The organism is Mesorhizobium sp. NZP2234 (assembly GCF_013170765.1).
GTDB lineage: Bacteria > Pseudomonadota > Alphaproteobacteria > Rhizobiales > Rhizobiaceae > Mesorhizobium > Mesorhizobium loti_D.
Map to the genome: position 1 here is coordinate 740,380 of NZ_CP033364.1, position 56,517 is coordinate 796,896.

Sequence of the window (56,517 nt, forward strand, 5' to 3'; positions counted from 1 at the left end):
GTTCATCGGCGCCTTTCGGATCCATGGCGCCGCAGGCGAGCGGCGGGTGGGCGATGATCGGCATCAGCACCGCGTCATAGTGCGCAGTTTCCTCGATCATCCGCCGCGAAGCGGCATGGAGCCGCTGCAGGCCGGCGTAGGTCTCGCCGGCCGAGACCATTTCGCCCAACCGGCCCAGCACCCGCGTGGCGCGCTCGATATCGCCGGTGACGGAACGGCCGACGCGCAGCGCTTCCGCTCGCAGCATGCCGGCTACGGCCGAAGCAACCGTCCTGCAGAAGTCGGCGAAGAAGTCACGGTCGATGAAGGGCAGGTCGATCTCTTCCACCGTATGGCCGCCCTCTCGCGCAAGCGCCACCGCCATGTCGAGCGCCTTCATTGTTTCGGCCGAGATCGGCAGGCCAAGCGGCGACTTGCGATAGACGGCCAGCCTCAGTTGGCCCGGATCGCGCGCGGCGGCGGCGGCGAACGTGCCCTTCGGCGGCAGCGCGGCATAGGGCGACAAGGAGTCCGGGCCATGGGTGAGGTCGAGCAGCAGCGCGGTGTCGCGCACCGAGCGGGTGACAGCATGGTCGACCACCATGCCGTACCAGCTTTCGCTCACCAGCGGCGTCAGCGGGATGCGGCCGCGCGAGGTCTTGAGGCCGACCAGGCCCGTGCAGGCGGAGGGCACCCGAATCGAGCCGCCGCCATCGGAGGCATGCGCCACCGGCACCACGCCGGCGGCGACGAGGGCTGCCGCGCCACCCGACGAGCCGCCGCTGGTGTGGCCGGTATTCCAGGGATTGCGGGTGATGCCGAAGGCCTTTGATTCAGTCATCAGCCGCAGCCCGTGCTCCGGCGATGTCGAGGTGACGATCGGGATCAGCCCGGCGGCAAGGTAGCGGTCGGTCATCACCGAATTGACCCCGGGCACCCAGGCGGGAATGCGGCTGCCGCCATGCGACGGCACGCCCTTGATGGCGATGCCGAGGTCCTTGATGGCGAAGGGCACGCCGGCCAGCGGCAGGGAGCGGTCGATGGTCCTGGCCCGCGCCCGCGCGGCCTCGTAGAGCGGCTCGGCCGTGGCATTGATTTCGGGCCGCGTGGCCTCGGCGCGCGCGATCGCCGCTTCGGTCAGCTCGATCGCCGACAGTTCGCCCCTGCGCACCAGATCGGCGAGGCCGGTTGCGTCTTCTTCCCAAAGGGTCCGTTCGACCGACATCAGCGCTCCCTGCTTTTGGACAAGCTAGCCAGCGGCGATTCCCTTGGCAATCGAAGCCGCCACCGAACGCCGGAGCTTCATGTGCACGGAATATTTCCGGCGTTGCAAATACAACGCAATCGCCTAATTTGGCTCGCATGACGCCGCAGGACATCTCGAAGCTGATCGTCCGGACTTCGATGAAGGATCGGGCTGCGTTCGATCTGCTCTACCGGCAGACCAGCGCGAAACTTTTCGGCGTCTGCCTTCGTGTATTGAACGATCGGGGAGATGCGGAAGAAGCGTTGCAGGAAGTCTTCGTCAAGATATGGACGAAAGCGGATCGTTTTGCTGTTTCCGATCTGAGCCCGATCTCCTGGCTGGTGGCAATCGCACGCAACCACGCGATCGATCGCATCAGGGCGCGGCGCAAGCCAGCCGCCGATATCGATGCCGCGCTCGATGTGGCCGATCCGGCACCGGGACCTGAAGCGATGGCGGTGGCGGGCGATGAATCCGAACGCATCCATCATTGCCTCGATGAGCTGGAGAAGGACCGGGCGGCGGCAGTCCGGGGCGCTTATCTCAAGGGCGAAAGCTATGCCGAACTGGCGGAACGCCATGGCGTTCCGCTGAACACGATGCGTACCTGGCTGCGCCGCAGCCTGATGAAACTCAGAGAATGTCTGGAAAGATGACGCTGGCAGAGGACAATGGACCGGAACGTGGAGGCGACGACCTGTTCGCCGCCGAATACGTTCTTGGCGTTCTGCCGGCGGAAGAGCGGCAGATCGCGATCAGGCGCATCGATGCCGAAGCCGAATTCGCACGGCTCGTCGACGGCTGGGAGGTTCATCTCTCGCCGCTGGGCGCGGCGTATCCGGAAATCGAGCCGCCGGCTTCGGTGAAGCCGGCGATCGATCGCCGGTTGTTCGCATCGACCGCGGCCACTTCAGTCGACGCACGCGCCGGCCTGTGGTCCAGCCTCGCCTTCTGGCGCGGCCTTGCCGCGGCGGCGGTCGCCGCGCTGGCGATCTACATTGCCATCCCTTACGTCAACCCGCCGGTCGCGCTGCCGCAGGCACGGCTCGTCGCCTCGCTGGCTGCCGATGGCAGCGACGTCAAATATCTCGCGGTTTACGATGCCGCGCATCACGAGGTCGGCCTGTCGCATGTCTCCGGTGAGCGTGCCGCCGGCAAGGACTTCGAACTTTGGATGATCGAGGGCAAGAATCCTCCGGTGTCGATGGGTATCATCCCGGTCGGGTCGACAGCGCATATTGTCGTCTCGCCGGCAGCCCAGCAGAAGCTTGCCCAGGGTGCGGTGCTGGCCGTCAGTCTTGAGCCCGCCGGTGGTTCGCCAACCGGGCAGCCCACCGGGCCGGTGGTGGCCGCGGGCGACCTGAAGAGCATCTGACCTCGCTTCTCACCGCGAAGCCGTCGCCAGAACAATTCCAATCTATCTTATGTCATGCGCGTCTAAACAGACGCGTAAGCCGGCAAAATGTTGCGTCGAATAAATCTCTTCTCCCGCCCGATTAAATTGAAAATCCAAAAATATTCTGAAACTCCCGCGTTTGTGTTCCGTATCTCCTCGCGTCCCCAAGAATGGGAAGAGAAACCCGAGGAGTTTGAACGTTATGCGTAGATTCGCCACCCTTTTGCTCGCCGGTACGATCGCTGTCTCCGCGCTTGCCACCGCCGCCTATGCCGAAAACCCGATGGTCGGCGGCGCCGCCATGTATGCCAACAAGACCATCGTCGAGAATGCCGTCAATTCGAAGGATCACACGACCCTGGTCGCCGCCGTCAAGGCTGCCGGCCTGGTTGAGACCCTGCAGGGTGCCGGTCCTTTCACAGTGTTCGCGCCGACCAACGAGGCCTTCGCCGCATTGCCGGCCGGCACGGTCGACACGCTACTCAAGCCCGAGAACAAGGACAAGCTCGTCAAGATCCTGACCTGCCATGTCATCGGCGCCAAGGCGATGGCGGCGGACGTGGCCTCGATGGCCAAGGCCGATGGCGGCACGCACAAGGTCAAGACGGTCGGCGGTTGCGAGCTGTCGCTCAAGGCCGATGGCGGCAAGGTCACCGTCACCGACGAGAATGGCAATGTCGCCAATGTAACGATCGCCGATGTCGAGCAATCCAATGGCGTCATTCACGTCATCGACAAGGTTCTTCTGCCGAAGATGTAACAAAGGGCTTGCCGCGCACGAAGATGCAGCAAGAGCTCTCCGTCGATCGCGTCGTCCCGCTCCCGTGATGCGCAGTCGACACGCATGCTCCGCGCCGCCCACGATCAACCGTGGAACGGCGCGGAGTGTCGTTTTAGGGCAAACCGTCACCGGCTTTTGATTTCCGCGTGGCGGTATAGTTTGGCAAAAGAGAAGACAGGAGGAACTGGCCATGAACCGTCGCGACTTTCTTTTGAGCGGTGCCGCCACCATCGGCGTCGTCGGGGCCGCGTCAACCCTGCTGCGCATGAGCAGCCCGCAAGCCGCGCAGGCCGCCGAGAAATTCGAGATCACCAAGACAGACGATGAGTGGAAAGCGATCCTGTCGCCGGCCGCCTTCGACGTGCTGCGCAAACAAGGCACGGAGTATCCGGGCACCAGCCCGCTGCTCAACGAGCACCGCAAGGGCATTTTCGCCTGCGCCGGCTGCGATCTGCCGGTCTATCCCTCGGAGACGAAGTTCGATTCCGGCACCGGCTGGCCGAGCTTCTGGCAGGAGATCGCCAACGGCATCAGCAAGACCGAGGACCGGTCGCTCGGGATGACACGCACCGAGGTGCATTGCCGCCGCTGCGGCGGCCATCTCGGCCATGTCTTCGACGATGGCCCGGCGCCGACCGGCCTGCGCCATTGCATCAACGGCGTGGCGCTGAGCTTCAAGCCCGCCACGGCCTGAACAGGCTATACATGAAAAAACTCCGGGTCTTGCGGCCCGGAGTTTTTTTGCGCTGTCAGGGTTTCGGGCGTGGACTGGAGGAACTTCCCGAAACCGCTGCCGGCGGATGGATCTCTATTCAATGCCCGCCGCCGCCGCCACCACCGGGCGCGGCCGGCTTGTTGATCAGCATGGTGAACAGGCCGAGCGTCGCGAACAGCACGGTCAGCATGTAGAACACGTCCATGAAGGACAGCAGCGCCGCCTGCTGCTGGACCATGCCCGACAGCTTGGAGATCGCCGCGCTGGCCGCATCGAGGCCGGTGGTCTGCTCGAAGTTGAGCGTCATGTTCTGCAGCTTGGTCTGCGCGGCCGCACTGCCCCACTGCACATGCTCGGAGAGCCTTGCGTAGTGGAAGGCGTTGCGATCGATCAGCACGGTGTTGATAAGGGCAAGGCCGACGGCACCGCCGAGGTTGCGGGTGAGGTTGAACAGGCCGGACGCATTCTTCAGCCGGTCCGGCGGCAAGGTGCCGAGCGCGATGTTGTTGATCGGCACCATGCACAGCATCATCGAACAACCGCGCAGGATCTGCGGGATGAGCAGCTCGTAGAAATCCCAGTCGGCGGTCAGATGCGTCATCCACCAGGTGCCGGTGGCGAAGCCGAAGAAGCCGATCATCATCATCAGCCGCAAATCCATCTTGCTCGACAGGATGCCCGAGATCGGGGCGGTGACGAACATCGCCAGGCCGCTGACGAACAGCGCCTCGCCGATCATCATCGAATCGTAACCCCGGATACGGCCAAGGAAGACCGGATAGAGATAGGTCAGGCCGTAGAGACCGATGCCGATGACGAAGGAGAACAGCGAGCCGAAGGCGAAGTTGATGTTGCTGAACGCCCTGAGGTCGACGATGGGTTCCTCGGCGGTGAAGACCCGCCAGAAGAAGACCACCGCGCCGACAGTCATGACGATGGCGCAGATGAACACCCCCTGGTCCTGCAGCCAATCATTGTTCGGGCCTTCCTCAAGCACATATTCCATGCAGCCCAGGAAGGCCGCCATGCCGGCGAGGCCCCACCAGTCGAACTTGTTGAACAGCTTGAGATTGGGCTTGTCGAAATCGATCAGCGACCAGGCGGCGGTCGCCACCAGGATGCCGGGCACGACATTGACCAGGAACAGCCAGTGCCATGAAAAGGCGTGACTGATATAGCCGCCGACGGTCGGACCGATGGTCGGCGCCAGCGTCGCCACCAGGCCGATCATCGGCGAGACGATGGCGCGGCGCGAGGGCGGGAAGATGGTGAAGGCCGCGGCAAAGACGCTCGGGATCATGCCGCCGCCGATGAAGCCTTGCACGGCGCGGTAGACGATCATCTGGTCGATGTTGGTGGCGGTCGCCGCAAGGGCGCTGGCCGCGGTGAAGCCGGCGGCGGCGATGGTGAACAGCACGCGTGTCGACAGCATGCGGCTGAGGAAGCCGGACAGCGGGATCATGACCACCTCGGCGATCAGATAGGCCGTCTGCACCCACGGGATTTCGTCGGAGCTGGCGCTGAGGCCCGCCTGGATCTCGGCCAGCGAGGCCGAGACGATCTGGATGTCCAGGATCGCCATGAACATGCCGAACACCATCGCCAGGAAGGCGATGATACGGCGTGTGGAAATGGTGTCGGGGACCGCCGGCCGTGCCGGCGGCGCTCCTGCGGTGATTGTTGCGGTTGCCATTGCGTGGGCCTCCTTGAGGCAGGCCGGGCGGCTCGGTGCTCAACCAGCCACCGAGCCGCCCTCCGAAAAGCGCTTAGTTGGTCGTGGCGACAGGTGCGGTGCGGCTGTCGACGTTGACGACAACGCTCAAGCCCGCGCGCAGCTTGCCGGTCTTCAGGGCATCGGCCGGGACGTCGATGCGCACCGGGACGCGCTGCACGACCTTGGTGAAGTTGCCGGTGGCGTTTTCCGGCGGCAGAAGCGAGAAAACCGCTCCCGAAGCCGGAGCCAGCGACGAGACGGTTCCCTGGATGGGCTGGCCGTCGATGGCGTCGACCGAGATGTTGACCTTTTCGCCGGGAACCAGCCGGGCAAGCTGGGTCTCCTTGAAGTTGGCGACGATGTAGAGCTTGTCCATCGGCACGACGACGGCGAGCTTCTGGCCGGGGCTGACGAGATCGCCCTGCTCAACCGAGCGGTTGCCGACGACGCCGTCATAAGGCGCCTTGAGCACGGTGAAGGACAGGTCGCGCGCGGCCTTGTCGCGGTTGAGCTGCAAGGAGGCGAGCGTGCTCGCCGACTCGGCGCGCTGCGCCTCGAGCACACTGATATTGGCCTGCGCGGCGGCGATCTGGGCATCGGCACCGACGAGAGCGGCATTGGCCTGGTCGAGCGCGGTCTGGGCGTCGTCCAGTTGTGCCTGCGTGCCGACATGCGTCTTGACCAGCTGCGCGGCGCGCTGCTGGGCCCGACCGGCATTGTCGGCCGCGGCCTGATCGGCGACCTTCTGCGCCTGCGCCTGCTGCAGGGAGGCCTGCGCGGCCTTGGTCTGGGCGTCGATGCGGTCAAGCGTCTTCGACAGCGTGGCGATCTGCGCCTCGGCCTGCGCGACAGCGATCTTGTAGTCGCCATCGTCGATGGTCAGCAGCGGATCCCCAGCCTTGACCAGCTGGTTCTCGCTCACCTTGACCTGGTCGACATAGCCGGAAATCTTGGGCGAGACGAACGCCATGTCGGCCTGGACATACGCGTCGTCGGTCGAGATCATGAAACGGCCCGTGGTCCAGTAGTCGTAGCCGTACCAGGCGCCGCCGCTCAGCAGGGCAAGGCCGATGATCGGCAGCAGGAAGGAGCGCACCGAGCGCTTCTTCCTGGCCGGAGCTTCAGCCGCCGGCGGCGGTGCGACCGGCTGGACGGGAATCTCCGGTGCTTCCGTCGCCGGAGAGACCTTGGCGTTGGGGAAAGGGCGGACTTCGGCGGTGGTGGGCGCGTTCGAGGACATGACATCTCTCTAAAGTAATAATACTGAACCGTTCGGTTCGATCTGGGCGTTGACATAGCGTGAAAAGAGGACCATATCAAGAGGCAATCGAACCGGTTGGTTCGAATTATTTCGAGGTGTCACCCCATGGCCGAAACCAAAGCCGAAACCTCAGCCAATATCGAAAAGGAACAGTGCGACCTGCTGGACAGCCTGCGCCGCGGACGCCCTGCGGCCGGACAGGACCCGGTCAAGCGCAGCCAGATCATCGATGGCGCCCGCCGTGTCTTCATAGACAAGGGCTTCGAGGCCGCCTCGATGAACGACATCACGCGCGAAGCCGGCGTGTCGAAAGGCACCATCTATGTCTATTTCGCCAACAAGGAAGAGCTGTTCGAGGCGCTGATCGAGGAAGAGCGCGGCACCATCTTCAAGAACATGTACGACATGCTCGACCGCGCCGACGACCTGCGCCAGACGCTGGTGAAGTTCGGCAAGGTGCTGTCCATGAAGATCACCTCGGCCAAGGTCATCCAGGCCCAACGCACCGTGATCGGCGCCTCCGACAGGATCCCCGACATGGGCGCGCGTTTTTACGAACGCGGACCCAAACGCGGCCATGACAAGGTGGTGGAATTCCTCAATGCCGCCATCGAACGCGGCCTGCTCGAGATCGACGATGTCGATCTTGCCGCCTACCAATTCACCGAACTTTGCCTGGCCGGCCTTTTCCGGCAGTGCATCTTCGCCTACCGGACCAAGGCGCCGAACCAGGATGAGATCGACCACATCGTCCGGTCGGGGGTCGCCATGTTCCTGAAGGCCTACGGCACCGAAAGGCTCGCCGAGGAGGAAAGCCACCAGATGATTGCCCTGGAGGCAAAGGCATAGGGCCAGCCGGGCGGCTCATCGGGACCGGCCCGATCTCCCTTCCCTAGCCGCCATTGGCGGCAAGCACGATCGCGGCCTGCAATTCCTCCAGGCCTTCGCCCTTTTCCGATGACGTCGCCAGGACGAATGGAAACGCCGCGGGACGCTTCTTGATCTTCTGCAGCGTCTCCTCGATCAGCCGCGGCACGCCGGCGACCTTGATCTTGTCGGTCTTGGTCAGCACGATCTGGTAGGATACCGCCGCCTTGTCGAGCAGCGACAGCACTTCGTCGTCCTTGGCCTTGATGCCGTGGCGGGCATCGATCAGCACATAGACCCGCTTCAGCGTGACGCGGCCCTTGAGATAGTCGAAGACCAGTTTGGTCCATTCGTCGACCTTCTCCTTGGGCGCGGTGGCGTAGCCGTAGCCCGGCATGTCGACCAGCGCCATCGGCGGCAGGTCAGCGCCCTCGCCCGAAAATCCGTCCGGCACGAAATAGTTGAGTTCCTGCGTGCGCCCCGGGGTGTTGGAGGTGCGGGCCAGCCCCTTCTGGTTGACCAGAGCATTGATCAGCGAGGACTTGCCGACATTCGAGCGGCCGGCGAAGGCGATTTCCGGCGGCCCTTCCGGCGGCAGGAATTTCATGGCCGGCACGCCGCGGATGAAAATCCACCCGCGCGTGAACAGGTCGGTGCCGATCACGGTGCTGTTTTGAGCGTTCAAGCTGCTGCCTCCAGAAGAGAGATATCGGCGCCCCTGATGGCATCGAGGTTGCGGCCGATCTTGTCCACCGGCCAATCCCACCATGCCAATGCCAGCAGCCGCCTGATCGTCCTGTCGTCGAAACGCATCTTCACCGTCTTGGCCGCGTTGCCGGCAACAATCGCATAGGGCGCAACATCATGCGTCACCACGGATTTGGCGGCGATGATGGCGCCATGGCCGATCTCCACGCCGGGCAGGATCACCGCCTCCATGCCGATCCAGACATCGCTGCCGACCACCGTGTCGCCACGCACCTCCCTCGACCATGTCGCCGGGTCAAAGCCCTTTTCCCAGCCATGGCCGAAAATGTTGAACGGATAGGTCGAAAAGCCTGACATTGCGTGGTTGGCGCCGTTCATGATGAAGCGCGCGCCTTCGGCGATGGCGCAGAACTTGCCGATAATGAGCTTGTCGCCGATGAAGGGATAGTGGTGAAGCACGCATTTGCGCGCGAATTGGTCCGGCCCGTCCGGGTCGTCATAATAGGTGAACTCGCCGATCTCGATGTTCGGCTCCGTCACCAGCGGCTTCAGGAAGCCGACACGCGTGTGCATCGGGATCGGATGCTTGATGTCGGGGTTGGGTCCGTCCATATCGGTTCGTCCGGGAATTGGCAGACAGGCGCATCCGCGGCCGAAGGCGCCTGGTCAAAATAACGTGATCCGCCCTATAGCACCAATCGGCCGGGGAGCCAGTCTCCCGTGGCGAGCAAACTCATTTGTTGCCGCGGCAGATCACGATCGGATTGGACAGCGCGCTGTCGAAACCGCTGCCCTGATAAACGGTGACATTCGAGGCTCCGGGCGGCAGCAGGAAGGTGCCTTCGACGACTTTCTGGTCGCCTGATGCCATGTGGAGAGCCCAGCTAAACGTGCAGAATTGCGGCGGTGCCTTGGGTTCAACGTGGCTGCAGTTCAGTTGCGCGCCGCCCAGCATCGCGGCGCCACCGCAACTGACCGCGTCCTTCGCGACCGCCGCGCCCGGGCACCCGACAAGCGCCGTCACGGCCGCGATCCTGATCCAATTCATCGTCGAAGTCCTTGCCGGAAAATTCGCGCCGCGAGGCGTCTTCTCCGCACCGTGGCCCATGAAATTTTTCTTCCGCGCGGCTTAGTGCGTCTTGCGCGCGCCGTCCAGCAGGATTATGTGCATGATGATAATAAGCATGCTCACGAAAAGTTGTCCGTAGATCCTGACCTCCTCCCATGTCCCCCTCGCCAAATATCAGCTTCGTGCTGCACGACGTTGCGCGCTTGCTTCGGAAGCGGTTCGAGCAGCGTTCCCGGACATCGGGGCTGACCCGCGCCCAATGGCAGGTGCTGGCCTATCTCTGCCTGCATGAAGGCATTCACCAGAACAAGCTCGCCGACCTCATCGAGATCATGCCGATCACGCTTGCGCGGCTGCTCGACAAGATGGAGGCGCGCGGCTTCATCGAACGCCGGCCCGACCCCACCGATCGCAGGGCGTGGCTGCTTTACCTGACCCCGCGGGCCCATCCGCTGCTCGATACCATGCGCGGCAACGGCCAGAAAACCCGAGACGAGGCCTTCGCCGGCCTTTCGTCTGAAACACAGCAGCATCTGCTGCAGACCCTAAGCTTGATCAAATCCAATCTGCTCGCGGCTTGCACCCAGCCGGCCGTCGACCGGGAGAACGTACATGGCTGAATCAACATCCCCAAAGAAGCCTGTCGAGGATGACCCTTCAACGGGTCGCGCCGGCGACCAGATCATCCTGCTGGACAGCGAGCGCGAACAGAGGCGCGCCAATGTCGTCATCGACAATGACGAGCTGGAAGCTCCGGTTGCGCTGGAACCCGCGGCACTCGAGGCTCCGGCCAAGGAGCCGCAGCCACAGCAGGCCCCTGCCGCCCTTGCCCCTCCTGCTCCTGCCCCGGCCAAGCCGAAGCGCGGCCTGACGCGGCCGGTGCTTTTTGCCCTGCTTCCCGTCGCGCTGGCCGTCGGCGGCTATTATTACGTCACCGGAGGCCAGGTGATGACGACCGACAATGCCTATATCCAGGCGCAGTCGCTGGGCGTGTCCACCGACGTGTCCGGCACCGTGCAGGAGATCGACGTGCACGAGAACCAGGCTGTAAAGAAGGGCGACGTGCTCTTCCGCCTGCGGCCCGCCTCTTTCGAAACCGCTCTTGCAGCCGCCCAGGCCCAGCTCGGGACCGTGCGCAATCAGGTACTGACCCTGCAGGCCAGCTACCAGCAATCGCTGTCGCAAATCGAGCAGGCCGAGGCCGACATTCCCTACTACGAGGCCGCCTTCCAGCGGCAGCAGGATCTGCTCAAGACCTCGACCGCCTCCAAGGCGACCTTCGACAGCGCCCAGCACGACCTCGTCGCCGCGCGCCAGAAAGTGTCCGTCGCCAAGGCGCAGGCGCAGGCCATGCTTGCCCAGCTGGGCGGCGATGCCAGCCAGCCGGTGGAAAAGAACCCCTTCTACCTGCAGGCCCAGTCGGGCGTCGATGACGCGCAGCGCAACCTCGGCGATTCGGTGGTCAAGGCGCCGTTCGACGGCATCGTCACCAATGTCGACGCGCTTCAGGTCGGCAAGTATCTGCCGGCTTCGCAGCCGGCCTTCAGCCTGGTTTCGTCGACCGATCTGTGGATCGAGGCGGAGCCGAAGGAGACCGAACTGACCTATGTGCGGCCGGGACAGGCGGCGACGATCAGCGTCGACACCTATCCGGTCGCTGTCTGGCACGGCACGGTCGCTTCGATCAGTCCCGCCTCGTCGTCGAGCTTCTCGCTGCTGCCGGCCCAGAACACCACCGGCAACTGGGTCAAGGTCGTGCAGCGCATCCCGATGCGGGTGACGGTTGACGATCCCCAGGGCAAGCCTCCGCTGCGCGGCGGCATGAGCGCCGTGGTCGACGTCGAGACCGGCCATGCGCGCGGCCTGCCGGACTTCGTCACCAACCTCCTGAACCGGTTCGGACAGAAATCATGAGCAACGCGTCCGCGGCAGGTGCCACACCGGTGGTCGCCAATCGCGGCGCCATCACTGCTTGCGTGATCCTGGCCGTCATCATGCAGGCGCTGGACACGACCATCGCCAATGTGGCGCTGCCATACATCCAGGGCAGCGTGTCGGCCAGCGCCGACCAGATCAACTGGGTGCTGACCTCCTACATCGTCGCGGCGGCGGTGATGACACCGCCTTCGGGCTACCTCGCAACCCGCTTCGGCCGCAAGCGCATCCTTCTGACCTCGATCACCGGCTTCGTGGTTGCCTCGGTCCTGTGCGGCTTCGCGCAGTCGCTGCCGCAGATCGTCGGCTTCCGCCTGCTGCAGGGCCTGTTCGGCGCGGCCCTGGTGCCGCTGTCGCAGAGCATCCTGCTGGATATCTACAGCGTCGAGGAGCGCGGCTCGGCGATGGCGCTGTTCGGCGTTTCGGTGATGGTCGGGCCGGTGCTGGGCCCGGTCATCGGCGGCTGGCTGACCGAGAATGTCTCCTGGCGCTGGGTGTTTTACATCAACGTGCCGATCGGCGCGCTGGCTTTCGCGGGCGTGTCCCTGTTCGTCCTGGAAACCAAGCTGGACATCAAGGCAAGGCTGGACTGGCTGGGTTTCGGCATGCTCAGCATCACCATCGCGGCGCTGCAGATGTTTCTCGATCGCGGCGAGCAGCTCAACTGGTTCTCCTCATCCGAGATCATCGTCGAGGCGTTGATCTGCGCGTCGGCCTTCTACATCTTCCTCGTCCATACCTTCACCGCCAAGAACACCTTCGTGAACCCGCGGCTCTTCCTGGACAGGAATTTCGCCGTCGGCATGGTCTTCATCTTCATCATCGGCATCACCTATCTCGCCTCGCTTGCGCTGATGACACCCTACCTGCAGACGCTGATGGGCTATCCGGTGGTGACGGCCGGCATCGTCATGGGCCCGCGCGGCCTTGGCACGATGGCGTGCATGTTCCTGGTCGGCAGGCTGATCGGCAAGGTGGATACGCGATGGCTGCTGCTGATCGGCCTGCTGATCACCGCCTGGGCGATGTACGACATGACCGGCTGGACGCCCGATGTCTCGCAATGGACGATCATCAGCACCGGCTTCGTCCAGGGCGCCGGGCTGGGCTTCCTGTTCGTGCCGCTGACCACCATCACCTTCGCCACCCTGGCGCCGGAGCGGCGCGCGGAAGGCACCGGGCTTTACAACCTGTCGCGAAACATCGGCTCGAGCGTCGGCATATCGGTGGTCACCGCGCTGTTGACGCAGAACGTGCAGATCAACCATGCCAACATCGCCACCTATGTGACGCCCTTCAACCAGGCGTTCAGCAACCCGGCGATCGCGCAGGCGATGAACCCCTACACCGCCGCCGGGCGGGCCGCGCTGGACGGCGTCGTGACGTTGCAGGCGACAATCATCAGCTACATGAACGACTTCAAGCTGATGATGATCCTGTCGCTGGCGGCCATCCCCCTGGTGCTCCTGCTGCGCAAGCCGGGCACGCCGGCCAAGGTCGACCACAGCGCCGTCATGGAATGAAGCCGGGCCCGGCTGACTGGGTCGGGACCAGCCACGCACATATCCCACAAAGGGAAACCGGGGTCCTGTGAGGGACGACAGGACCCCGGCCTCGCCGATACGACTTCCCAAGAAACCTGGCACCTCGACGCGAGGCGGGAACGGCTGGCCGATAAAGCCCCAACGACCTGCCGATACCCCTTTCGCCGGAAGCCGCTACTTCGGCAAGAGCACCTTGTTGACGACATGGATGACGCCGTTGGACTGGTTGACGTCGGCGATGGTCACCTTCGCCATGCCGCCGGACTCGTCCATGATGTAGAGCTTGCCCTTCTTGACCTCGGCGGTGAGCGTGTCGCCGGAGACGGTCTTCATCTCGTATTTGCCGCCCATAGCCTTGGCCTTCTTCATCATCTCGGCGCCCGAAATCTTGCCGGCCACCACATGCGCGGTCAGCACCTTTGTGAGCTGGCCCTTGTTTTCAGGCTTCAGCAGCGTATCGACAGTGCCCTTGGGCAATGCCGCGAAGGCTTCATTGGTGGGCGCGAAGACGGTGAACGGTCCGGCGCCCTGCAAGGTATCGACCAGACCGGCGGCCTTGACGGCGGCCACCAACGTCGTGTGGTCCTTCGAATTGACGGCATTCTCGACGATGTTCTTGGTGGTGTACATCGGCGCGCCGCCGACATTCGGGTTCTTGGCGTATGCAGGAGCGGCAATCGCCACGCCGGCGACAAGGGCCGAAATGGCGATGGTTCTGAATGATGGCAAGCGCATGTGGTCTTCCTCCGGGTGAGGGCTGATCGGAATTGATAGCCTTTGGAAACTCACACGCAGTCACGTCCCGCGACCGCTCGCAGTTTCGTCGATCACGGGAACGTGAACGGATATCTTCCCAAGAAAAAGCCCGGACAAACCGGGCTTTTTCAGAAGGAGAACTTCTATTCCGCTTTTCGCGGAAGAAGGGCGGTTACTCCGCCGGCGACGGTTTCTTTCGAAAGAGTGCGACCAGATTGTCCCACAGCTCGATCTTGGCGCCCTGGCGCTTCATGATCACGCCCTGCTGGAGGATCGAGAGCGTGTTGTTCCAGGCCCAGTAGATGACGAGGCCGGCCGGGAAACCCGCCATCATGAATGTGAAGATGATCGGCATCCAGGTGAAGATCGCGGCCTGCGTCGGATCCGGCGGCGTCGGATTCATGCGCATCTGCAGGAACATGGTGACGCCCATGATCAGCGGCCAGACACCAATCATCAGCATATGCGGCAGCGTGACCGGGATAAGGCCGAACAGGTTGAACAGCGACGTCGGATCGGGTGCCGCCAGATCCTGGATCCAGCCGAAGAACGGCGCGTGGCGCATCTCGATGGTGATGTAGAGCACCTTGTAGAGCGAGAAGAAGACCGGAATCTGCAGCGCCACCGGCCAGCAGCCGGCAAGCGGATTGATCTTCTCGGTCTTGTACAGCTCCATCATCGCCTGCTGCTGCTTCATCTTGTCGTCCGCGTATTTCTCGCGGATCTCCAGCATCTTGGGCTGCACCTTCTTCATGTTCGCCATCGACGCGTAGGACTTGTTGGCGAGCGGGAAGAAGATGGCCTTGACGATGACGGTGGTGGCGAGGATCGCCAGGCCGAAATTGCCGAAGAATTTGTAGAGCGTGTCGATCAGCCAGAACATCGGCTTGGTGATGAAATAGAACCAGCCCCAGTCGATCACCAGATTGAACTGGCGAATGTTCCGGTCCTTCTCATAGGCGTTGATCTTGGCGACTTCCTTGGCGCCGGCGAAGATCTCGGTCTCGACGGTCGCGGACTGGCCGGCATCGACATTGATCGCATCGGTGAGGAAGTCGGACTGATAGCGGTGGCGGCCATCCTCGAAAAAGGCATAGCGCGGCTGAAAAGGCTGCTTTTCGGTCGGCACCAGCGTCACGGCCCAGTATTTGTCGGTGATGCCGAGCCAGCCGTCGGTCGACTTTCCCGGCGTGACCTGCTTTTCAGACTCGATCTTGGCGTATTTATATTCGGCCAGGCCTTCGGTGCCGGTCACGCCGATCAGCCCCTCATGCAGCACATAAGTGCTGGCGACGGCCGGCTTGTCGTAGCGGGTGACGCGGCCGTAATTGAACAGCGAAACCGCGCTCGAGCCGGAATTCTGCACCGTGTCCGACACCGTGAACATGTAGTCGCCGTCCACGGAGAAGGTGCGCTTGAAGGTCAGGCCCTTGTCGTTGGTGTAGGTCAGCGTCACCGGCGTCGACGGGGTCAGCGTCGGATTGCCGTCGACACTCCACGCCGTTTCCGCACCGGGCACAGCACCGGTCTTGTCGTTGCCGACGAAGCCGATCTCGGCGAAATATCCGGTGGGCAGCGCCTGCGGGTTGAGCAGTTCGATCTCGGGCGAATTCTTGTCGACGGTCTCGGTGTAGTGCTTGAGCTTGAGGTCGTCGAGCCGCGCGCCGGTCAGGTTGATCGAGCCCTCGAGGCTCGGCGTGTCGATCTTGACGCGCTTCGATGCGGCAAGCGCCTGATCGCGGCTGGCCGCGGTGACGGTATCGCCGCCTGGCGCGCTGGGAATGGTGCCTGGTGCAGGTGCCGGTGTTGCAGCACCCGGATTGGCCGCTTCCGCCGCCTTCTTCTGCTCCGCCGCCCGCTGCTGCTCGATCTTGGCGGCCTCGCGCTGCTGCTCGACGCGCGGGTTCATGTAGAAAACCTGCCACAAAGTCAGGATCAGCACCGACAGCGCGATGGTGATGAAGAAGTTCCGGTTGTTTTCCATCGAGAGCCCTTGGCCTATCGTGTTCCGCGAAGTCGGCGGGAGAGTTCGGCCTTCAACTGGCCGAAGGGGGCGCGCAGCGCATCATCACGCCCGACGATGACATAATCATTGCCGGGCGCCATGTCATCTGCGGCATGGGTGCGGACGGCTTCTCTCAGCCGCCGCCTGACGCGGTTGCGCACAACAGCGTTGCCGACCTTCTTGGTAACGGTGTAGCCGACACGCGGCACGCCGCCATCGCCGCGGTCAAGGACCTCGACGAGGAAAAACCGTCCGCGTCGCTTCTCACCACGACGGACGGCCAGGAATTCCGCGCGTTTCAGAAGCCGCTTGGGATTTTGCCCCACTGGCTTGCCGGTTGCGGGCAACGATCTCGTCTCGCTTAGGCGCTGAGCCGCTTGCGGCCGCGGTTGCGGCGAGCCGCGACGACGCCACGACCACCCTTGGTGGCCATGCGGGCACGGAAACCATGCCGGCGTTTGCGGACGAGTTTGGACGGTTGGTAGGTACGCTTCATTTGTTTTAATACCGCGGGGTGCGGCCCTTCTTGATTCTGTCACTTTGTAACAGGAGCTTTGCCGGGCCTGTTTTGGCGCGATCGAAACCGCGCCGGGACGAATGGCCCGAGCGTGAGCGGGCTTATAGAAAGAAGGGTTTTGGAAGTCAATCCGGCGTCTTCGCGACGTGGACGCAGGTTTCATGACGGTAATTTAATGTTCGGACCAAAGGATGAAATTGGCAAAAAAGGCGTAATCGCCTAATCTTGGCCGATCAAGTGATTGTGAAGACAGAGTCGCATGAGCGAAGCCAGCCAAGCAGGGGAAGGGATCGGCACGGCGCCAGCCGCCGTCCGCACGGTGCCCTTGTCACGCGGCCTGTCGACAAAACTGCTGCTGTTGACCATCGTTTTCGTGCTTTTGGCTGAAGTGCTCATCTTCCTGCCCTGGATCGCCAGCTACCGGCTGAGCTGGCTCAAGGAGCGGCTGAGCACGGCCGCCGCCGTGTCGATCGTGCTGGTGCAGGGCGAGTCCACCTCATTGTCGCGAACGGCCCAGAACGACGTGCTGATGGCGATCGGCGCCAAGGCGATCGCGGTGCGCGACGGCGGCGTCTCGCGGCTTCTGGTGGTGGCGGACATGCCGCCGCAGGTCGACGAGCACATCGACCTCGCCAGCGTCGGCATGATCAAGGGCATGACCGGCGCGCTCGACACGCTGTTCTTCGGCGGCGACCGGATGCTGCGCGTCTTCGGACCGGTCGGCGACAGCGACAAGGAGTTCGAGCTGATCATGCCGGACTACTCGCTACGCAAGGCAATGCTCATCTATTCGCGCAACGTCGCCTTCGTCTCGCTGCTGATCTCGCTGTTCACCGCCATGCTGGTCTATGCCGCGATCGACCTGATCATGATCGGGCCGATCCGTACCATGACGCGCTCGATGCTGTCCTTTTCCGAGGCCCCGGACGATCCCGGGCGCATCATCCATCCCGCCGCCCGCGCCGACGAGATCGGCGTTGCCGAACGCGAGCTGTCGCAGATGCAGGAGCGGCTGCAAAAGATGCTCTCCGAGCAGAAGCACCTTGCCGACCTCGGCCTGGCGGTCTCGAAGATCAACCACGACATGCGCAACATCCTGGCCTCGGCACAGCTGATGTCGGACCGCCTGCGCCAGGTCAGGGATCCGACCGTACAAGCCTTCGCGCCGAAGCTGCTGCGCGCGCTCGACCGGGCCGTCTCCTATTCGGAAGGCGTGCTTCACTATGGCCGCACGCAGGAGCCGCCGCCTTCGCGCCGCAGGGTGCGGCTGCGCCAGCTGGTGGAGGACGTGCACGGCCTGCTCGACATCGAGGAGGGCATCGAGTTCATCAACGCGGTCGAGGCGGCTTTCGAGGTGGATGCCGATTCCGACCAGCTGTTCCGGGTGCTCACCAATCTGTGCCGCAACTCCGTGCAGGCGATGGCGGCTGACACTGAGAGCGCGTTGGTGCGGCGGCTCGCGGTCTCGGCAGAACGCATGGGCAGTGTCAGCCGCATCGCCGTCACCGATACGGGTCCCGGCCTGCCGCCGAAGGCGCGCGAGAACCTGTTCGCGGCGTTCCGCGGCTCGGCGCGCAGCGGCGGCACCGGTCTTGGCCTGGCGATAGCGCACGAACTGATCCGTGCCCATGGCGGCACGGTGGAACTGGTCGAATCGATTGGCGGGCGCACCACTTTCGCCGTCACCATCCCCGACCAACCGGTGCGGCTCGACCAGGCGCGCGGCAGCCTGCGCCGTCCGGCGTGACGGCCGTGGTGGTGCTTTCCTAAGGCGCTCGCCTTTCGGGCCTGAGGCTTTTGATGGCCTTCCCCGCGACTTTTCCCGTTCGGATTGAAATCAGACCGGCTCGTCGGCCGCTTCAAAGCCTCCGGTGCGGGGCTGTCATCGCCAGATGGCACACCCACGACAAAACTTTTGCCGGATCGGCTTGCTTTTCCCAAATTCAGTCGCTAGGGAACTGCACACATTCGTGGCCGGTCCTCAGGATCGGATCGCGGGGCCGTCGAAAACATGGCCTGATGCGCGCCCGTAGCTCAGCTGGATAGAGCACCAGACTACGAATCTGGGGGTCAGGAGTTCGAATCTCTTCGGGCGCGCCATTTCATCACACTGAAATCGTTGTATTTTTTGGCCATTCGAGATGGGATGTGCCGGCTTAGGTTCTGGAATTTAAGCCGGTTTTGGGTGAAGGCCGATAGCCACCTCAATATCCGGGCTGCCCGCGGCGGCCCGTCGATCACGACAAGATCGACGTTGCGCAGGCACCGGCGGCAAGCCGGCCGGAAGCATCGCGATTCCGAGCCGGATGGCCCGGCAGGACGATCTTGTGGTTGACCAGGACGCAAACAGGACGTCGGAGAATCGCCCGTTGCGCAGGGCTTCCAGCATCGTTGCTCGCCCTCACGTCGGCGAAACCGCAGACCGGAATTGGCTGGCGGCGACACGGCGGAACAGCCACGGCGCGAACGACAAACAGGACGACGGGAATGGTCCAACGGCCGCGCATTCTCTTCCCCCACCCGCGAATTATACCGTTGGCCGGATGTTCTGGTTCAGGCGGAAGAAATTGCTCGGATCGTATTTGTTCTTCAGCGCTACGAGCCGCGCATGGTTCTCGCCATAAGCCGCGCGGACCCGATCCTCCCCTTCATCACCGAGATTGTTCGCGTAGACGCCGCCGGTCGAATAGGGGCTGATGGCGCTCCACAGCTCGCGAGCCCAACGGATATTGGCCTCGTCGTCCGCCGGGTCGTCCCAGATTGCGAGCGGGAAGCAGTCGTACTGTGCGTGGCGGTTGGCATAGGTAGAGGCGGATGGTGGGACACGGGCGATCGCGCCGCCAACCTGCTGGAACACCAACAGCGCGGAAGGCGAAGGGGCCTTGGGATAGATTTCCAGGAGCGCGTCGATCGCGCCGTCGCTGATTTCGCCGAGGAACTGCGCTTTCCAGTAATAGCGCCGCCCGCGCGGGAAAAGACTGTCGCCGGCGGACTGAATCTCAAGGTAAGGACGGATAGCGAGGTTGCTGTCGATGGGCGAGCCGAACTTCATCAGCGGAGCGATGATGTCCTCGCCGGCTTCCGGACGGCCGGCATGGCAGGCCGAAATACTGAAGGCTCGTTCACCTGTCGGAAGGGAGACGAGGGCGGCGTCGACGCTGAGTTCATCGGGGGCTCTGCGGCAGAATTCGTGATAGAATTTCATCGCGCCACGAGCGTGATCGTAGCGGTGAAGGACCGAGCCGACCAGCAGACCAGGACCGACGGCGTGTAACTGATATTCGAACGCCGTAACGATGCCGAAATTGCCGCCTCCACCCCTCAGCCCCCAGAACAGGTCGGGATTTTCCGAGGCGCTGGCGCGCACCATACGGCCATCGGCGGTCACCACGTCGGCGGCGATGAGATTGTCGCAGGTGAGGCCATATTTGCGGCCTAGCTTGCCGAAGCCGCCGCCCAGTGTCAGCCCGGCAATGCCGGTATCGCCATTGACGCCCATCGTCGTTGCCAGGCCGTGGGCCTGCGTCGCCGCATCGAACTCGCCAAGGCTAAGGCCCGCCTCGGCCCGCACGACGCGGCGCACCGGGTCAACCTCGATTGCCTTCATGCGAGACAGGTCGATGACGATTCCGTCGTCGCAGACCGAGAGCCCCGCAACGTTGTGCCCGCCACTTCGAACGGCCACGGGATTGTTCGTTGTCCTGGCGAATGTCACCGTCTGGATGACGTCGTCGGCGTTGGCGCAATAGACGATCGCGGCTGGTCGTTTGTCGATCGCCCCGTTCCAGACCTTGCGGGCCTCCTCATATGTGCGGCCTCCCGGCAGGACCAACTCGCCGCTCAATTTGTGTCGAAGCCAATCGAGCGCCGACATGGCGGGACGGGATTTGCCCGAGACAGAGTCCGTCAGCCGCTTCTGGTCCATTGGAGTAAGCCTCCGTTCTTGCCGGACAATGGTCTCATGGGAGTGCGATCTGCCGCAAAATCGAAGATTTCAGCTGGTCGATGAGAGAAATTCATCTAGACTGGTAGAATGAGGAAGCTACCGCCGCTGCGCTCGCTGCACGCCTTCGAGGCGGCCGCGCGGCATGGTAGTTTCAAGACCGCCGCCGCGGAACTTGGTGTGACACCGACCGCTATCAGCCACCAAATCCGCTTGTTGGAGGAGCAGTGCGGTCGACTGTTGTTTCAGCGACGGCCGCGACCTCTCACGCTGACGAGCGCGGGGGCAAGCTTGTTTCCGGCTCTGCGCAATGGCTTCGATGTTCTTGCCGGCGCGATCGCCGCGCTCTCCGAGCCCGATATCCATGGGCCTCTGCGGGTTACAAGCCCGAGCGCCTTCGCAAGTCGATGGCTTGTTCCGCGTCTGCCGACGTGGCGAGAAGCAAATCCGGGCGTGCCCTTGGAGATAATAGGGACGGACGCGGTGCTCGATCTGCGTGCCGGCGCCGCGGACGTGGCGATCCGCTATGCACGTCAGCCGCCTTTGGATTTCGCCGCGCGGGAGGTCTGTCGTGATGCGTTCTTTCCTGTTTGCAGTCCGGGTCTATTGATGCGCGAGGCGCGGCCGGTTCAGCGCGTTGCCGATCTGCTGCGCTTTCCGCTGATCCATTTCGATTGGATGAGCCGCGATCCGGACGCTCCGACCTGGCGGCGATGGCTGGCAATGGCGCGTTCGATTGATCCCGATCTGAAAATGGACAAGGCATGGGATCTGAGCTTTCGCGAGGAGATTCATGCCATCGACGCGGTCGTCGCTGGCCAGGGTATTGCGATCTGCAGCGATATCGTCGTCAGCCAGGAATTGGAGAACGGAGTCCTCATCAAGGCACATCCGTTATCCCTGCCGGGATATGGCTTCTACGTCGTCTCGATGCCTCACGGTGCGCGGGCGGCGGCGATCGAGTCGTTCTCGGCCTGGATGAGATCCGTTATTTGAGCGGAGATCTCTCCGGCACGATGTAAACACCGCTTCGAGATCTATTTCGATTGGAAGCCATCACGCGACCTACCGGCTTGGCGATGTCGGTGGCGCCCGGCCGGATCGACGTTGACGTCACGACAGACGGCGGTGAGACGCTCCTGGTCTGGCGCGAGACTGGGCGCCCTCAGCCTTCGCTCGGCGCAGCCGCCGGGTTCGGCAGCCGGCTCGAACGGGGGCTGACAAGCGCATTGGGGGCTGCAATCGAGCGCGACTGGCAGCCGGCGGGGCTGGTCGTGTCTATCGCCGTGTCGAAGGCGGCGATCTGCGTCTAACCGGCCGTCAGGTTGCGTGGAGACCGCCTGCGATTGCAGGGAGATGTCAGCCCGCGATTGAGCTGCCTTGCCACCCGTTCGCTGCTCGCACTGGCACGGCTAATCCGCTCACACGGTCGACATCAACGGGCTGCCTCGCCGCATCCACGCGCCGGCAGCACCTCCTGCCAGGATTCCGTCCATGACCGACAAACGACCGAACCTGACCCGCGCGACCGGCGCCCGCGAGAGTCCGATCGGTCAGGACGCTGGATCATGAGACGTTCATGCGCTCTGCAAAAACCAATTGCCAGACAGCGTCAGGCAATCTAGACTGATTGCATAACGCAACCAGCAGCGCGCGGATGTGCCGTGCGAGGAAGGGGAATGTGTGGCAAAGCTCGTGTTCGGAATGAACCAGTCCCTGGACGGCTACGTCGACCATACGGGATTTGCGCCACCCCCCACGCTCTTCCGCCACTTCATCGAGGAGGCTCAGAAGCAGGCGGGCAGCGTGTATGGTCGCCAAATGTATGAGATCATGCGTTACTGGGACGACGATCATCCTGAATGGGATGCGGAGCGACAGGCCTTCGCGGCGGCGTGGCGAAACCAGCCCAAATGGGTCGTTTCGCGCTCGCTGAAGTCGGTCGGCCCCAAGGCCAGGCTGATCGAGGATGATCTCGAAAGTGCTATCCGCGATCTGAAGGCCGGGAGCGACGGGGAGATCGAGGTTGCTGGTCCGACCTTGGCGCAAAGCCTCACAGAGCTTGGCCTGATCGATGAATATCGAATCTACCTGCACCCCGTCGTGCTTGGTCACGGCAAGCCATATTTCGCCGGCCCCCGACCGCCGCTCCGCCTTCTGACTCACGATCGGATCTGCGAGGACGTGATCCGGCTGACCTACGTTCCAGCTTGATTGCGCTAGGGATAACCGAAGACATCATCGCCGGGCTTGGCAAGTTCAGGGGCCTTCTGGTCATTGCGCGGAACTTCTCCTTCCAGTTCCGCGGCAAGGCCAATGAACGTGACCGGGGTGGCGGAAAAGCTTGGCGTTAAATACATCGTCGAAGGCAGAGTGCGAAAGACCGGCAACCGAGTCAGGTGACTGTGCAGCTGATCGACGCGTCCTCGGCGGTCCATATCTGGGGCGAGCACTACGACCGCGAACTCGACAACATTTTCGCCATTCAGGACGACATCACCCGAATGATCGCGGCCCGTCTGGCTCGGCAGGCTAGAACCGCGATCGCGTCGCGCCCCATGCGCACGGACGCTCCTGTTCGGGCTAGGCGGCTGGCTACCGGCCATCCTTTACTGGCTAATCGGGATTTGACTCAGAAGAAGGTCGGCATAGAGTCGATGGAGGTTGCCCATCTGCCATCAATTTCGTCGACGCAGGCCGGCGAGATGGAAGTTGGAAGGGAAAAGGGTGTCGGAAAGTCGAAGCCAGGAAGCGTGGGAAGCGGCAGCCTTTGCGGAGGATTTCCGCGGAGGTGTCTTCGCCGCGCAGCAGCGGCTGCGTAACCGACTCCTTGATCGCGGTGTAATCCGACGCGCACAGGCGCGCGATCTAGCCGCCCACATGCTCCTTCATCTTGATGACCTTCCAGGCTGCTGGTTCATTGCCACAAACTGGCTGCGAGCCGAGCTTGGATGTCAGCGCGTTGACACCGGTTTTGGATTGCGTGAGGCTAGGGATTATTTCCCCGGCTTCGCGGAAGCGAAGGACGCGGACTACGACGTTCCCTCTTTCGGCGGTGGCGGGGCTGTCGATAATCGCGATCCTGCGATGCAGGCCATGTGGCTGGAGCCGCACCCATTGATCTTTGCCGATATCAAGCAGGACAGTCGCATCACGATGCGACTACGACAAAGGATGTCGGGGGCGAGGACGAAATCAAAGTTCGCTTGGGCGCTTCGGACCGGACGCGGCAGCTACGGCCTGATTTGCGCTGACTGGACCGAGCACCTTGTTCCTTGGGAATCCGGTCTCCACGATTGCTTCGAACACACGGTGGTCGATGTCCTCAACCCGATCATCTCCGTTGCCAAGGAGATCGCCGATCACGACACGACGACCGGGAATGGGGACGAGGTACGGCGGAGCTATCATTTGGCCTTGTCAGCGCGCCTTACGGGCACAGCGTCGCTGGCAACGCTGACACTATCCGAGATCGAGATCGCCAGACTGGTCGCGAAGGGCCTGAGCTACAAGGAAATAGCCAGAATTCGCCGCAGGTCTTTCTCCACGATCGATCATCAGCTCAGGAGTATACGGCGGAAAACCGGTGTCTCCAGCACATCCGCCCTGGTCAGCTTGCTCGCAAGGTCTGACTTCCCCTTGGCCTGAAGAACGGTCGGTGTCGCGTTGTAGGCATTCGCGTCCGCAAGCGGCGGAAAACGCCCTCAATAGGAATGCCCCGCATTCTCAGATTGTTGGATCGATAACGCGATCCCTCATCGATCCCAGTTCGCATCGCGAACCTTCGCGATAGATGGCGCCCGACGTCCTTTGGTAGATCCGTAAGGCACATGATCGTGCAACGCTGAATCACCTCTCACGGGTGATTTGCCGAGGGAGGAGACGCGATGACCAAACGATTGCTTGCGGCAGCAGCGCTAATGGCTTGCTTGCCGACGCTCGGCGTGGCCGAGGGTCTCGGCAGCAAATCCATACTTACCTATGATGCCGCCGAAAGGATGATCGCGGCCTGCTTCGCCGCTCAGGCCGCCGCCGGCTATCCCAAGGTCAACGTCGTCGTGGTCGACGACGGCGGGCGGCTGATTGCCGCCGCGCGACAGGATGGGGCCTGCAAGGCCTGCACCGACATCGCTCAGAACAAGGCGATCACCTCCTCCCTCTACGCAGCCCCCACCCGGGCGATGGCCGATCTATCGTTCGGCGTGAAGCGCGACGGCGTGGACGCTGGCTTGCCAGGTGCGGCCTTTGTTCCCGGCCTCGTGGCCTTTGCCGGCGGTCTTCCAATCAAGACCGTGGCCGGTGACGTCATCGGCGGGATCGGCGTCAGTGGCGCCAGCGAGGATGAGGACGAAGGCTGCGCGCAGGCGGCCGTCGATGCCGTTTCGAAAAGCCTGAACTGAGAGCGGCGCGATGGTCGACAATCCGTTCTATGGTCCCGAAACGCAGGGCGACTACAAGCTTCACGATCTCGGCAACCTGATCCTTGAAAGCGGAGAAACGCTACGCGGCGCAAAGCTGGCCTACCGCACCTTCGGAACACTGAACGCCGAGAAGTCCAATGCCGTCCTGGTGACCACCTGGTTCTCCGGAACCGGCAAGGTAATGCAGGACGTTTATGTTGGTCCGGACCATGCGCTTGATCCGAACCGGTACTTCATCGTCATCGTGGATCAACTCGGCAGCGGCGTCTCGTCTTCGCCGCAGAACACGCCCCCACCACAGGCGATGGCGAAGTTCCCGAAGCTCTGCATCGGCGACGATGTCCGCGCGCAGCATCGTATGCTGACAGACCTGTTCGGCATCGAACGGCTGGCGCTCGTGGTCGGCGGGTCGATGGGCGGACAGCAGGTCTATGAATGGGCGGTCGTTCATCCGCGGATGGTTGAACGGGCGGCGCCGATCGCCGCAACCGCTCGCATTTCGCTGCATCAGCAGGTCTTTGTCGAAACGCTGAAGGAGGCGATCACGTCCGACCCGCGCTGGAACAGCGGCTGGTATGCCTCGGGCCTTGTCGTGCGCGAGGGTATGGACCGAATGGCGCGGATCGTGGCGACACTCGGCTGGTCCACGCAGTTCTACCAAGAGGAGCGGTGGCGCAGCGTGGTCGGCATGTCGTCGCTGGATGATTTCATCAATGGCGTGATGAAGGCCTATTTCGAGCCGATGGACCCCAATGTCCTATTGTGTGAGATGCACAAGTGGCAGCGGGCGGATGTGTCTCGACACGCGGGAGGTGATCTTGCCGCGGCGCTGGCTCGGGTCGAGGCAAGGACGATGGTCATGCCCATCAGTCATGACGGCTTCTTCCCGCCGCACGAATGCGAGGCCGACTGTCGCCTTGTACCGGGCGCGCTGTTCCGGGTGATCCAGTCGCCCGAGGGTCACATGGGCCTGAACGGGTTCGAGCCGGGATACATGGAACAGGTGGACCGCCATCTGAACGAGCTGCTCGCCGCCTGACGACACTGCAAACCGAGTTTGACCGCCCCTGAGCGCCACCGCTCGGGGGAACGGAGGGGCACGCCCCGATGACCGCGCCGGAGGACGCGCCAGAAGATGCAACCTACTAAAGACAAGGTGCTGAACGTCAGAGGCGCCACCAAAACCTATATGACTCAGTCGGGCGACGTTCACGCCCTCAAGGACGTCGATCTGACGGTGCGGCCGGGCGAATTCATCTCGGTTGTTGGGCCATCCGGTTGCGGCAAGACCACGCTGCTCTGGTCAATCGCCGGGCTTCACAAGCTGACCTCGGGCGCGATCGCACTCGGCGAGGCATGGATTACGCGCCCGCATCCCAGCATCGGCATGATGTTTCAGGAAGCGAACCTCCTGCCCTGGCGGACCATTCGCCAGAATATCGAGCTGCCGTTCGAAATCCGGAGGCAACGCCCGGATGCCGCGCGGATCGATACGTTCCTTGAGCGTGTCGGCCTCGGCGGCTTCGGCGACAAGATGCCCCGCGAATTGTCCGGCGGCATGCAGCAGCGTGCGTCCATCGTGCGCGCACTGGCGAGCGATCCGACGGTGCTCTTGATGGACGAACCGTTCGGAGCCCTCGACGCCTTCACGCGCGATGAGATGAACAAGCTGGTCGAGGAGATCTGGCTGGAATCCCGCAAGACGGTGATCCTGATCACCCACTCCATCGCCGAGGCGGTGTTCCTGGCCGACAAGGTCTACATCATGAGCGCGCGCCCGGGCCAGATCGCGCGAATGGTCGATATCCCGTTTCCGCGGCCAAGGTCGCTCGACCTCATGGAGACGCGCGAGTTCTTCGAACTCGTCAACATGATCAAGCACGACATCAAGCACCAGCCGTCGGCGAAGCCTGCGGCCGCCATCGCGGGATGAGGAGGTCCATCATGAGCATAACGACCCAGACCGGTGCCGGCATCGTCGGCGCAACCGGAGTTGCCAGCGGGCTCGGTGGCCAGGGGGCCAAGGAAGTTGCCGCGATCGTCGCCGTGGCTTTACTCGTCATCGGCGGAAGCGAACTGCTGCTGCGTCTGTTTGAGGTCCCGCAATTCATCCTGCCCACCCCATCAGCCATCGCCAGCGTGTTCGCCTCGGCCGAAATGCCGACGATCGCGGAACACTATTCCTACACGCTGATCGAGCTCGTGACTGGCTATGCCATCGGCGCGTCGATCGGATTGGTGCTCGCGGCGGTCATCACGCAGTTCCCCTTCGTGGAAAAGGTAATCACGCCTTACATACTGTTGCTGGTGACCACGCCGATGCTGGCGCTGGTGCCGCTCTTGATCCTGAACTTCGGCTTTGGGTTCACCCCGAGGATCATCGCCGTCGGGCTGGCGTCCGGTCCGATGGTGATGATCAACGCCGCCACAGGCTTTCGGCGTGTCGACGCTATGAAGATCGCGCTTGTGCGGTCTTGCGGCGCCTCGACACTGCAGATCTTCAGCAAGATACGCATTCCGATGGCCATGCCGATGGTGATCGTCGGCCTGATGATCGGGGCTATCTTCGGCATGATCACCGCCGTCGGCGCCGAGATGTCGGGCGGTGGATTCGGACTCGGCAGCCGCCTGACGACCTATTCCTCAACGCTTCGGATGCCGGAGTTCTTCGCGTGCATCCTGATCCTCGCAGTCACCGGGATCACGATCTACGCGTTCTTTTTCTGGCTCGGAAAGAGACTGGCCGGCTGGGAAAGCTGACCGAGAGGGCGAAACGCCGCGTTCGACCTGTGCAATGCAATATCGCGGCCCAACCAATATGGGAGGAGACCCTATGGCTCACCAAATGATGACTCGTCGGCGGCTGCTGCAAATCAGTGCCGGCGGCCTTGTGACCACCACCGTTCTGGGCGGCGGCGTGCTGACCTCGGGCACTGCCGAGGCCAAGCCCTACAATTCGCCCTTCACCTGGATTTCGCCGCGCGGCACGATCGAGGTGATGGACGACTACCCTTACTGGGTCGCCAAGGAGATGGGTTACTTCGGGGACCTCGGAGTGGATACGGACATGGAGCCGGGCCCATCGGACGGGACCGCTGTGGTGAAGTTCCTGGCGGTGCAACAGGCCGACATCGGCTTCCCCTCGCCGGGCGTGCTTTCCTTTGCGGTGAATGCGGGCATGGACCTCGTCTCGGTCTTCGGTAGCGGCTTCCTCGATCTCTTTAATGTCGCTTTCCGCAAGGGCCAGGCGGTGAAGAATCTGAAAGAGCTGGAAGGCAAGACCGTGCTACTGGGATCCGCTGCCTGGCAGTCGATCTGCGACCCGATGTTCGCGGCCGTTGGCGTCGACCCAAAGAAGATCACCTATGTCGAGGCTGGCTGGCCGACCTGGACGACGGCGCTCGCCGGCGGTCAGGGTGACGCATGCCTCGCATGGGAAGGCCTGCGGGCCGATCTGGGCGCAAAGGGTCTGGACTTCGACTACTGGCTGGGCATGCGCGGCTCGCCCCTGCCCTCGAACTCGCTCGTGGTGCGGCGCGCCGATCTGGAGGATGCCGAGCGGCTGGAGTTCCTGAAGAAATATCTCAAGGGCTGGGCGATGGGCAGCGAGTTCGCCGACCGGAACCCACGCGCAGCGACGGCCATCGTGTTCAAGGCCCTGCCCACGACCAAGGCCAATTATGGTCCCCGTGCGGGCACAGAAAGCCTGATGCAGATCCACCGCACCTTCAAGGGAGACATGACCAAGCGTGCAGGCTGGGGCGAGCACAACATTCCGGCCTGGGACAATTTCTTCAAAATCCTCAAGACCATCGGCCAGTCGAGCATCGACATCGAAACCGCGCGCTACGTCACCAACGATTTCATCGCCGGCGCGAATGACTTCGACAAGGCGAAGGTGCATGCCGACGCCGATGCCTATGCGCTGCCCGAGGACCTTGCAGCGATCGATATGACCGACGTCGAGGCGAAGTTCTACAGCAACGTGATCAACTGACAGGACTATGCGCCAGTCGCGGCGCGCAGTCCTGTTAACTCGCCGGGCACAGCCTCCCAGTGCCCGGCGAGAGGTTGCAATCGGGAGCACCGTTCGCTGGGCCCCGGCCGCCGCTCCGCCTTCTGACTCACGATCGGATTGGCGAGAACGTGATCCGGCTGACCTATGTTCCTGCCTGATCGTCGGCCTCTTCGGCGTCGTGGTCGGACGCCTGGCGCTGTCACGGCTTTTCGGTTCTGATGATACAGCCGACACTGTCCGTCTGTGTGCGGCAGGCACGGCCTTTGGAGTAGACCCGACCATGACCCTTCCCAGCATCAAACGCGCCTTGATCACCGGCTCCGGAGCCGCCGACGGCATCGGCTTCGCCATTGCCCGCCAGCTTGGCAGCACCGGCAACGCCGTGTTCCTCACCGGCGCCAGCGCGCGTGTGCTTGAGCGCGCCACCGAACTTCGTGCCAAGGGTATCGATGCCAGGGCCATGGTCGCCGATCTCACCAAGGCCGCCGATGTCGCGCGGCTGCGGGCAGATGTCGGCGCCATCGACATACTGGTCAACAATGCCGGCATGGGCTCGCTGGCATCACCCTCGGCCGACAAGGCGTTTCTCGCCATGACCGAGGCCGATTGGGACCGAGGCATCGATGTCAGCCTGAAGACGGCGTTCCTGGTCACCCATGCGTTCCTGCCGGCGATGATCGAAGCGGGCTATGGGCGCATCGTCAATGTGGCGTCGGTCACCGGCCCGCTGGTGTCTTTCGAAGGTACCTCGGCCTATTCGGCCGCCAAGGCCGGCATGGTCGGCCTGACGCGCACGCTGGCACTCGAAGTGGCCAGGAGCGGCGTGACGGTGAATGCCGTGGCTCCCGGCTGGATCGAAACGGGCGCGTCCAGCGAGATGGAACGGACGGCGGCCTTGCATACGCCGCCGGCGCGGGCGGGCCGGCCGGATGAAGTGGCGGCGGCGGTCGTGTTCCTGGCTTCCGAAGGCGCCAGCTATGTCAACGGGGCTCTTTTGGTGGTCGACGGCGGCAACAGCCTCCAGGAACACAAGGGCTGAAGGTCGGCCGGCCCTTGCCGCCCTTGCGCCAAGCAGTGGAACCAAACCGCCTGGCGGCGGTTTTCCCCTCGAAGGGACCGCGGACCTCAAGGGTGCGGAACAATGTACGACCATCTGGAACTGGAACTGGCGAGAGCCAGGCAGCGCGTCAAGCGCGCGGAATTATTTCTCACGCGAGCGAATGCAATGCTGGACGAGGAGCGTGGCGTCGGCATCAGCCTGGCCCTGTGCTGCCGGATCAGATCCGAGCAAAAACGTGTGACTGAAGCGCGTTCGCGCCTGCGCCAAATCGATCCCACCACACACTGATTGTGCCATGACCATGATGCCCTCCGAAAAGAGTGCCGCATATCGCGCTGCAAAGCTTGCCGTGCTGCGAAAGCTGATGGTGAAGCATATCGAGCGCACCGATGCCCAGGCGCGGAGTGTCGAGCAGGCGCTGGCGGTATTGGCTGAAGCGACTGCCCAGGCTCGCGGCGCGCATCGGTAGCATCGCCGCCGCCGTTCCGGACTGTCCCACAAGGGACGCGGAAGCTCGCTCTTCAAGGAAGGGTGGGGCGATCGCGGTCGCGCGGAGCGTGTCGTTGCAATCGCCCTCAGGACGCCTTGGCCAGAAAACCCTGGTAATCCGACTTGGCCTGCAGCAGGCGCAGCACATTCTCGCGTGATCCCCGCACATGGGCACGGGCCAGGGCGCCGGCCCGTGCGGTGTCCCCGGCGCAGATCGCCTCGACAATCTCGGCATGCTCTTCGCGGGCGATCTTCCATTCGTCGAGCCACAACAATTCGGTCCAGACATAGTGCTGGCACTTGTCGAGGATGCCGCACAGCATGCCATGCAGCATGGCGTTGCCGCTGATCTGCGCAATGACGCGGTGCAGGTCGATGCCGACCTCCAGTTCCTGGAATTTTTCCCTGGTGGTGCGGTCGGGAATGGCGGCCAGCCGCTCGCATTCCGCCAGCATGGCACGAAGCCGTGCCTTGTCCTTCTCGGTCGCGGCGGCGGCCGCAAGTTCGGTCGCATGGCCGTCGAGGAGTTCGCGGATGTCGAAAGCCTCGCGGAACATGTTGATGTCGAACTCGGTGACGACATAGCCCTGGCGCGGCCGGCCGGTGACGAGGCCGTCGCGTTCGAGGCGGTTGAAGGCTTCGCGCACCGGCGTGCGGCTGACATTGAGCCTGACCGCGATATCGTTCTCGGTGACGCGCGAGCCGGGTGGAATCTGACCGGTCACGATCATCGCCTTGAGCGAGGAATAGACAGAGTCGCGCAGCGTGTTTTTGGTTTCCTTGGCCAAGTCCGTTTCCAGTTCTCCGGTCTTTCCGCCGGAAGTCGATGTGGTCTCATAGCTGTATTCAAAGTCGGCTCGATTTGCCACGCCCTGGCACCGCATCCTCCCAGCCCTCCGTCAAGGGCTCCTGGCGATGCCGAGCGCTGTTGACATCGCTGACCGCCAAGCTACACTCAAAATTGTATACAAAATAGCATGCGAAATCAAAAATAATGGGAACACCGGTTGGAGAGCCGAAAAAATGAACAGGATCAGAAGCGTTAGCGTTGTTGCGGTTGCCGCCCTCATGGCGGCCGGCGCGGCCCCCGCCATGGCGGGCGATACCATCACCGTCGCCTCATGGGGCGGCACCTATCAGGAGGCGCAGACCAAGGCCTTCTTCAATCCGACCGCCGACGCGCTCGGCATCACCATCAAGCAGGACACCACCAACGGCCTCGACGACGTGCGCCTGCAGGTGACCGGCAATGCGGTGAAATGGGATATAACCGAACTCGGCGCCGACGAATGCGCGCGCGGCTCGAAGGAAGGCCTGTTCGAGAAGCTCGACTACGGCATCATCGACAAGAGCGGCATCAACCCGAAGCTGGTGCATGACGACTGGGTCGGCATTTCCTATACCTCGGTCGTCCTCATCTACCGGACCGACGTCTTCGGCGACAAGGGTCCGAAGACCTGGGCCGACTTCTGGAACGTGGAGAAATTTCCGGGGCGGCGCGCGCTGAGCGGCAGCCAGTCGACCGAGACGCTGAGCGTCGCCGCACTCGCCTCTGGCCTGCCGATCGACAAGGTCTATCCGGTCGACATCGACGGCGCGCTGAAATCCGTCGACAAGATCCGCGGCCATGTCGATGCCTGGTGGACATCAGGCGCGCAGGCGATGCAGCTGGTCAAGGACGGCGAAGTCGACATGGCGAGCATCTGGAACGGCCGCGCCGGCACGCTGAAGAAGGAAGGCGCGCCGGTCAGCTTCTCCTTCGACCAGGGCGTGCTCACCGCCGACTGCATGGTCATTCCCAAGGGCGCCAAGAACAAGGAAGCCGCCATGAAGGCGCTGGCGATGTTCGTCAGCCCGCAATTGCAGGCCAATCTGCCGCTCTATGTCGACAATGGCCCGGTGAACGAGAAGGCTTTCGAGACAGGCAAGATCCCGCCGGAGCGGATCAAGGACATCAACTCGTCGCCCGAAAACGTCAAGAAGCAGGTGCTGCAGGACGCCGAGTTCTGGCGTGACAATCTGGTGGAGGCGACGGAGAAGTTCAACAATCTGATCCAGCAATAGGCCGTGGCCGGACCCGAACCACGGCAGGGCGGCGCATGATGACACAGAACCCGCCCTGCTTGCGCCGCCCCCTCACCAGGAGACGATGACCTTGTCCATTGCGCCATCCGCGCTGCCGATCAGCATGCGCCGGATCGAGAAACGATTTGGCAGCGTGTCGGTGCTGCGCGACCTGAACCTCGATGTCGAGGCCGGCGAGTTCCTGACGCTGCTAGGGCCCTCCGGCTCCGGAAAGACGACGCTGCTGATGATCCTGGCCGGTTTCGTCAGGGCCAATGGCGGCTCGATCCGGGTCGGCGACGATGAGATCATCACCACGCCGCCGCACAAGCGCAACATCGGCATGGTGTTCCAGAACTACGCGCTGTTTCCGCATATGAACGTCTTTCACAACATCGCCTTCCCGCTGAAGCAGCGCGGCGTGGCGGTCCCGGAAACGGCCGAGCGGGTGGAGAAGGCGCTCGAGCTGGTCAAGCTCAAGGGCCTCGGCGAGCGCCGGGTCGACCAGCTTTCCGGCGGCCAGCGCCAGCGTGTGGCCCTGGCGCGCGCCATCGTCTTCGAGCCGCGCATCGTGCTGATGGACGAACCGCTGTCGGCGCTCGACAAGGGCCTGCGCGAACACATGCAGATCGAACTGCGCGCCCTGCACCGGCGGCTTGGCATGACGACGATCTATGTCACGCACGACCAGCGCGAAGCCATCACCATGTCGGACCGCATCGCGGTGATGAACGCCGGGCGCATCGAGCAGCTCGACAAGCCGGAAACGCTCTACGCCGCGCCGAAGACGCAATTCGTCGCCGGCTTCATCGGCGAATCGAATTTCATTCCGGTCGAATGCCGCAACGGGTCGGTCTGGTATGAGGACAGGCGGATCCAGACGGCAGGGGCGCCGCCGGCCGCCGGCCGGCATCTGATGGTGGTGCGGCCGGAGAAGCTGCGGCTGGTCACGGCGGCCGAGCCGTCGGACGGCATCAACGTGCTCGACGCCACGCTCAGTGACATCATCTACCAGGGCGACAGCTTCGTCTGTTACGCCTCGCTGCGCGACGGCCGCCAGCTGACGCTGCGCGACTATTGCCGCAGCGATGTGCTGTCCAGGCTGCCGGCCCCCGGCCAGCCGGTCAGGCTTGGCCTCGATGCAAAGGACACGATCCTGGTGGAGGCAGAGGGATGAACGCGCCATCCGCCCTCCTCGACGAGGCCGCCGGCGCGGGCCGGGACCTCAACGCGCGGGCGCTGCGTGCCGACGCGCGGCGCGAGCAGCTCAGTCTGCTGGCGCTTCTGTCACCCAGCCTGTTCCTCGTCTTCGCCATCATCATCGTGCCGATCGGCTGGCTGTTCTGGCTGTCGCTGTTCGACGAGGCCGGGGCCTTCAGCGCGTCCAACTATGCGCGCTTCTTCGAGCAGGCCTCCTACATCAAGACCTTCATCACCACCTTCAAGGTAGCCTTCATCGTCACCGGCGCCTGCGTGCTGCTCGGCTATCCCCTGGCCTACATGCTGTCGCAGCTGCCGCGCCGCGCGGCGTCGATCTGCCTGATCTTCGTCATCCTGCCGTTCTGGACATCGGTGCTGGTGCGCACCTATGCCTGGCTGGTGATCCTGCAGCGCAAGGGCCTGATCAACAGCTGGCTGATCGACCTCGGCGTGATCAGCCAGCCGCTGCCGCTCGCCAACAATCTGTCCGGCGTCGTCATCGGCATGACGCATATATTGCTGCCCTTCCTGGTGCTGCCGCTCTACGCCTCGATGAAGACCATCGACACCGACTGCCTGCGCGCCGGCATGAACCTTGGCGCCGGCCCGGTCGCCACCTTCCGGCAGATCTTCTTTCCGCTGTCGCTGCCCGGCCTCGCCTCGGGCGTGGTCATCGTCTTCGTGCTCTGCCTCGGCTTCTTCGTCACGCCTGCTCTGATGGGCGGCGGCAAGGTGATCATGTGGGCGATGCGCATGGAGCAGACCACCAGCCTCTATTCCAACTGGGGTGCGGGCGCGGCGCTTGGCGTCGTGCTGCTGTTGGTCACGCTGGCGCTTCTCGGTCTCTTCCAATGGCTGCTCGGCGCGCGCGCCACCGGTGTATGGAGTTCGCGATGAGCGGGGATGTCGGCCTGCCGATCTCGCACCGGCAACGTCTGTGGCTCTACGCGCTGGGCGGCCTGGTGCTGTTGTTCCTGATCGCGCCGTCGGTCATCATCGTCATCATGTCGTTTTCGGATTCGACGCTGCTGCAGTTCCCGCCACGGCAATGGTCGCTGCGCTGGTACCAGAGCTACTTCCAGTCGCTGGAATGGCGCGACGCGACCGTCGTATCGGTCAAGGTGGCCGTCATGACCGTGCTGGTGGCGACGCCGCTCGGCACCGCCGCCGCCTATGCGATCAACCGGGGCACGCTGCGCTTCAACGGTACCATCAACGCGCTATTGACGGCCTCGCTGATCATACCGGTGATCCTGATCGGCATCGGCACCTTCTTCCTCTATGCGCGCATCGGCCTCAACAACACGCTGACCGGCCTGGTCATCGCCCATACGGTGCAGGCGCTGCCCCTGGTGGTGCTGACCGTACTTTCGGGATTGCGCTCCTACGACATGAACCAGGAGCGGGTGGCGCGCAGCCTGGGCGCCGGGCGCATCGGCGCCTTCTGGCAGGTGACCATGCCGCAAATCCGCTTCTCGATCGTCTCGGGCGCGCTGTTCGCCTTCATCACTTCCTTTGACGAAGTGGTGGTTTCGCTGTTCATATCGGGCGGCGGGACGACGACATTGACACGCCGCATGTTCAACGCGCTGCGCGACCAGATCGATCCGACCATCGCCGCCATCTCGACCTGCCTGATCGTGCTTTCCGTTCTGCTCCTGTCGGTGGCGCAGATCTTCGGGCGGCGGCAATGATTTCCATCAGACCAATTCGCTGAAGTGACCATGGGATATCCAGACAGAATGCGTGATTTCCAGTTTCCCGGCCGCTCGCCGGTTCGTGCCACGGAGGCGGTTGCCGCGACCTCGCATCCGCTCGCCACCCTTGCCGCGATCGACATGCTGCGCGCCGGCGGCAACGCCATGGACGCCGCCGTCTGCGCCGCCGCCGTGCAAGGCGTCGTCGAGCCGCAATCGACCGGCATCGGTGGCGATTGCTTTGTCCTTTACTGCCCGAAGGGGCAAGGCGACGTGCTGGCCTTCAACGGTTCCGGCCGAGCGCCCGCGGGCGCCACGGTCGACTGGTATCTGGACAAGGGTTTCAGCGAGCTTCCCAAACAGGGGCCGCACGCGGTGACCGTGCCGGGCGCCATCGACGCCTGGTGCCGGCTGCTGGAGGATCATGGACGCAAGAGCCTGGCCGAGGTTCTGGTGCCCGCCATCCATTATGCCGAGAACGGCTATGTCGTGCATGACCGCGTCGCCTTCGACTGGGCCGAGCCGGAAACCGACCTGTCGGCCGACGAACACGCCGCGCGCATCTTCCTGCCGGACGGCAAGGCGCCGAAGGCCGGCGATATCCATCGCCAGCCGGAACTCGCCGCCACCTTGCGGGTGATCGCGAGGCAGGGCCGCGCGGGGTTCTATGAAGGTGCCGTCGCCGACGACATGGTGCGCCGGCTCAATGAACTCGGCGGGCTGCATTCGCACGAGGATTTCGCAGCGACCAAGGGCGACTATGTGGCGCCGGTCAGCACCTCTTATGGCGGCCATGACATCCACCAGATGCCGCCGAACAACCAGGGGCTGACGGCGCTGTTGATGCTGAACGTGCTGTCGGGCTTCAGGCTCGACGGGCTCGATCCCAACGGTGCCGAGCGGCTGCATCTCGAAATCGAGGCCGGGCGCCTCGCCTACCAGGACCGCGACCGTTACCTCGGCGACCAGGACCATGTTCCGGTGCCGGTGAGAGAGCTTCTGTCCAGCGCCTATGCCGACCGGCTGCGCGCCGAAATTCATCGCGACCGCGCCATGACGCATCTGCCGCGCCTGGACCTGCCCGGCAGCGACACGGTCTACATCTCGATCGTCGACCGCGACCGCAACGCGGTCTCCTTCATCAACTCGACCTATTATTCGTTCGGCAGCGGTGTCGTCAGTCCGAAGACCGGCGTCGTGCTGCAGAATCGCGGCTCGAGCTTCCGGCTCGACCCGGCACACCCGAACGCGATCGCGCCCGGCAAGCGGCCTATGCACACGATCATGCCCGGCATGGCGACGAAGAACGGCCGCGTGGTGATGCCGTTCGGCGTCATGGGCGGCGGCTACCAGCCTTTCGGCCATGTCCATCTTTTGACCAACATGATCGACTTCGGCATGGACCCGCAGCAGGCGCTGGATGCGCCGCGCGTGTTCTACAATGACGGTGTTGTGGAGGCCGAGCGCAACGTTCCCGGCGAGGCGCTCGAAGGCCTGCGCAAGCGCGGCCATCGCGTCGTCGAACCGCAGCATCCGCTTGGCGGCGGGCAGGCGGTGCTGATCGACTGGGAGAAAGGCACGCTGACCGGAGCCTCCGATCCGCGCAAGGACGGGGTGGCGCTTGGGTATTGAGGGATGGGGCAAGGCCGACCGAGTATAGCGACCGGGAGAAGGACACTGTCGCGAATGATTTCGCCAGTCGCCAGCGTTGCAAGGTAAGCGCCGACGTTGCTGTCAGCCCTTTTTCCCCGTCACTATACGGGGAGAAAGGGCTGACAGGGCAATGAGGGGCGGCGGCGCCCTCTACAATTGTCCAGGGTCGGCGTCGTCCGCTGGACTTCCAAAAGCAGTCGTTTGAACATAGCCGGTGACCATGACCCAAGCTGAAGCCCACCCCGACCTCTCCCTCCGCCTCGCCGCCGGCGCCGACGACGCTCCGGCGATCCTGGCCCCCGAGAGAACCACACTCACCCATGGCGGGCTGCGGAGCCTGATCCAGGCCACGGCCGAGCGGCTGCATGCGCTCGGCATCGGCCGAGGCGACAGGGTGGCCATCGTGCTGCCGAATGGGCCGGAGATGGCCACCGCTTTCGTCGCCGCGGCCGCGGCCGCCTCGACGGCGCCGCTCAACCCGGCCTACCGGGCAGACGAGCTCGATTTCTACCTCACCGACATCGGCGCCAAGGCGATCCTCGTCGCGGAGAACGAGGCCGGGCCGGCGGTGGCGGTGGCTGAACGCCTCGGCATCGGCGTGTTGAGGCTCATCGTGCAACCCGACGCGCCTGCCGGCAGTTTCACCATCGAAGGCGCGGCGGTCGGCCCGCAAGCGGCGCCCGACATGGCAGGGGACGGCGACATCGCGCTTTTGCTGCACACGTCAGGCACGACATCGCGTCCGAAGCTGGTGCCGCTCAGCCATGCCAACATTGCCGCTTCCGCCCGTCATATCGGCGCGACGCTCGGCTTGAGCGCCGACGACCGCTGCCTCAACATCATGCCGCTGTTCCACATCCATGGCCTGATCGCGGCGGTGCTGTCGTCGCTGGCAGCGGGGGGCAGCATCTTCTGCACGCCGGGCTTCAACGCCCTGCGCTTCTTCCAGTGGTTGGGCGACGCCAGGCCGAGCTGGTACACGGCGGTGCCGACCATGCACCAGGCGATCCTGCCGCGCGCGGCGCGCAATGCGGAGGTGCTGGCGGCGGCGCGCCTGCGCTTCATCCGCTCCTCCTCGGCGTCGCTGCCGGCGCAAGTGATGGGCGAGCTCGAGACAACCTTCGGCTGTCCGGTGATCGAATCCTACGGGATGACCGAGGCCGCGCACCAGATGGCGTCGAACCGGCTGCCGCCGGGCCTGCGCAAGCCGGGAAGCGTAGGGGCTTCCGCCGGCCCCGAAGTGGCGGTGATGGCGCCGGACGGGCGGCTGCTGACAGCCGGCGAGACCGGCGAGATCGTCATTCGCGGTCCCAATGTCACCGCGGGCTATGAGAAGAACCCGGACGCCAACGCCACGGCCTTCGCGCATGGCTGGTTCCACACCGGCGACCAGGGCGTGCTCGACGAGGACGGTTATCTCCGCGTCACCGGCAGGCTCAAGGAGATCATCAACCGTGGCGGCGAGAAGATCTCGCCGCTCGAGGTCGACGACGTGCTGATGGACCATCCGGCGGTGGCGCAGGTGGTCACCTTCGCCATGCCGCATGACAAGCTCGGCGAGGATGTAGCGGCGGCGGTCGTGCTGCGCGAAGGCATGAGCGCCACCGAAAGCGATATACGCGCTCACGCCGCGACGCGGCTCGCCGACTTCAAGGTGCCGCGCAAGGTGCTGATCCTGGACGAAATCCCCAAGGGCGCGACGGGCAAGCTGCAGCGCATCGGGCTTGCCGCCAAACTCGGACTTTGACGATGAAGATCACCATTTTCGGCGCCGGCGCGATCGGCGGCTATCTCGCGGCCAAGCTGGCCATCGCCGGCCGAACCGACCTGTCGATCGTCGCACGCGGCGCCCACCTCGAAGCGGTCAAGGCAAACGGCCTGCGCCTGATCGAGGACGGCCAGGAATCGGTGGCGCCGGTGAGAGCCGCCGCGAAGGCCGAGGAACTCGGCGTGCAGGACACTGTCGTGCTGGCGCTGAAGGCCCACTCGCTCACCCCGGCACTGGACCAGATCGCACCACTGCTTGGAGACCACACATCAGTCGTCACCATGCAGAACGGCGTGCCGTGGTGGTATTTCCATGGCGTGGTCGGGCCGCTCGAAGGCACCAGGCTGAACGCGGTCGATCCCGGCGGCGCGATCTGGCAGCGGATCGGGCCGGAGCGCGTCGTCGGCTCGGTCGTCTATCCCGCCGTCGAGGTCGACGCGCCCGGCCTCATCCGCCATGTCGAGGGCAAGCGCTTCTCGCTTGGCGAACCCTCGGGCGAGCGCAGCGAACGGGTGACGCGTCTGGCGGAGGAAATGGTCAAGGCCGGCCTGCAGGCGCCGGTGCGCGAGGATATCCGCAGCGAAATCTGGGTGAAGCTGTGGGGCAACCTCTCCTTCAACCCGATCTCGGCGCTGACCGGCAGCACGCTGGCGGGAATCGTCGCCGACGAAGGTACCCGCCAGCTTGCCCGCACCATGATGCTGGAGGCGCAAGCGATCGGCGAAAGCCTGGGCGTGCGTTTTCCGATCGGGGTCGACCGCCGCATCAAGGGCGCTGGCGACGTCGGCGAGCACAAGACCTCGATGCTGCAGGATTTGGAGCGCGGGCGCCCGATGGAGATCGACGCGCTGGTAACAGCGGTACAGGAACTTGGCCGGCTGACGGACAAGCCGACGCCGACGATTGATGCCGTGCTGGCGCTGGTGCGGCGGCTGGCGGTGCAGCGCGGGTGCTATGGGTGAGGGGACGACGGGCTGAGCCTCGAGGCGCCGGCGATGCGTCCGCCACTACGGCATCTTACGAATATGTATTCCAGCGGAAATGCGCGGGAAACATAAATGGCTCATTGCTTCGCGGAGAATGGAGTCATCTCAATGAACAGGATCGCTGAAACCTTCTGGATTGCGTCCGCGCTGGTTCTAGGCGCGGCCCTTGCAGCCGTAGCGGTACCGATCGTTGCCATCGTTTGCTTTTTGGCGCTCGCGCTTCCTGTGGCAATGCGGAGGATTCAGCGGCACCGCTATTGCGGCGATGTCGTTTCTCGCTCCACTCGAAAAGGCCCGGCTGATCGGTCCGGTGTTCCTCTGACCATAGAGACGACCTACACCGTCGTTCGGCGATCGTAGTCCTGTCTGCGGTGGCAACGATGGCCGCTGGCGCCATGGCGCCGGGCACGTTTCGGACACTACCGCATCGAACTGGCATCCTGGGTATCGCCCGCAATAAAAAGCGACAATGAATGTTGGATGAAGAAGCCCAGGGGCCGCCCGCAACGCCATTGGTTCCACAGATTGACAGATGCGGCGGAAACGATAGCCTTGCATTCCAAGGTGCGCCTGGCCGGCATCTGGCACCATCAGGTCCATCCGTCGTCGAGACACTCGATGGCATAGGCACTATTGGCCTGCACAACTTTATTGCGCAACAGTTTTCCATGCCGGAGGGCATGTGCGGACGTGCTGCTGGGGCAGTCATGGGCCTGATAAATCACCTGCCCAACAGGCGGGCCATCGAACGATTGGGCATCGGCGAGCGGGATGACGTGCTTGAAATAGGCTTTGGGCCGGGTTGGGCGCTCAAGAAAATGGCCAGACTTGCGCATAGCGGTACGGTTACGGGGGTGGACCGGTCGCCGACGATGTTTCGTCAGGCCCAAATTCGAAATCGAGCCGCAATTCAAGACGGAAAGCTGAAGCTGATCCAGGGTACCTTCGAGCGGCTGCCAGTGGAAACCGCCTCAATGGACAAGGTTCTTGCCGTCAACGTGATTTACTTCTGCTCGCCGACCGGAACCGCCCTGGCGGAAGCCCACAGGGTTCTACGTCCGGGCGGAACAATGTCGATCTATGCGACAGATTGCTCTTCAATGAAGAGGTTGCAATTCGTTGGCCCCGAAACCCGACAAACATTTGATCTAAAGGGACTTGAGGATTTCCTCGGCAAGAGTGCATTTGCGTCGGATCACATCGATATTCAAATGATTTGGTTGCCATTCGGCTTTCGCGGCCTGGTGGCGCGACTGTGCAAGCGGTGACGTGGTGCACAGGGTCCGCGCGCCAACTGACCGTCTTCGAAGCACCCGCGTGGCCGGTGCCGACCATCGATTGCCGCCACGACTGTGCCCAAGAACGCGACCCCCCTCTGCAACACCGATCGGTGCCAACCAGTTCTGGACCGAGGGTCGAGCGGCAGCCGGGGGATTGACCGGCAGGGATTCACCCTGACCAAGCCCGGTAGCCTGAACGGCTGCGCTGCTCTGCGGAGGGCAAATGCCCAATAACGCGCGATTGCGACTGCTGGGCGCTTTCACGGCCGTTGTCGTTGGGGTTGGGTATTATGTCCTCGGCGAATATCGAACGCACCAGCATGGAAAAGAAGCGACGTTGCAGCAACTGGTGGATAAAGCGCTGCGGCAGGGGTGCCTCGATGACTTTAACGCCACGCTCTCAATCCCGCCGGACCACCCATATGAAGTCGCGAACTGCCTCCGAATGGGCTATTTAAGCGAAGCCGAGGTAAAAAGTCGGGAGGATTACCTTGGCATCCCACTGCGCTAAACGCAGGAAATTTTGGCCCGGCAGTCCGATGCCGCCATGCTGGGCCCACAACAGGTGGAAACGAGCTTGCATCGAGAGCGATCCCTGTAACCAGGCGACTTGATCCAATACTAACATGAGGCAGGCGAAACGATGCCAAACAAGCTTGTAATGATCATCCGTCATGCCGAAAAGCCGGTCCCAGGTGGTCCGGACCTCGGAGTCACCGAACAGGGCGAAAGTGATCCCGCATCACTGACGGTGCGAGGCTGGCAACGCGCGGGAGGCCTTTGCCGATTTTTTTACGAGCCGCCTCTACCTCTGGGCAGACCTGCATCAATTGTTGCGTCAGGCATGATCAAAAGAGACGATTCCGGCACTCGGAGCAAGCGGCCTAGCCAGACAATCACTCCACTGGCAAGGCGTCTTGGCCTTGAACCGGATGTCACTCATTCAAAGGGCCAAGAGCAGTTAGCGGCGGATGCCATCCGCACAGCCCAATCACCTGTGTTGGTTAGCTGGCAACACGAGTCTATTCCTGCTCTGACGGCTGCGCTTGTCGGTGGCACAGGGACCGCTCCGCAATCATGGCCCGATGACGATTTCGACAGCATCTGGGTACTGGAAGCAGACGAGGCAAATGTCTGGTCTTTCTCGCGGGAACGCCAAGCACTCCTGGATGGTGACGGCACCGGTCAATTGAGTTGAGGGTCTGCCTTGGATCAACAGGGGAACGGCAGCTTCTACTTTCGGCCCATTTCAAGACGTCTGCACATCGGCGCCTAGCGTCCTTCGAGCGCGCGGCCGGTCCGCTCATCGCGCCCATCCAATCCGGCGCTGATCAATCCTTCCCCTCCCGCCCGAGCAGCCGCGCATAAAGCTCCCCGACGATGCCGCGGCGGAAGACCAGCACGCAGACCATGAAGATGAGCCCGGTGGCGATGGTCACCGGGAAACCGGAGGTGGCGAGCGTGTTTTCAAGGCCGACGACGAGGCTGGCGCCCACGATCGGCCCGACCATCGTGCCGATGCCGCCGAGCAGCGTCATCAGGATCACCTCGCCCGACATCTGCCAGGTGACGTCGGTGAGCGTGGCGAACTGGAAGACGATCGCCTTGAGGGAGCCCGCCAGCCCGGCCAGCGCCGCCGACATGACGAAGGCGCCGAGCTTGTAGTTGGCGACGGAATAGCCCAGCGAAATGGCGCGGTTCTCGTTTTCGCGGATCGAGCGCAGGATCATGCCGAAGGGCGAATTGACGATGCGCCAGATGGCGAAGACGCCGACCAGGAACACGACAAGCACGAAGTAATACATATTCAGCGAGACGTTCAGGTCGAGGACGCCAAGCAGCATGCCGCGCGGCACGCCTTGAATGCCGTCCTCACCCTCGGTGAAGGGCGCCTGGACGCAGAAGAAGAAGAACATCTGCGACAGCGCCAGCGTGATCATGGCGAAATAGATGCCTTGCCGGCGAATGGCGAAGAAACCCATGACAAGGCCGAGCAAGGCTGCGCCCGCAATGCCGAGCAGGATGCCGGCTTCCGGCGGCCAGCCCCAGACCTTGACGGCATGCGCGGTGAAGTAGGCGGCGCCGCCAAAGAAGGTGGCATGGCCGAACGACAGCAGGCCGGTATAGCCGAGCAGGAGATTGAACGCGCAGGCGAACAGCGCGAAACACAGCATCTTCATCAGGAAGATCGGATAGACCAGGAAGGGCGCCACCAGCAGCGCCGCGATGCCGAGCCCGACCAGCGTCCATTCGAGCCATGCCGGGGTGCTGGCTGATGTCTCGCGAAGCGTCAGCCCGGCCATGTCGGGTGTCCCTTGCGCCATGTCAGGCGTCCCTTCCGAACAGGCCGGCCGGCCGGACCAAGAGCACGATCGCCATGATGACGAAGACCACGAGGTTGGAGGCCTCGGGGTAGAAGACCTTGGTCAGGCCTTCGGCGAGGCCAAGCATGTAACCGGTGACGATCGCGCCGAGGATCGATCCCATGCCGCCCACCACGACGACCGCGAAGACGACGATGATGAGATCCGATCCCATCAGCGGGCTCACCTGATAGACAGGCGCCGCCAGAATTCCGGCCAGCCCGGCAAGGGCGGAACCGAGGCCGTAGGTCAGCGTCAGGAGCAACGGCACATTGACGCCGAAAGCCTGGACGAGACGGGGATTCTCGGTTGCCGCGCGCAGATAGGAACCGAGCCTGGTCTTCTCGATCAACGCCCAGGTCCCGAAACAGACAATCAGCGAGGCGACCACGACCCAGCCGCGATAATTGGGCAGGAACATGAAGCCGAGATTGGTGCCGCCCGAAAGCAGCGGCGGCACGGCGTAGGGATTTCCCGACACGCCGTAAGAGTAGCGGAATATGCCTTCGAGCACGAGCGCCAGGCCGAAGGTGAAGAGCAGGCCGTAGAGCGGATCGGTGTCGTAAAGCCGTGACAGCGCCAGGCGCTCGACCACGACGCCGAAGAGGCCGACGATCAGCGGCGCAAGGATCAGAGCGGGCCAATAGCCGATGCCGAGATAGGTGAGCAGGAGATAACCTGTGAAGGCGCCGAGCATATACTGGGCGCCATGGGCGAAATTGATGACACGCAGCAGGCCGAAAATGACGGCCAGGCCCAGGCTCAGCATGGCGTAGAAAGAGCCGTTGATCAGGCCGACCAGCAACTGGCCAAGGAAGGCCTGGACGGGGATGCCGAAGATCATCGTCATGGCGTCATCATACACCCAGAATGTCGTGGAGCTGCGTCATGCGGTCCGCCAGCTCACCGGTCGGAAATCCGGCGACGACCTTGCCGTGCTCCATCAGGTAGAAACGGTCGGCGACACGGCTGGCGAAGCGGAAATTCTGCTCGACCAGCAGGATCGTCATGCCGCGCTTCTTCAATGTCACCAGCAGCTCGCCGATGCGTTGCACGATGACTGGCGCGAGGCCCTCGGTCGGCTCGTCGAGAAGCAGCATCTTCACACCGGTCCTGAGCATGCGCGCGATCGCCAGCATCTGCTGTTCGCCGCCCGACAGCCTTGTGCCAGGGCTGTTGCGACGCTCCTTCAGATTGGGGAAAAGATCGAATATTTCCGCGACGCTCATGCCGCCTTCGGCGACGACCGGCGGCAGGACCAGGTTCTCTTCCACGGTCAGCGTCGCGAAGATGCCGCGCTCCTCCGGCACGAAGCCGATGCCCTGGTGCGCGGTGCGGTGCAGCGGCAGACGCATCAGGTCCGTGCCGTCGAAAACGACCTCGCCCGTTCGCCTGCGGATCAGCCCCATGATGGCGCGCAGCGTCGTCGTCTTGCCGACGCCGTTGCGGCCGAGCAGCGTGACCGTTTCGCCGCGAAATACCTCCAGGTCGACGCCATGCAGCGCATGGCCCTCGCCATACCAGGCGTTGAGACCGCGGACCACCAGCAGGGGCGCGGCATCAGTCATCGGCGGTGCCCATATAGGCGACCTTGACGCGTTCGTCGCGGCTGACTGTGGCGTAGTCGCCGGCCGCAAGCACCTCGCCGCGCTGCATGACCGTGATCCAGTCGCAGAGATCCGCGACGACCGTCAGATTGTGCTCGACCATCAAGACGGCGCGGTCGCTGGCCACCGAGCGAATGATGGCCGAAACCGTGGCCACGTCCTCATGCCCCATGCCGGCCATCGGCTCGTCCAGCAGCAGCACTTTCGGATCGAGCGCCAATGTGGTGGCGATCTCGAGCACACGTTTCCTGCCATAGGAAAGATCGCCGGCCAGCCTGTTCCTGGCATCGTCGAGACCGACCGACCGCAGCAGCTCGATCGCACGCGGCGTCAATCGGTCGAGCGCGGCAAGCGAGCGCCAGAACTGGACGCCGAGCCCAGCCGGCCGCTGCAGCGCGACGCGCACATTGTCGAGCACGCTGAGATGCGGAAAGATCGCCGATATCTGGAACGAGCGCACCAGCCCCATCCGCGCCACCTTCGCCGGCGAGGTGCGGGTGATGTCGTGGCCGAGCAGTTCGATCCTGCCGCTGGTCGGCGCCAGGAACTTGGTGAGCAGGTTGAAGACCGTAGTCTTGCCGGCGCCGTTGGGACCGATCAGGGCATGGATGTTGCGGTGGCGGACATCGAGGTCGACATTCCTGACGGCGACGAAGCCGGCGAAATCGCGCCGCAGCCCGCGGGCGGACAGCACCACGGGCGGTTCGCTCCCGTCGAGTTCAGGCGGCGCCATCGGCCGCGCCGATCACTGTGCCGCCGTTGGGCAGCCGCTTTCCTTCTCGCTCAGGAAGGCCTCCTTGCCGGGGATGGTGGCGAGATACTTGTAGTAGTCCCAATCCTTCGTGCTCTCGCCGGGCGCCTTGACCTGGTAGAGATACATGTCGTGGACCATGTTGCCATCCGACTGCACCTTGCCGTTGGTGGTCACGGCGTCGTCCACCGGCAACGAATGCAATTGCCTGGCGACGGCCTCGGTCTCGTCGGTGCCGGCCTTATCGATCGCTTTCAGATACTGCGTCACCGCCGAATAGGTCGCGGCCTGGATCATGTTCGGCATGCGGTTGGTGCGCTTGAAGAAGCGCTGTCCGAATTCGCGGCTCTTGTCGTCGCGATCCCAGTAATAGCCCTCGGTCAGGACGACGCCTTGCGCGGCCTGGAGACCCAGCCCATGCACCTCGGCCAGTGTGAACAGAAGCGCCGCGAGACGCTGGCCGCCCTGGACGATGCCGAATTCGGCGGCCTGCTTGATGGAATTGGACGTGTCGAGGCCGGCATTCGCCAGCCCGATGACCTTGGCGCCCGAAGACTGCGCCTGCAGCAGGAAGGATGAGTAATCGGTAGACCCAAGGGGATACCGCACCTCGCCCAACACCTTGCCGCCATGGCTTTCGACGAATTTGGCGGTCTGTTCCTTGAGCGAATAGCCGAACGCATAGTCAACGGTGACGAAGAACCAGCTGTCGCCACCCTGCTGCACGAGGGAACCGCCGGTTCCCACCGCCTGCGAATGGGTGTCATAGGCCCAGTGGAAGCCGTAGGGCGAGCACTGCTTGCCGGTAAGGTCGGTGGTCGCGGCACCCGTGACGATGTCTATCTTCTTCTTTTCCTTGGAAATCCCCTGGACGGCGAGCGCGACCGATGAGGTCGTCAGTTCCATGATGGCGTCGACCTGTTCGGTGTCGTACCACTGCCTTGCGATGTTGGAGGCGATGTCGGGCTTGTTCTGATGGTCGGCGCTGATGATCTCGATCGGCGCGCCCTGCACCTTGCCGCCGAAATCCTCGACCGCCATCTTGGCCGCCTCGACCGACCATTTGCCGCCGAAATCGGCATAGACGCCGGATTGGTCATTGAGGATGCCGATCTTGACTTTCCCATCGGAAATTCCGGCGGCCGAGGCGGGGATCGCGGTCGCGGCGAGAAGCGCGGCCGAAACGAAACAGCATGCCTTCATTCTCTATTTCCTCCCGTGATGAATCCGACCGTCCCCCCAAACGATCACCAGCAAGCGGTATTGAACATGTGCAAGATGAGGATGAACGGCAAGGGGGCGGCTTGCGGATTTCACGTTCGAAGCCTGGCAGGCTCTTGCTCGCCGGGCGGCGGCACGGCCGATTGGCCAGATCACGCCAGCCGGAAGCTCGGAAGCGGCACGGCCATGTTAGCCGTGACGGCCGGCAAGGCTGAACCAGCGTACACATCGTCCCAGTCTTAGTTCAGGGGAATGGACTCGACCGCCAGAGCCGTAACGCTTAGATTGCGTATGGATAGCCAGCCTGCAGGGGGAAGCCAACTGGGATATCAGGATGGCTTTAGTAATGAATAGATCGATAACCGCCGTTACCGTGACGCACAACAGCGCGCATACTGTGCGCGGCGCGCTCGCTTGCTTGCCCCCGGGCATCGAGATCGTGTGCGTCGACAACGCAAGCACCGACGATCTTTCCGCCGCGCTATCCGGTTTTGCCGTTCATCGCATCGATAATCCTGCAAACCTCGGCTTTGGGCGTGCCTGCAACATCGGGGCGGCGGCGGCATCGGGAGAGTATTTGCTGTTCGTCAATCCCGATGTGCGCCTTGGCGCGGACGCCGTCGACGCGCTCATGCAGGCGGCTGAACGCTACCCGAATTGCGGCGTCTTCGTGCCGCGCACGAACACGGTGGATGGGCGCCTGTGGTTTCGCGAGCAGAGCGAAATCGATCGCCTTTCCGGTGTGTCGCTGCCCACACGTATCCGGCAGGTCTGGGGGGATTGTTGCGTGCGCTTCGTCAATGGCGGCGTGTTCATGATCAGAAGAACACTCTTCCTCGATACGGGAGGCTTCGACGAGGATATCTTCCTGTATTTCGAAGATGACGATCTCTCTTATCGGCTGCTGCAGCGTGACGAACCCATGATCCTTGTCAGTAGCGCGCATGCTGTCCACGACGTTGGCACTTCGGTTGCACAATCAACCCGGTCACGGATCTTCCGATATCGGTCCAAGATGCGATCGGAGATCCACTTGCGCAGGAAGTACGGCATAGCCTATAGCCCATTTGTGGACATACTCCGCTATCTGACGAAGATAGGCTTCTACTGCCTTACGCTTAATCGAAATAGACTGATCAATTCCCTGGGCCGGCTGATCGGCATATTTGACAGCATCCTTGACCGATCGCACGCGAATCGGAACAGCGGCTATGTCGCCTGACGCTATCGACACGAGGCTTGTTCCGCCCGATGTCCTACCCTGCGAACCGCGAAAAGGCGACGCATATGGCGTAGACCGAAGCGGTGCGCCGAGCGAAATCCACATCCACACGCCGGGACGCTACATCGTCGAGCTTTCTCCAACAGAGAGGCGGATGCCGTTTCTCCGGCTCAATGTTCGCCGCCCGGGACAGGCCGACAAGATCGTCTATGTGCCTGTCACCAGCCGGACGTCCTATCTGCTTAAAAGCAGTGAAGGCGGCCTGGTGCTGCGGTTTGACAGAAGCGACGTCGTTGCGGCGAGCGCTCGCCCCCTAAGCATCAGGGATGTTGGCACGCTGTTGAGTCGGCGCCGTCGCCACAGGCGATTTCAACTGCCGCTTGGCCACGGGATCGTATTGCAGCCTCTTTTGCACATTTCAGGGGCGGAAGGGCGCGAGTTGGCCCGTGCCCTTGGCAGCCTTGCCGGTTGGGGTTTTGGCACGGCGAGCGACAATCTGCAGAAAACCCTGTCGCGGCACTTTGATGGTCCGCCAGCCGAGGCCCCCGAACGCCGGCCCACCGCCAAACCCAGGATCGCCGTAGCGCTTCATCTGCATTACCCCGATCTCTGGCCCGAATTCGAGGCGCTGCTGGCGAGGATCGATCGCCCTTTCCATCTCATCCTCACACTGACCGAGCCCGACGTGGCACTCGCGCAGCGCGTCCAGGCGAGATTTCCGGATGCCGAGGTGGTGGTTTATGACAATCGCGGTCGCGACGTCGGCCCTTTCATCCAATTGCTTCGTGAAGGAAGGCTCGATCCCTTCGACCTGATCTGCAAGCTGCATGGCAAGAAGTCCGGGCCGCGCGGGCCGCGCATGGTCCTCGGTGATATCTGGCGCCAGGCGAGTGCGTTCGACCTGATCGGATCCCGCGAGATGGTTGACCGCATCATCGCCGAGTTCGAGCGTTCGCCCGACACCCAGATGATTGGATCCAGACGCTTTCGGTTGCCCAATGAATGGAAGGGGGAGAAGGCTGCGTGGGGGGAGAACAGGGCGATGGTCCTCAACTTGCTGGAGACGATGGGGCTGCCCTCCAGCTCTCGTCTCGACTTCTTTGCCGGGACGATGTTCTGGGTTCGCCGCGGCGCGCTGGAACCGCTCATGCGGCTTGATCTGCCTATGGCAGTCTTCCCCGAAGAGGCAAGCCAACAAGACGGCACGTTGCAGCATGCCCTAGAGCGTGTGCTTGGAATGATCTGCACAAAGATCTCCGGCGTTACCTGGGATGACGACATGGCGCCGGATTCCCGGGAGGCAGACCCGATTGGATAGATCCCAACTCCAGATCTTCGTAGGATCGCTCGTCAGCAGAAGGCGATGGAAGATATTCCGAACCTGGCAACGAATTCGCGCCAGCGGGCTGTTTGATTTGTCGTGGTACCTGGCCCAGAATCCGGATGTAGCCAGGAGCGGAAAAGATCCGATCCTGCATTACATCAGGCACGGTGCCGCCGAGTCGCGAAACCCGAGTCCTGACTTCGACAACGAATACTACCTGGCGAAGTATCCCGACGTGACTGCCACGTCGATGAATCCGTTGGATCACTACATTCGTTTCGGCAAGATTGAGGGGCGCAGCACCCGGCGTGCTCCAGGCACAAATGCCGGCGCCCCCCAGAGACCCGCCACCTATGTGCCGCGATCCGGCGAGGGGCGACCAGCCGCTTTGAGGGCGCGCCTCATTGCATTTTATCTGCCGCAGTTTCATCCGATTCCTGAAAATGACGCCTTCTGGGGAAAGGGCTTCACGGAATGGACGAATGTGACGCGGGCCACGCCGCAGTTCGACGGTCATTACCAGCCCAGGCTCCCGGCGGATCTTGGCTTCTACGACCTGCGAGTGAAGGACATCCAGAAGGAGCAGATCGAGATTGCCCTTCAGTATGGCCTCTCGGGATTCTGTTTCCACTTCTACTGGTTCAACGGCAAGCGCGTCCTTGAGATGCCGATCGCCCAATTCGTCGAGAACGACGCACACGAGATGGGCTTCTGCATCAACTGGGCAAACGAGCCGTGGAGCCGCCGTTGGAATGGGCGCGAACAGGAAGTCTTGATCCCGCAATCGCACTCGCCCGAGGACGACCTGGCCTTCATCCGATACGTAGCCGGCTATTTCCGTGACAGAAGATACATCCGTATCGGCGGCAAGCCACTGCTTATGGTTTATCGGCCCGGATTGTTTCCGTCGGCGGCTGAAACGGCACAGCGCTGGAGGACCCATTGCCGGGAGGCCGGCATCGGCGAGATTTTTCTTGCCTATCCGCAGTCGTTCGACTCGGGCGATCCCGCCGAATTCGGATTCGACGCCGCCGTCGAGTTCCCACCGAATCTTGGACGACTTCCCGAGATCAGCGCCGGCATGCCAACGCTCAGGAGCGGCTTCAGGGGGAAGGTCTACGACTGGACAGAGCTCCTCAATCGCAGCCGCGCGTACCCGCAGGTTCCCTACACGCTGTTTCGCGGGCTTTGCCCTTCCTGGGACAACACGGCGCGGAGGATGGAGGCCGCCTACATTCTGGTGAACGCATCGCCGTCCCGCTACAAGCAATGGCTCGCCAACGCGGTCGTCGATACATGCGATCGTTTTGCCGATTTCGACAGCCGGCTGATCTTCGTCAATGCCTGGAACGAGTGGGCTGAGGGAGCCTATCTCGAGCCCGATGCCCGCTATGGCTACGCCTATCTGCAGGAGACGCGGGACGTCCTGTCGGCACGGCCAGCGGCCGGCAGATCACCCGGGGAGCCGTCGTGGCGCGTTTTGTTCGTGTCGCACGATGCGGCTCTCGGCGGAGCGCAGGCATCGTTGATCAACATCATCCAATGGCTGCAATCGCACACCAATCTGGAGATCAAGGTCCTGTGCCTGGCAGGGGGTCAACGGCTCGAAGAGTTTCGACGCCTCGCCGATACCGTCGTTCTGGATGATCTGGCTTCAGAGGCAGAGACGCCCGCCTCGAAGTTGGCCCACATTACGGAATGGTGCGGTGGCATACCGGACCTCATCTATTGCAACAGCCTTGCGACCGGCCGTGCGCACGCGCTGCTTGCTGAACTGGACCGGCCAATCCTGACGCATGCCAGGGAGTTGGGAACGAGCGTTGCCCGATACGCAAAGGACAATATGGGCGATGTCGTTTCCCGCACGCGAAGATTTGTGGCGTGTTCCCGAAGTGTCCGGGACTATCTGGTGTCCGAGCACAACGTTGCAGCGGGCGCCATCGATGTCATCCCAAGCGCGGTTCCGCAACCCAACGCCGATCAAAACCTCACGGAAATCCGGCGCCTTGAAAGCCGCCGCCTTGCCGGCTGGCCGACGGACAAGGTCATCGTCCTGGGTTCGGGCATCGGCATGCCCTTCCGCAAGGGTGCCGACCTCTTTATCGAGGTCGCCCGGATCCTTCGGGCACGCGGGGTTGAAGACTATCATTTCTACTGGCTCGGCTCGTTTCCGGGGCGGGAACGAGATGAGGTTCTCGGTACATGGTCGCAGCAACTCGGCAGATTGCGGGCGGACGGGTTGGACGAGAAAGTCACATTTCTGGGTGATGTCGACGATGTGGGGGCTTACCTGCGGCGGGCCGACCTGTTTCTTCTGACCTCCCGCGAAGAGCCGTTCGGCCGCGTCATGCTGGAGGCTGCCTTCGCCGAATTGCCGGTGATCTGCTTCGCCGAGAGCGGTGGGGCTCCGGATTTCGTCGAAGACGATGCCGGCATCATCGTCGGATTGGCTGATCCCGTAGCTATGGCCGATGCGACGCTGAACCTGATCCGGGACAAGCCCCTGCGGATGCGGCTTGGCAGGCAGGCTAGCGCCAAGGCAAGGCTAAATTTTTCAACCGATCGGGTCTTTCCGCGACTGCTGTCGACCATGCGGAAGGTCGCAAACAAGCCGCCGGCGGTCTCGATCATCGTGCCGAACTACAATTACGCCCGCTATCTGCGGGAGCGTATGGATAGTATCCTGGGGCAGTCGTTTCAGGATTTTGAACTCATCATCCTGGACGATGCCTCGACCGACGATAGCCGATCGATCCTGGATTATTATGCCGGCGTCCATGGCACCCGTGTCATCGTCAATGACAGGAATTCCGGGGCGCCCTACCCCCAGTGGTTCAAAGGCATGTCGCTTGCAAGGGCCGACTTGATCTGGATCGCCGAAGCCGATGACGTATCAGACCCGAGTTTCCTCGAAACACTGGTGCCCTTGTTCCGCGATCCAGGCGTGAAGTTTGCCTTTTGCGCATCGAAGATCATCAATGATCGAAGCGAGACCGTCGGCGACTATCTGTCCAGCCCGTACCTCACCGATCTCTCCAATTTCAAATGGAAGCGCAGCTACCAGGTTTCGGCGGCGCGGGAGGTCAACGAAGGGCTGGGTGTCAAGAACACGGTCATCAATATCAGCGCGGCGGTTTTCCGGAAGTTCGACATCACGCCGGATTTCGTCGCGCAGGTCCTTTCCCTGCCGGCGGGCGGCGACTGGTACTTTATCCTCGAGGCAATCCGCAACGGCTCCGTCGCCTATGAGGCTGCGTTGCTCAATCATCACCGTCTGCACGGCGACAGCGTGACCAGCATCATCACGTCCTCCCGTTCCGAGGCACTGCTGCGCACGCGGCAGATGATCCATCAGCATGTCTTGCACACATATGAAACGGATTTGGCCATCAAGCTGAAAATGGCCGAACATGTCGTGCAGCTCTGGAACCAGCTCTTTCCCGGTCGCCCTGCCGGAGAGATGGAAAGCTTGTATTCGCTAACCAAATTGGGCGAGTTCCCTGCGAGAAGCCCGAAAATCCGTGAGGTTGCTTTCGAGCAGTAGCTGTCTCACGGAAACGGTGGCTTGCTCCAACTCTTTGTTTTGACGCAATTGCGCACGGAATCCGCTTCCCACTTTTCCTGGAATTGCCTTAGTTACCGGCAGCGACGAGATGGCCGTTGCCGACATCTTGCAAGGCCAGCTTCAGCGGCGCCTCGCCGATCTTGCGAGTCGCGCTCGGGATCTCCTGATCGAGCCGAGCAAAGCGGCTCCTGCGCCTGGCCGGATCAGGCACCGGCACGGCCTCGATCAGCCGTTTCGTGTAGGGGTGACGCGGGTTGGAAAAGACCTGGTCGCGCGTGCCCATCTCGACGATCTGGCCGAGATACATGACGGCGACGCGGTCGGAAATGTTCTCGACCACCGCCATGTCGTGCGAGATGAAGAGGTAGGCGACGCCGAATTCGCGCTGCAATTCCTTCAACAGGTCGAGCACGCGTGCCTGCACAGAGACGTCAAGCGCCGATACGCTTTCATCCGCGATGATCAGTTTCGGCCGTAGCGCCAGCGCGCGCGCAATGCAGACCCGCTGTCGCTGGCCGCCGGAGAATTCGTGCGGATAGAGCTCCATCTGGTCCGCCGACAGGCCGACACGCTCGAACAAAGCCGCCACGCGCTCCCGCCTCTCGTCCTTCGAGGCGATGCCATGGATGACGAGCGGCTCGGCGACAAGATCGCCGACGCGCATGCGCGGGTCGAGCGAGGCAAAGGGGTCCTGGAAAATCATCTGCACGTCGCGGCGCACCGCCTTGCGTTCGTCGCGACCCAGGCCCGACAAATTGCGTCCACCGACAACGATGTCGCCGCTGTACGGCACCAGCCCGGCCAACGCCTTCGCGGTGGTCGACTTGCCGCAGCCGGACTCGCCGACCAGCGCCAGCGTCTCGTTGGGCGCGATCGAGAAACTGACGCCTTCGACGGCGTGAACACGGCGGTTGACCCTGCCGAGGACGCCGCCGCGCAGGTCGAAGCGGACATGCAGATCCTTGACCTCGGCGACATTGGCCAGCGTTAGCGCTTGTGCATCCCTGGATTTTTGCCGCCCGACGCCGCTGCCGATGCGCGGTACAGCGGCCAGCAGTTCGCGGGTGTAGTCGGCCCGCGGTCGGGCAAAAATGTCCGATGTCCTGCCCTCCTCGATCATGCGGCCATGCCGCATGATGATGACGCGATCGGCCATCTCGGCAACCACGCCCATGTCGTGAGTGATGAGGACGACGCTGGTGCCGTGCTGGCGCTGCAGGTCACGCAGCAGTTCCAGTACCTCGCCCTGCACGGTGACGTCGAGTGCCGTCGTCGGCTCGTCGGCGATCAGCACGTCGGGCTCGAGCGCCAACGCCATGGCGATCATCACCCGCTGGCGCATGCCGCCGGAGAGTTCGTGCGGAAACTGCCTTAGCCGGCTTTCGGCTTCCGAAATGCGGACCGCCTTCAGAGCCTCGATGGCACGCTGGCGGGCCTCGGCTTGCGACAGACTGGTATGCGCCTCGATGGATTCGGTGAGCTGGCGTCCGATCGACAGCACAGGGTTCAGCGAGGTCATCGGCTCCTGGAAGATCATGGCGATGCGGTCGCCGCGAATGCGTCGCATCTGGCGCTCGTCGAGATCAGTCAGCTCGGTTTCACCGAGGCGGATGGTGCCGGAGGATATGCGGGCGGCAGGCTGCGGCAGCAATTGCATGATCGCCAGCGCCGTCATCGATTTCCCGGAGCCGGACTCGCCGGCGATGCAGAGCGTTTCGCCGCGAGCAAGCGTGAACGACAGGTCGGAAACAACCTCGCGCCCGCCATCCTCGCCGCGCACGCTGACCGACAGGCCGGTAATATCGAGCACCGGTCCCGCCGTCACCGGAGCGGCAACCCCGGTCCGCTTCCTGCCCGCGCCGGCGTTCATTCGAAGACGCAGCGCGGGAAGTAGAACGAGACCACCCAGTTCGGCATGTCGACGATCTCGCTGATGCGCAGGTCGCCGCAGACCGAGGCCAGCATGTAAGCCTCGACCGGATCGAGCTTGTAGCGCCCGGCGAGCAGGTCGACCATTTGCGCAACGGCCTCCTTCGCGCCCGTCATCAGGTCCGGCCCGATGCCGGTCGTCACCTCATAGCCCTTGGCGTCGAGATGGCGCGTCACCGGGCCCGGCGTGGTGAAGCGCGGAGTCTTCAGCCTCGCGTCCTTGACCAGGTCGAGCTTGAGCACGACGTCCATCGGGCTTTCGATCGCCGTGCCGCAGACCTCGCCGTCGCCTTGCGCGGCATGGGTGTCGCCGACCGAGAACAGCGCACCAGCCACTTCCACCGGCAGATAGAGCGTGGTGCCGGCGGCGAGATCGCGGATGTCGAGATTGCCGCCGACGCGCCTGGGCGGAACCACCGAGTGATGGCCCATCTCGGCCGGTGCGTTGCCAATGGTGCCGGCAAAAGGTTTTAGCGGCACACGCGCATTCTTGCCGAACAGCGCCGGCTCGAGCGAGGCTGCGTCATATTTCCAGATGTTCAGCGCCGGCTCCATGAAATCGTCGGCGAGCAGCCCGAAGCCCGGAATGTTCGCCGTCCAGCCGAAGCCGGACGGTTTGAACATCTCGATCGTCACCTTCAGCGCGTCACCCGGTTCGGCACCCTCGACGAAGATTGGCCCGGTCACCGGGTTGATCGTTGCGAAGTCGAGCTTGGCGATATCGCCAACCGTGCTGTCGGCCTTCAGCTGACCGCCTGAGGAGTCGAGGCACTGGAACTCGATGGTCGAGCCGGGCGCCACACGTTCGGCCGGGACGAAGGAATTGTCCCAGCCGAAATGGTGATGGCGCCCGTGGATAGTGTAATCGCAGTTATTGCACATCTTTTACGTACACATTGTCATAGTTGATCGGGATATGGACCGGGTCGACATAGAGGTTGTCGGCGCCGCCCATGCGGGCCGATTTCATGGTGAAGCGCTGTTCGTTGAAGACCGGCGCCCAGGGCGCGTCCTCCATCACCTTGCCGTAGATGGCGCTCCACATCTTGTCGCGTTCGACGGCCTTTGAGGGATCGACCACCGAGTCGGCCTCGGCCGCCTTGGCGTCGAGATCCTTGTTGCAGTACCAGGACCAGTTCCAGCCGCCCGGCACGGCACCGGCGCAGCCGAGGATCGGGCCGTAGAAGTTCGACGGATCCGGGAAGTCGGCGATCCAGGCCATGCCGCCCGACCAGATCATCGGCGCGCCGGCCTTGTCGCCGCCGGCGGCAATGACATTGGCTTGGGCGAGCGACTGGATGCTGGCCTTGATGCCGATCGCCGCCAGATCCTGCTGGATCGCCTGGGCTATGCGCGGGTTGGGGTCGGTGTTCATGGCGAACAGTTGCGTGTCGAAACCATCGGGGTGGCCGGCCTCGGCAAGCAGCGCCTTGGCCTTGGCGACATCATAGGGATAGCCCTTG

55 protein-coding genes, 1 tRNA gene and 1 pseudogene (2 of these 57 cut by a window edge) are annotated in these 56,517 nt (G+C 63.1%); 37 read left to right on the forward strand and 20 right to left on the reverse strand.

Annotated elements, in window-relative coordinates:
- Window positions 1–1,204 carry the 5' portion of an amidase gene (locus tag EB230_RS03490; RefSeq protein ID WP_172371382.1) on the reverse strand. Its footprint begins 296 nt before the window's first position, so the window shows 1,204 of its 1,500 coding nt (coding positions 1–1,204); it begins with the start codon at window positions 1,202–1,204; its stop codon lies beyond the left edge, outside the window.
- 137 nt (window positions 1,205–1,341) lie between these two features.
- Between EB230_RS03490 and EB230_RS03495 the strand changes: the two genes are divergently transcribed.
- From EB230_RS03495 to msrB, 4 genes are all read left to right on the forward strand, one after another.
- The gene (locus tag EB230_RS03495; RefSeq protein ID WP_056573608.1) at window positions 1,342–1,881 is read left to right on the forward strand and encodes a sigma-70 family RNA polymerase sigma factor; all 540 of its coding nucleotides are present in this window, start codon (window positions 1,342–1,344) and stop codon (window positions 1,879–1,881) included.
- Complete coding sequence (locus EB230_RS03500; protein WP_172374981.1) at window positions 1,878–2,600, forward strand: anti-sigma factor; 723 nt, start codon at window positions 1,878–1,880, stop codon at window positions 2,598–2,600. Before EB230_RS03495 ends, EB230_RS03500 begins: the two co-directional genes overlap by 4 nt.
- 223 nt (window positions 2,601–2,823) lie before the next feature.
- Entirely contained in the window at window positions 2,824–3,381 is a 558-nt protein-coding gene (locus EB230_RS03505; RefSeq protein WP_056573615.1) for a fasciclin domain-containing protein, read from the forward strand.
- A 211-nt stretch (window positions 3,382–3,592) separates the two neighbouring features.
- Window positions 3,593–4,096 carry a peptide-methionine (R)-S-oxide reductase MsrB gene (msrB, locus tag EB230_RS03510; RefSeq protein WP_056573617.1) on the forward strand — a complete coding sequence of 168 codons (504 nt, stop codon included), beginning with the start codon at window positions 3,593–3,595 and terminating at the stop codon, window positions 4,094–4,096.
- 118 nt (window positions 4,097–4,214) lie between these two features.
- Here msrB and EB230_RS03515 read toward each other — a convergent pair whose 3' ends face one another.
- A complete protein-coding gene (locus EB230_RS03515) occupies window positions 4,215–5,810 on the reverse strand; it encodes a DHA2 family efflux MFS transporter permease subunit (protein WP_172371385.1) in 1,596 nt (531 codons plus the stop codon).
- A gap of 73 nt (window positions 5,811–5,883) precedes the next feature.
- Window positions 5,884–7,071: an HlyD family secretion protein gene (locus EB230_RS03520; protein ID WP_172371387.1), complete on the reverse strand. Its 1,188-nt coding sequence runs from the start codon at window positions 7,069–7,071 to the stop codon at window positions 5,884–5,886.
- A gap of 126 nt (window positions 7,072–7,197) precedes the next feature.
- Between EB230_RS03520 and EB230_RS03525 the strand changes: the two genes are divergently transcribed.
- On the forward strand, window positions 7,198–7,941 hold the full coding sequence (locus EB230_RS03525; RefSeq protein WP_056573627.1) for a TetR/AcrR family transcriptional regulator: 744 nt from the start codon (window positions 7,198–7,200) through the stop codon (window positions 7,939–7,941).
- Window positions 7,942–7,984: 43 nt separating this feature from the next.
- On the opposite strand, the gene yihA is transcribed toward EB230_RS03525, so the two are convergent.
- The 3 genes from yihA to EB230_RS03540 form a co-directional block, all read right to left on the reverse strand.
- Window positions 7,985–8,644, reverse strand: a complete 660-nt coding sequence (gene yihA / locus EB230_RS03530) for a ribosome biogenesis GTP-binding protein YihA/YsxC (protein ID WP_056573631.1) — start codon at window positions 8,642–8,644, stop codon at window positions 7,985–7,987.
- Window positions 8,641–9,279, reverse strand: coding sequence for a CatB-related O-acetyltransferase (locus tag EB230_RS03535; protein WP_056573634.1), 639 nt, complete (start codon window positions 9,277–9,279; stop codon window positions 8,641–8,643). Before EB230_RS03535 ends, yihA begins: the two co-directional genes overlap by 4 nt.
- A gap of 121 nt (window positions 9,280–9,400) precedes the next feature.
- Window positions 9,401–9,691 carry a hypothetical protein gene (locus tag EB230_RS03540; RefSeq protein WP_244494109.1) on the reverse strand — a complete coding sequence of 97 codons (291 nt, stop codon included), beginning with the start codon at window positions 9,689–9,691 and terminating at the stop codon, window positions 9,401–9,403.
- Between the two features lie 200 nt (window positions 9,692–9,891).
- Between EB230_RS03540 and EB230_RS03545 the strand changes: the two genes are divergently transcribed.
- The 3 genes from EB230_RS03545 to EB230_RS03555 are packed head-to-tail and all read left to right on the forward strand — an operon-like array spanning window position 9,892 to window position 13,194.
- Window positions 9,892–10,356, forward strand: a complete 465-nt coding sequence (locus EB230_RS03545; protein WP_056573637.1) for a MarR family winged helix-turn-helix transcriptional regulator — start codon at window positions 9,892–9,894, stop codon at window positions 10,354–10,356.
- On the forward strand, window positions 10,349–11,650 hold the full coding sequence (locus EB230_RS03550) for an HlyD family secretion protein (RefSeq protein ID WP_172371389.1): 1,302 nt from the start codon (window positions 10,349–10,351) through the stop codon (window positions 11,648–11,650). Before EB230_RS03545 ends, EB230_RS03550 begins: the two co-directional genes overlap by 8 nt.
- Entirely contained in the window at window positions 11,647–13,194 is a 1,548-nt protein-coding gene (locus tag EB230_RS03555; protein WP_172371391.1) for a DHA2 family efflux MFS transporter permease subunit, read from the forward strand. The genes EB230_RS03550 and EB230_RS03555 overlap by 4 nt, the downstream gene beginning before the upstream one ends.
- 195 nt (window positions 13,195–13,389) lie before the next feature.
- Here EB230_RS03555 and EB230_RS03560 read toward each other — a convergent pair whose 3' ends face one another.
- The 4 genes from EB230_RS03560 to rpmH form a co-directional block, all read right to left on the reverse strand.
- A complete protein-coding gene (locus EB230_RS03560; protein ID WP_056573642.1) occupies window positions 13,390–13,950 on the reverse strand; it encodes a fasciclin domain-containing protein in 561 nt (186 codons plus the stop codon).
- Between the two features lie 193 nt (window positions 13,951–14,143).
- Entirely contained in the window at window positions 14,144–15,955 is a 1,812-nt protein-coding gene (gene yidC / locus EB230_RS03565) for a membrane protein insertase YidC (protein ID WP_172371394.1), read from the reverse strand.
- A 14-nt stretch (window positions 15,956–15,969) separates the two neighbouring features.
- Window positions 15,970–16,323: a ribonuclease P protein component gene (rnpA, locus tag EB230_RS03570; protein ID WP_056573647.1), complete on the reverse strand. Its 354-nt coding sequence runs from the start codon at window positions 16,321–16,323 to the stop codon at window positions 15,970–15,972.
- 14 nt (window positions 16,324–16,337) lie between these two features.
- Window positions 16,338–16,472: a 50S ribosomal protein L34 gene (gene rpmH / locus EB230_RS03575; protein ID WP_008833937.1), complete on the reverse strand. Its 135-nt coding sequence runs from the start codon at window positions 16,470–16,472 to the stop codon at window positions 16,338–16,340.
- A gap of 280 nt (window positions 16,473–16,752) precedes the next feature.
- On the opposite strand from rpmH, the gene EB230_RS03580 reads away from it, so the two are divergent.
- Window positions 16,753–18,240, forward strand: coding sequence for a HAMP domain-containing sensor histidine kinase (locus EB230_RS03580; protein ID WP_056573650.1), 1,488 nt, complete (start codon window positions 16,753–16,755; stop codon window positions 18,238–18,240).
- Between the two features lie 276 nt (window positions 18,241–18,516).
- Window positions 18,517–18,593: transfer RNA gene (locus EB230_RS03585), tRNA-Arg, on the forward strand.
- Window positions 18,594–19,020: 427 nt separating this feature from the next.
- Here the strand turns inward: EB230_RS03585 and EB230_RS03590 are convergent.
- On the reverse strand, window positions 19,021–20,418 hold the full coding sequence (locus EB230_RS03590; RefSeq protein ID WP_172371396.1) for an FAD-binding oxidoreductase: 1,398 nt from the start codon (window positions 20,416–20,418) through the stop codon (window positions 19,021–19,023).
- A gap of 108 nt (window positions 20,419–20,526) precedes the next feature.
- On the opposite strand from EB230_RS03590, the gene EB230_RS03595 reads away from it, so the two are divergent.
- The 14 genes and pseudogenes from EB230_RS03595 to EB230_RS03660 all read left to right on the forward strand — a co-directional run bounded on the left by EB230_RS03595 (window position 20,527) and on the right by EB230_RS03660 (window position 30,404).
- A complete protein-coding gene (locus tag EB230_RS03595; RefSeq protein WP_172371398.1) occupies window positions 20,527–21,432 on the forward strand; it encodes a LysR substrate-binding domain-containing protein in 906 nt (301 codons plus the stop codon).
- Between the two features lie 50 nt (window positions 21,433–21,482).
- Window positions 21,483–21,749 carry a sensor histidine kinase gene (locus tag EB230_RS03600; RefSeq protein ID WP_172371400.1) on the forward strand — a complete coding sequence of 89 codons (267 nt, stop codon included), beginning with the start codon at window positions 21,483–21,485 and terminating at the stop codon, window positions 21,747–21,749.
- A gap of 370 nt (window positions 21,750–22,119) precedes the next feature.
- Window positions 22,120–22,650 (forward strand): dihydrofolate reductase family protein, encoded by a 531-nt coding sequence (locus tag EB230_RS03605; RefSeq protein ID WP_056573668.1) that lies wholly within the window; start codon window positions 22,120–22,122, stop codon window positions 22,648–22,650.
- Window positions 22,651–22,841: 191 nt separating this feature from the next.
- Window positions 22,842–23,258 carry a hypothetical protein gene (locus EB230_RS32540; protein WP_246738909.1) on the forward strand — a complete coding sequence of 139 codons (417 nt, stop codon included), beginning with the start codon at window positions 22,842–22,844 and terminating at the stop codon, window positions 23,256–23,258.
- A gap of 58 nt (window positions 23,259–23,316) precedes the next feature.
- Window positions 23,317–24,084 carry a helix-turn-helix domain-containing protein gene (locus EB230_RS03615; RefSeq protein ID WP_056573674.1) on the forward strand — a complete coding sequence of 256 codons (768 nt, stop codon included), beginning with the start codon at window positions 23,317–23,319 and terminating at the stop codon, window positions 24,082–24,084.
- A gap of 281 nt (window positions 24,085–24,365) precedes the next feature.
- Entirely contained in the window at window positions 24,366–24,836 is a 471-nt protein-coding gene (locus tag EB230_RS03620) for a heme-binding protein (RefSeq protein WP_172371402.1), read from the forward strand.
- Between the two features lie 10 nt (window positions 24,837–24,846).
- Window positions 24,847–25,896 (forward strand): alpha/beta fold hydrolase, encoded by a 1,050-nt coding sequence (locus EB230_RS03625; RefSeq protein WP_172371404.1) that lies wholly within the window; start codon window positions 24,847–24,849, stop codon window positions 25,894–25,896.
- Window positions 25,897–25,992: 96 nt separating this feature from the next.
- Window positions 25,993–26,790 (forward strand): ABC transporter ATP-binding protein, encoded by a 798-nt coding sequence (locus EB230_RS03630; protein ID WP_056573684.1) that lies wholly within the window; start codon window positions 25,993–25,995, stop codon window positions 26,788–26,790.
- An 11-nt stretch (window positions 26,791–26,801) separates the two neighbouring features.
- The gene (locus EB230_RS03635) at window positions 26,802–27,617 is read left to right on the forward strand and encodes an ABC transporter permease (protein WP_056573688.1); all 816 of its coding nucleotides are present in this window, start codon (window positions 26,802–26,804) and stop codon (window positions 27,615–27,617) included.
- 34 nt (window positions 27,618–27,651) lie between these two features.
- A complete protein-coding gene (locus EB230_RS03640) occupies window positions 27,652–28,854 on the forward strand; it encodes an ABC transporter substrate-binding protein (RefSeq protein ID WP_081294972.1) in 1,203 nt (400 codons plus the stop codon).
- An 83-nt stretch (window positions 28,855–28,937) separates the two neighbouring features.
- Window positions 28,938–29,033 (forward strand): annotated as a pseudogene (locus tag EB230_RS03645) (dihydrofolate reductase); the annotation flags it as partial.
- A 122-nt stretch (window positions 29,034–29,155) separates the two neighbouring features.
- Window positions 29,156–29,914: an SDR family NAD(P)-dependent oxidoreductase gene (locus EB230_RS03650; protein WP_172371406.1), complete on the forward strand. Its 759-nt coding sequence runs from the start codon at window positions 29,156–29,158 to the stop codon at window positions 29,912–29,914.
- A 102-nt stretch (window positions 29,915–30,016) separates the two neighbouring features.
- Window positions 30,017–30,223 carry a hypothetical protein gene (locus tag EB230_RS03655; RefSeq protein ID WP_056573697.1) on the forward strand — a complete coding sequence of 69 codons (207 nt, stop codon included), beginning with the start codon at window positions 30,017–30,019 and terminating at the stop codon, window positions 30,221–30,223.
- 7 nt (window positions 30,224–30,230) lie between these two features.
- Complete coding sequence (locus EB230_RS03660) at window positions 30,231–30,404, forward strand: hypothetical protein (RefSeq protein ID WP_171883272.1); 174 nt, start codon at window positions 30,231–30,233, stop codon at window positions 30,402–30,404.
- Between the two features lie 106 nt (window positions 30,405–30,510).
- On the opposite strand, the gene EB230_RS03665 is transcribed toward EB230_RS03660, so the two are convergent.
- Window positions 30,511–31,212 (reverse strand): GntR family transcriptional regulator, encoded by a 702-nt coding sequence (locus EB230_RS03665; protein ID WP_056576291.1) that lies wholly within the window; start codon window positions 31,210–31,212, stop codon window positions 30,511–30,513.
- 235 nt (window positions 31,213–31,447) lie between these two features.
- On the opposite strand from EB230_RS03665, the gene EB230_RS03670 reads away from it, so the two are divergent.
- The 10 genes from EB230_RS03670 to EB230_RS03715 all read left to right on the forward strand — a co-directional run bounded on the left by EB230_RS03670 (window position 31,448) and on the right by EB230_RS03715 (window position 42,270).
- Window positions 31,448–32,488, forward strand: a complete 1,041-nt coding sequence (locus EB230_RS03670; RefSeq protein ID WP_172371409.1) for an ABC transporter substrate-binding protein — start codon at window positions 31,448–31,450, stop codon at window positions 32,486–32,488.
- Window positions 32,489–32,579: 91 nt separating this feature from the next.
- Entirely contained in the window at window positions 32,580–33,665 is a 1,086-nt protein-coding gene (locus tag EB230_RS03675) for an ABC transporter ATP-binding protein (RefSeq protein ID WP_172374983.1), read from the forward strand.
- Window positions 33,662–34,585, forward strand: coding sequence for an ABC transporter permease (locus tag EB230_RS03680; protein WP_172371411.1), 924 nt, complete (start codon window positions 33,662–33,664; stop codon window positions 34,583–34,585). Before EB230_RS03675 ends, EB230_RS03680 begins: the two co-directional genes overlap by 4 nt.
- Window positions 34,582–35,382, forward strand: coding sequence for an ABC transporter permease (locus tag EB230_RS03685; RefSeq protein ID WP_172371413.1), 801 nt, complete (start codon window positions 34,582–34,584; stop codon window positions 35,380–35,382). The genes EB230_RS03680 and EB230_RS03685 overlap by 4 nt, the downstream gene beginning before the upstream one ends.
- Window positions 35,383–35,430: 48 nt before the next feature.
- A complete protein-coding gene (gene ggt, locus EB230_RS03690; protein ID WP_056573705.1) occupies window positions 35,431–37,017 on the forward strand; it encodes a gamma-glutamyltransferase in 1,587 nt (528 codons plus the stop codon).
- A gap of 241 nt (window positions 37,018–37,258) precedes the next feature.
- A complete protein-coding gene (locus EB230_RS03695) occupies window positions 37,259–38,785 on the forward strand; it encodes an acyl--CoA ligase (RefSeq protein WP_056573707.1) in 1,527 nt (508 codons plus the stop codon).
- 2 nt (window positions 38,786–38,787) lie between these two features.
- Complete coding sequence (locus tag EB230_RS03700; RefSeq protein ID WP_056573710.1) at window positions 38,788–39,768, forward strand: 2-dehydropantoate 2-reductase; 981 nt, start codon at window positions 38,788–38,790, stop codon at window positions 39,766–39,768.
- A 497-nt stretch (window positions 39,769–40,265) separates the two neighbouring features.
- Window positions 40,266–41,060: a class I SAM-dependent methyltransferase gene (locus EB230_RS03705; RefSeq protein WP_081294973.1), complete on the forward strand. Its 795-nt coding sequence runs from the start codon at window positions 40,266–40,268 to the stop codon at window positions 41,058–41,060.
- Between the two features lie 235 nt (window positions 41,061–41,295).
- Window positions 41,296–41,583, forward strand: coding sequence for a hypothetical protein (locus EB230_RS03710; RefSeq protein ID WP_155772479.1), 288 nt, complete (start codon window positions 41,296–41,298; stop codon window positions 41,581–41,583).
- A 132-nt stretch (window positions 41,584–41,715) separates the two neighbouring features.
- Window positions 41,716–42,270, forward strand: a complete 555-nt coding sequence (locus EB230_RS03715) for a hypothetical protein (protein ID WP_155772480.1) — start codon at window positions 41,716–41,718, stop codon at window positions 42,268–42,270.
- A gap of 133 nt (window positions 42,271–42,403) precedes the next feature.
- Here the strand turns inward: EB230_RS03715 and EB230_RS03720 are convergent, their stop codons facing one another.
- Genes EB230_RS03720 through EB230_RS03740 form a run of 5 tightly spaced genes read right to left on the reverse strand, consistent with a single transcriptional unit; the run spans window position 42,404 to window position 46,996 of the window.
- Window positions 42,404–43,375, reverse strand: a complete 972-nt coding sequence (locus EB230_RS03720; protein WP_056573720.1) for a branched-chain amino acid ABC transporter permease — start codon at window positions 43,373–43,375, stop codon at window positions 42,404–42,406.
- A 22-nt stretch (window positions 43,376–43,397) separates the two neighbouring features.
- Window positions 43,398–44,285: a branched-chain amino acid ABC transporter permease gene (locus EB230_RS03725; RefSeq protein ID WP_056576300.1), complete on the reverse strand. Its 888-nt coding sequence runs from the start codon at window positions 44,283–44,285 to the stop codon at window positions 43,398–43,400.
- A 7-nt stretch (window positions 44,286–44,292) separates the two neighbouring features.
- The gene (locus EB230_RS03730) at window positions 44,293–45,003 is read right to left on the reverse strand and encodes an ABC transporter ATP-binding protein (RefSeq protein ID WP_056573723.1); all 711 of its coding nucleotides are present in this window, start codon (window positions 45,001–45,003) and stop codon (window positions 44,293–44,295) included.
- Window positions 44,996–45,775: an ABC transporter ATP-binding protein gene (locus EB230_RS03735; RefSeq protein WP_172371416.1), complete on the reverse strand. Its 780-nt coding sequence runs from the start codon at window positions 45,773–45,775 to the stop codon at window positions 44,996–44,998. The genes EB230_RS03730 and EB230_RS03735 overlap by 8 nt, the downstream gene beginning before the upstream one ends.
- A gap of 12 nt (window positions 45,776–45,787) precedes the next feature.
- Window positions 45,788–46,996, reverse strand: coding sequence for an ABC transporter substrate-binding protein (locus EB230_RS03740; RefSeq protein WP_056573729.1), 1,209 nt, complete (start codon window positions 46,994–46,996; stop codon window positions 45,788–45,790).
- A 364-nt stretch (window positions 46,997–47,360) separates the two neighbouring features.
- Between EB230_RS03740 and EB230_RS03745 the strand changes: the two genes are divergently transcribed.
- From EB230_RS03745 to EB230_RS03755, 3 genes are read left to right on the forward strand one after another with little or no spacing between them, the layout of a single operon-like run.
- Entirely contained in the window at window positions 47,361–48,236 is an 876-nt protein-coding gene (locus tag EB230_RS03745) for a glycosyltransferase family 2 protein (protein WP_246738910.1), read from the forward strand.
- Window positions 48,226–49,554, forward strand: coding sequence for a rhamnan synthesis F family protein (locus EB230_RS03750; RefSeq protein ID WP_056573732.1), 1,329 nt, complete (start codon window positions 48,226–48,228; stop codon window positions 49,552–49,554). Before EB230_RS03745 ends, EB230_RS03750 begins: the two co-directional genes overlap by 11 nt.
- Window positions 49,547–53,104, forward strand: a complete 3,558-nt coding sequence (locus tag EB230_RS03755) for a glycoside hydrolase family 99-like domain-containing protein (RefSeq protein ID WP_172371420.1) — start codon at window positions 49,547–49,549, stop codon at window positions 53,102–53,104. Before EB230_RS03750 ends, EB230_RS03755 begins: the two co-directional genes overlap by 8 nt.
- 88 nt (window positions 53,105–53,192) lie before the next feature.
- Here EB230_RS03755 and EB230_RS03760 read toward each other — a convergent pair whose 3' ends face one another.
- The 3 genes in view from EB230_RS03760 to EB230_RS03770 are tightly spaced (each overlapping or abutting the next) and all read right to left on the reverse strand, a layout consistent with a single transcriptional unit that may run on beyond the window.
- A complete protein-coding gene (locus tag EB230_RS03760) occupies window positions 53,193–54,995 on the reverse strand; it encodes an ABC transporter ATP-binding protein (protein WP_172371423.1) in 1,803 nt (600 codons plus the stop codon).
- Window positions 54,992–55,936, reverse strand: coding sequence for an acetamidase/formamidase family protein (locus EB230_RS03765; RefSeq protein WP_056573738.1), 945 nt, complete (start codon window positions 55,934–55,936; stop codon window positions 54,992–54,994). Before EB230_RS03765 ends, EB230_RS03760 begins: the two co-directional genes overlap by 4 nt.
- Window positions 55,926–56,517 carry the final stretch of an ABC transporter substrate-binding protein gene (locus EB230_RS03770; protein WP_056573741.1) on the reverse strand. It continues 1,052 nt past the right edge of the window, so only the last 592 of its 1,644 coding nucleotides appear in the window; its start codon lies beyond the right edge, outside the window; the stop codon is at window positions 55,926–55,928. Before EB230_RS03770 ends, EB230_RS03765 begins: the two co-directional genes overlap by 11 nt.

Excerpts from the sequence above, each read along its gene's own strand:
- EB230_RS03495 (WP_056573608.1), top strand. The coding sequence starts at position 1,342 with ATGACGCCGCAGGACATCTCGAAGCTGATCGTCCGGACTTCGATGAAG.
- EB230_RS03500 (WP_172374981.1), top strand. The coding sequence starts at position 1,878 with ATGACGCTGGCAGAGGACAATGGACCGGAACGTGGAGGCGACGACCTG.
- EB230_RS03505 (WP_056573615.1), top strand. The coding sequence starts at position 2,824 with ATGCGTAGATTCGCCACCCTTTTGCTCGCCGGTACGATCGCTGTCTCC.
- msrB (WP_056573617.1), top strand. The coding sequence starts at position 3,593 with ATGAACCGTCGCGACTTTCTTTTGAGCGGTGCCGCCACCATCGGCGTC.
- EB230_RS03515 (WP_172371385.1), bottom strand. The coding sequence starts at position 5,810 with ATGGCAACCGCAACAATCACCGCAGGAGCGCCGCCGGCACGGCCGGCG.
- EB230_RS03520 (WP_172371387.1), bottom strand. The coding sequence starts at position 7,071 with ATGTCCTCGAACGCGCCCACCACCGCCGAAGTCCGCCCTTTCCCCAAC.
- EB230_RS03525 (WP_056573627.1), top strand. The coding sequence starts at position 7,198 with ATGGCCGAAACCAAAGCCGAAACCTCAGCCAATATCGAAAAGGAACAG.
- EB230_RS03535 (WP_056573634.1), bottom strand. The coding sequence starts at position 9,279 with ATGGACGGACCCAACCCCGACATCAAGCATCCGATCCCGATGCACACG.
- EB230_RS03545 (WP_056573637.1), top strand. The coding sequence starts at position 9,892 with ATGTCCCCCTCGCCAAATATCAGCTTCGTGCTGCACGACGTTGCGCGC.
- EB230_RS03550 (WP_172371389.1), top strand. The coding sequence starts at position 10,349 with ATGGCTGAATCAACATCCCCAAAGAAGCCTGTCGAGGATGACCCTTCA.
- EB230_RS03555 (WP_172371391.1), top strand. The coding sequence starts at position 11,647 with ATGAGCAACGCGTCCGCGGCAGGTGCCACACCGGTGGTCGCCAATCGC.
- EB230_RS03560 (WP_056573642.1), bottom strand. The coding sequence starts at position 13,950 with ATGCGCTTGCCATCATTCAGAACCATCGCCATTTCGGCCCTTGTCGCC.
- yidC (WP_172371394.1), bottom strand. The coding sequence starts at position 15,955 with ATGGAAAACAACCGGAACTTCTTCATCACCATCGCGCTGTCGGTGCTG.
- rpmH (WP_008833937.1), bottom strand. The coding sequence starts at position 16,472 with ATGAAGCGTACCTACCAACCGTCCAAACTCGTCCGCAAACGCCGGCAT.
- EB230_RS03580 (WP_056573650.1), top strand. The coding sequence starts at position 16,753 with ATGAGCGAAGCCAGCCAAGCAGGGGAAGGGATCGGCACGGCGCCAGCC.
- EB230_RS03590 (WP_172371396.1), bottom strand. The coding sequence starts at position 20,418 with ATGGACCAGAAGCGGCTGACGGACTCTGTCTCGGGCAAATCCCGTCCC.
- EB230_RS03595 (WP_172371398.1), top strand. The coding sequence starts at position 20,527 with ATGAGGAAGCTACCGCCGCTGCGCTCGCTGCACGCCTTCGAGGCGGCC.
- EB230_RS03615 (WP_056573674.1), top strand. The coding sequence starts at position 23,317 with ATGCTCCTTCATCTTGATGACCTTCCAGGCTGCTGGTTCATTGCCACA.
- EB230_RS03625 (WP_172371404.1), top strand. The coding sequence starts at position 24,847 with ATGGTCGACAATCCGTTCTATGGTCCCGAAACGCAGGGCGACTACAAG.
- EB230_RS03630 (WP_056573684.1), top strand. The coding sequence starts at position 25,993 with ATGCAACCTACTAAAGACAAGGTGCTGAACGTCAGAGGCGCCACCAAA.
- EB230_RS03635 (WP_056573688.1), top strand. The coding sequence starts at position 26,802 with ATGAGCATAACGACCCAGACCGGTGCCGGCATCGTCGGCGCAACCGGA.
- EB230_RS03640 (WP_081294972.1), top strand. The coding sequence starts at position 27,652 with ATGCAATATCGCGGCCCAACCAATATGGGAGGAGACCCTATGGCTCAC.
- EB230_RS03650 (WP_172371406.1), top strand. The coding sequence starts at position 29,156 with ATGACCCTTCCCAGCATCAAACGCGCCTTGATCACCGGCTCCGGAGCC.
- EB230_RS03655 (WP_056573697.1), top strand. The coding sequence starts at position 30,017 with ATGTACGACCATCTGGAACTGGAACTGGCGAGAGCCAGGCAGCGCGTC.
- EB230_RS03660 (WP_171883272.1), top strand. The coding sequence starts at position 30,231 with ATGACCATGATGCCCTCCGAAAAGAGTGCCGCATATCGCGCTGCAAAG.
- EB230_RS03670 (WP_172371409.1), top strand. The coding sequence starts at position 31,448 with ATGAACAGGATCAGAAGCGTTAGCGTTGTTGCGGTTGCCGCCCTCATG.
- EB230_RS03680 (WP_172371411.1), top strand. The coding sequence starts at position 33,662 with ATGAACGCGCCATCCGCCCTCCTCGACGAGGCCGCCGGCGCGGGCCGG.
- EB230_RS03685 (WP_172371413.1), top strand. The coding sequence starts at position 34,582 with ATGAGCGGGGATGTCGGCCTGCCGATCTCGCACCGGCAACGTCTGTGG.
- ggt (WP_056573705.1), top strand. The coding sequence starts at position 35,431 with ATGCGTGATTTCCAGTTTCCCGGCCGCTCGCCGGTTCGTGCCACGGAG.
- EB230_RS03695 (WP_056573707.1), top strand. The coding sequence starts at position 37,259 with ATGACCCAAGCTGAAGCCCACCCCGACCTCTCCCTCCGCCTCGCCGCC.
- EB230_RS03700 (WP_056573710.1), top strand. The coding sequence starts at position 38,788 with ATGAAGATCACCATTTTCGGCGCCGGCGCGATCGGCGGCTATCTCGCG.
- EB230_RS03705 (WP_081294973.1), top strand. The coding sequence starts at position 40,266 with ATGTTGGATGAAGAAGCCCAGGGGCCGCCCGCAACGCCATTGGTTCCA.
- EB230_RS03710 (WP_155772479.1), top strand. The coding sequence starts at position 41,296 with ATGCCCAATAACGCGCGATTGCGACTGCTGGGCGCTTTCACGGCCGTT.
- EB230_RS03715 (WP_155772480.1), top strand. The coding sequence starts at position 41,716 with ATGCCAAACAAGCTTGTAATGATCATCCGTCATGCCGAAAAGCCGGTC.
- EB230_RS03720 (WP_056573720.1), bottom strand. The coding sequence starts at position 43,375 with ATGGCCGGGCTGACGCTTCGCGAGACATCAGCCAGCACCCCGGCATGG.
- EB230_RS03725 (WP_056576300.1), bottom strand. The coding sequence starts at position 44,285 with ATGACGATGATCTTCGGCATCCCCGTCCAGGCCTTCCTTGGCCAGTTG.
- EB230_RS03730 (WP_056573723.1), bottom strand. The coding sequence starts at position 45,003 with ATGACTGATGCCGCGCCCCTGCTGGTGGTCCGCGGTCTCAACGCCTGG.
- EB230_RS03735 (WP_172371416.1), bottom strand. The coding sequence starts at position 45,775 with ATGGCGCCGCCTGAACTCGACGGGAGCGAACCGCCCGTGGTGCTGTCC.
- EB230_RS03740 (WP_056573729.1), bottom strand. The coding sequence starts at position 46,996 with ATGAAGGCATGCTGTTTCGTTTCGGCCGCGCTTCTCGCCGCGACCGCG.
- EB230_RS03745 (WP_246738910.1), top strand. The coding sequence starts at position 47,361 with ATGAATAGATCGATAACCGCCGTTACCGTGACGCACAACAGCGCGCAT.
- EB230_RS03750 (WP_056573732.1), top strand. The coding sequence starts at position 48,226 with ATGTCGCCTGACGCTATCGACACGAGGCTTGTTCCGCCCGATGTCCTA.
- EB230_RS03760 (WP_172371423.1), bottom strand. The coding sequence starts at position 54,995 with ATGAACGCCGGCGCGGGCAGGAAGCGGACCGGGGTTGCCGCTCCGGTG.
- EB230_RS03765 (WP_056573738.1), bottom strand. The coding sequence starts at position 55,936 with ATGTGCAATAACTGCGATTACACTATCCACGGGCGCCATCACCATTTC.